Annotated in this window: 52 protein-coding genes, 1 tRNA gene and 2 riboswitches; of the genes, 24 read left to right on the plus strand and 29 right to left on the minus strand. The window is 70.1% G+C overall.

Going from position 1 to position 55,287, the window contains the following annotated elements; genetic code table 11:
- The first annotated feature begins 219 nt into the window (after positions 1 to 219).
- Positions 220 to 1,521 (plus strand): Nramp family divalent metal transporter, encoded by a 1,302-nt coding sequence (locus HBH26_RS14475; RefSeq protein ID WP_168135353.1) that lies wholly within the window; start codon positions 220 to 222, stop codon positions 1,519 to 1,521.
- A 13-nt stretch (positions 1,522 to 1,534) separates the two neighbouring features.
- Here the strand turns inward: HBH26_RS14475 and HBH26_RS14480 are convergent, their stop codons facing one another.
- The 3 genes from HBH26_RS14480 to HBH26_RS14490 form a co-directional block, all read right to left on the minus strand.
- The gene (locus HBH26_RS14480; RefSeq protein ID WP_168135354.1) at positions 1,535 to 2,929 is read right to left on the minus strand and encodes an L-serine ammonia-lyase; all 1,395 of its coding nucleotides are present in this window, start codon (positions 2,927 to 2,929) and stop codon (positions 1,535 to 1,537) included.
- Positions 2,930 to 2,962: 33 nt separating this feature from the next.
- Positions 2,963 to 3,040: riboswitch (glycine riboswitch) on the minus strand.
- Between the two features lie 5 nt (positions 3,041 to 3,045).
- Positions 3,046 to 3,115: riboswitch (glycine riboswitch) on the minus strand.
- Between the two features lie 174 nt (positions 3,116 to 3,289).
- On the minus strand, positions 3,290 to 4,000 hold the full coding sequence (locus HBH26_RS14485; RefSeq protein WP_168135355.1) for a hypothetical protein: 711 nt from the start codon (positions 3,998 to 4,000) through the stop codon (positions 3,290 to 3,292).
- Complete coding sequence (locus HBH26_RS14490) at positions 3,997 to 5,205, minus strand: toxic anion resistance protein (protein ID WP_168135453.1); 1,209 nt, start codon at positions 5,203 to 5,205, stop codon at positions 3,997 to 3,999. Before HBH26_RS14490 ends, HBH26_RS14485 begins: the two co-directional genes overlap by 4 nt.
- A 130-nt stretch (positions 5,206 to 5,335) precedes the next feature.
- Between HBH26_RS14490 and HBH26_RS21300 the strand changes: the two genes are divergently transcribed.
- The 6 genes from HBH26_RS21300 to trhO all read left to right on the plus strand — a co-directional run bounded on the left by HBH26_RS21300 (position 5,336) and on the right by trhO (position 14,135).
- Positions 5,336 to 5,536 (plus strand): type II toxin-antitoxin system RelE/ParE family toxin, encoded by a 201-nt coding sequence (locus tag HBH26_RS21300; RefSeq protein ID WP_168135356.1) that lies wholly within the window; start codon positions 5,336 to 5,338, stop codon positions 5,534 to 5,536.
- Between the two features lie 80 nt (positions 5,537 to 5,616).
- The gene (typA, locus tag HBH26_RS14500) at positions 5,617 to 7,440 is read left to right on the plus strand and encodes a translational GTPase TypA (protein ID WP_168135357.1); all 1,824 of its coding nucleotides are present in this window, start codon (positions 5,617 to 5,619) and stop codon (positions 7,438 to 7,440) included.
- A 341-nt stretch (positions 7,441 to 7,781) separates the two neighbouring features.
- A complete protein-coding gene (locus HBH26_RS14505) occupies positions 7,782 to 11,117 on the plus strand; it encodes a TonB-dependent receptor (RefSeq protein ID WP_168135358.1) in 3,336 nt (1,111 codons plus the stop codon).
- Between the two features lie 102 nt (positions 11,118 to 11,219).
- Positions 11,220 to 12,365, plus strand: coding sequence for a sensor histidine kinase (locus HBH26_RS14510; protein WP_168135359.1), 1,146 nt, complete (start codon positions 11,220 to 11,222; stop codon positions 12,363 to 12,365).
- A gap of 38 nt (positions 12,366 to 12,403) precedes the next feature.
- A complete protein-coding gene (locus HBH26_RS14515; RefSeq protein ID WP_168135360.1) occupies positions 12,404 to 13,204 on the plus strand; it encodes a LytR/AlgR family response regulator transcription factor in 801 nt (266 codons plus the stop codon).
- A gap of 10 nt (positions 13,205 to 13,214) precedes the next feature.
- Positions 13,215 to 14,135, plus strand: coding sequence for an oxygen-dependent tRNA uridine(34) hydroxylase TrhO (gene trhO / locus HBH26_RS14520; RefSeq protein WP_168135361.1), 921 nt, complete (start codon positions 13,215 to 13,217; stop codon positions 14,133 to 14,135).
- Between the two features lie 22 nt (positions 14,136 to 14,157).
- Here trhO and HBH26_RS14525 read toward each other — a convergent pair whose 3' ends face one another.
- Positions 14,158 to 15,423 carry a hypothetical protein gene (locus HBH26_RS14525; protein WP_168135362.1) on the minus strand — a complete coding sequence of 422 codons (1,266 nt, stop codon included), beginning with the start codon at positions 15,421 to 15,423 and terminating at the stop codon, positions 14,158 to 14,160.
- A 168-nt stretch (positions 15,424 to 15,591) separates the two neighbouring features.
- On the opposite strand from HBH26_RS14525, the gene HBH26_RS14530 reads away from it, so the two are divergent.
- Complete coding sequence (locus tag HBH26_RS14530) at positions 15,592 to 17,439, plus strand: ABC-F family ATP-binding cassette domain-containing protein (RefSeq protein ID WP_168135363.1); 1,848 nt, start codon at positions 15,592 to 15,594, stop codon at positions 17,437 to 17,439.
- A 129-nt stretch (positions 17,440 to 17,568) separates the two neighbouring features.
- Here HBH26_RS14530 and HBH26_RS14535 read toward each other — a convergent pair whose 3' ends face one another.
- Positions 17,569 to 17,841, minus strand: coding sequence for a DUF3297 family protein (locus HBH26_RS14535; protein WP_168135364.1), 273 nt, complete (start codon positions 17,839 to 17,841; stop codon positions 17,569 to 17,571).
- Between the two features lie 97 nt (positions 17,842 to 17,938).
- Positions 17,939 to 18,307 carry a hypothetical protein gene (locus HBH26_RS14540; protein ID WP_168135365.1) on the minus strand — a complete coding sequence of 123 codons (369 nt, stop codon included), beginning with the start codon at positions 18,305 to 18,307 and terminating at the stop codon, positions 17,939 to 17,941.
- A gap of 130 nt (positions 18,308 to 18,437) precedes the next feature.
- Between HBH26_RS14540 and HBH26_RS14545 the strand changes: the two genes are divergently transcribed.
- A complete protein-coding gene (locus HBH26_RS14545) occupies positions 18,438 to 18,881 on the plus strand; it encodes an EVE domain-containing protein (RefSeq protein WP_338057400.1) in 444 nt (147 codons plus the stop codon).
- 60 nt (positions 18,882 to 18,941) lie between these two features.
- Here the strand turns inward: HBH26_RS14545 and HBH26_RS14550 are convergent, their stop codons facing one another.
- The 5 genes from HBH26_RS14550 to HBH26_RS14570 all read right to left on the minus strand — a co-directional run bounded on the left by HBH26_RS14550 (position 18,942) and on the right by HBH26_RS14570 (position 23,480).
- Complete coding sequence (locus tag HBH26_RS14550; RefSeq protein ID WP_168135367.1) at positions 18,942 to 19,151, minus strand: hypothetical protein; 210 nt, start codon at positions 19,149 to 19,151, stop codon at positions 18,942 to 18,944.
- 59 nt (positions 19,152 to 19,210) lie between these two features.
- Entirely contained in the window at positions 19,211 to 19,423 is a 213-nt protein-coding gene (locus HBH26_RS14555) for a cold-shock protein (protein ID WP_168135368.1), read from the minus strand.
- Between the two features lie 124 nt (positions 19,424 to 19,547).
- Positions 19,548 to 20,276, minus strand: a complete 729-nt coding sequence (locus HBH26_RS14560) for an HAD family hydrolase (protein WP_168135369.1) — start codon at positions 20,274 to 20,276, stop codon at positions 19,548 to 19,550.
- A 121-nt stretch (positions 20,277 to 20,397) separates the two neighbouring features.
- Positions 20,398 to 22,536, minus strand: coding sequence for an NAD-dependent DNA ligase LigA (gene ligA, locus HBH26_RS14565; RefSeq protein WP_168135370.1), 2,139 nt, complete (start codon positions 22,534 to 22,536; stop codon positions 20,398 to 20,400).
- Positions 22,537 to 22,622: 86 nt separating this feature from the next.
- Positions 22,623 to 23,480, minus strand: coding sequence for a LysR family transcriptional regulator (locus HBH26_RS14570; protein ID WP_168135371.1), 858 nt, complete (start codon positions 23,478 to 23,480; stop codon positions 22,623 to 22,625).
- 87 nt (positions 23,481 to 23,567) lie between these two features.
- Between HBH26_RS14570 and HBH26_RS14575 the strand changes: the two genes are divergently transcribed.
- Positions 23,568 to 24,725, plus strand: coding sequence for an acyl-CoA dehydrogenase family protein (locus tag HBH26_RS14575; RefSeq protein ID WP_168135372.1), 1,158 nt, complete (start codon positions 23,568 to 23,570; stop codon positions 24,723 to 24,725).
- Positions 24,726 to 24,759: 34 nt separating this feature from the next.
- On the opposite strand, the gene HBH26_RS14580 is transcribed toward HBH26_RS14575, so the two are convergent.
- Complete coding sequence (locus tag HBH26_RS14580) at positions 24,760 to 25,095, minus strand: DMT family protein (protein WP_168135373.1); 336 nt, start codon at positions 25,093 to 25,095, stop codon at positions 24,760 to 24,762.
- A gap of 36 nt (positions 25,096 to 25,131) precedes the next feature.
- Between HBH26_RS14580 and HBH26_RS14585 the strand changes: the two genes are divergently transcribed.
- From HBH26_RS14585 to HBH26_RS14615, 7 genes are all read left to right on the plus strand, one after another.
- Complete coding sequence (locus HBH26_RS14585) at positions 25,132 to 26,733, plus strand: carboxyl transferase domain-containing protein (protein WP_168135374.1); 1,602 nt, start codon at positions 25,132 to 25,134, stop codon at positions 26,731 to 26,733.
- Positions 26,734 to 26,741: 8 nt separating this feature from the next.
- The gene (locus HBH26_RS14590; RefSeq protein WP_338057401.1) at positions 26,742 to 27,194 is read left to right on the plus strand and encodes an endonuclease domain-containing protein; all 453 of its coding nucleotides are present in this window, start codon (positions 26,742 to 26,744) and stop codon (positions 27,192 to 27,194) included.
- 10 nt (positions 27,195 to 27,204) lie between these two features.
- Positions 27,205 to 27,678, plus strand: a complete 474-nt coding sequence (locus HBH26_RS14595) for a hypothetical protein (RefSeq protein ID WP_168135375.1) — start codon at positions 27,205 to 27,207, stop codon at positions 27,676 to 27,678.
- On the plus strand, positions 27,675 to 29,513 hold the full coding sequence (locus tag HBH26_RS14600; RefSeq protein WP_168135376.1) for an acetyl/propionyl/methylcrotonyl-CoA carboxylase subunit alpha: 1,839 nt from the start codon (positions 27,675 to 27,677) through the stop codon (positions 29,511 to 29,513). The genes HBH26_RS14595 and HBH26_RS14600 overlap by 4 nt, the downstream gene beginning before the upstream one ends.
- 242 nt (positions 29,514 to 29,755) lie before the next feature.
- Positions 29,756 to 30,034 (plus strand): hypothetical protein, encoded by a 279-nt coding sequence (locus HBH26_RS14605; protein WP_168135377.1) that lies wholly within the window; start codon positions 29,756 to 29,758, stop codon positions 30,032 to 30,034.
- A 146-nt stretch (positions 30,035 to 30,180) separates the two neighbouring features.
- Positions 30,181 to 30,489, plus strand: a complete 309-nt coding sequence (locus HBH26_RS14610) for a DUF485 domain-containing protein (protein ID WP_168135378.1) — start codon at positions 30,181 to 30,183, stop codon at positions 30,487 to 30,489.
- Positions 30,486 to 32,174, plus strand: coding sequence for a cation acetate symporter (locus HBH26_RS14615; protein ID WP_168135379.1), 1,689 nt, complete (start codon positions 30,486 to 30,488; stop codon positions 32,172 to 32,174). Before HBH26_RS14610 ends, HBH26_RS14615 begins: the two co-directional genes overlap by 4 nt.
- A gap of 24 nt (positions 32,175 to 32,198) precedes the next feature.
- Here HBH26_RS14615 and HBH26_RS14620 read toward each other — a convergent pair whose 3' ends face one another.
- Positions 32,199 to 33,950, minus strand: coding sequence for a histidine kinase famiy protein (locus HBH26_RS14620; protein ID WP_168135380.1), 1,752 nt, complete (start codon positions 33,948 to 33,950; stop codon positions 32,199 to 32,201).
- A 41-nt stretch (positions 33,951 to 33,991) separates the two neighbouring features.
- Here HBH26_RS14620 and HBH26_RS14625 point away from each other — a divergent pair, with 41 nt between their 5' ends.
- Both HBH26_RS14625 and HBH26_RS14630 read left to right on the plus strand, forming a co-directional pair.
- Positions 33,992 to 35,167, plus strand: coding sequence for an AraC family transcriptional regulator (locus tag HBH26_RS14625; protein ID WP_338057402.1), 1,176 nt, complete (start codon positions 33,992 to 33,994; stop codon positions 35,165 to 35,167).
- Positions 35,168 to 35,204: 37 nt separating this feature from the next.
- Entirely contained in the window at positions 35,205 to 36,638 is a 1,434-nt protein-coding gene (locus tag HBH26_RS14630; protein WP_168135381.1) for a S41 family peptidase, read from the plus strand.
- 117 nt (positions 36,639 to 36,755) lie between these two features.
- Here HBH26_RS14630 and rplL read toward each other — a convergent pair whose 3' ends face one another.
- Both rplL and rplJ read right to left on the minus strand, forming a co-directional pair.
- Positions 36,756 to 37,133, minus strand: coding sequence for a 50S ribosomal protein L7/L12 (gene rplL, locus HBH26_RS14635; protein WP_168135382.1), 378 nt, complete (start codon positions 37,131 to 37,133; stop codon positions 36,756 to 36,758).
- 54 nt (positions 37,134 to 37,187) lie between these two features.
- Positions 37,188 to 37,703 (minus strand): 50S ribosomal protein L10, encoded by a 516-nt coding sequence (gene rplJ, locus HBH26_RS14640; RefSeq protein WP_168135383.1) that lies wholly within the window; start codon positions 37,701 to 37,703, stop codon positions 37,188 to 37,190.
- A 346-nt stretch (positions 37,704 to 38,049) separates the two neighbouring features.
- Here rplJ and HBH26_RS14645 point away from each other — a divergent pair, with 346 nt between their 5' ends.
- The gene (locus HBH26_RS14645) at positions 38,050 to 40,512 is read left to right on the plus strand and encodes a PhoX family protein (protein WP_168135384.1); all 2,463 of its coding nucleotides are present in this window, start codon (positions 38,050 to 38,052) and stop codon (positions 40,510 to 40,512) included.
- A 7-nt stretch (positions 40,513 to 40,519) separates the two neighbouring features.
- On the opposite strand, the gene HBH26_RS20795 is transcribed toward HBH26_RS14645, so the two are convergent.
- The 3 genes from HBH26_RS20795 to HBH26_RS14660 form a co-directional block, all read right to left on the minus strand.
- Complete coding sequence (locus tag HBH26_RS20795) at positions 40,520 to 41,203, minus strand: energy transducer TonB (RefSeq protein ID WP_239024824.1); 684 nt, start codon at positions 41,201 to 41,203, stop codon at positions 40,520 to 40,522.
- Positions 41,204 to 41,208: 5 nt separating this feature from the next.
- A complete protein-coding gene (locus HBH26_RS14655; protein ID WP_168135385.1) occupies positions 41,209 to 42,378 on the minus strand; it encodes an alpha-hydroxy-acid oxidizing protein in 1,170 nt (389 codons plus the stop codon).
- A gap of 109 nt (positions 42,379 to 42,487) precedes the next feature.
- Positions 42,488 to 42,913 carry an organic hydroperoxide resistance protein gene (locus HBH26_RS14660; protein WP_168135386.1) on the minus strand — a complete coding sequence of 142 codons (426 nt, stop codon included), beginning with the start codon at positions 42,911 to 42,913 and terminating at the stop codon, positions 42,488 to 42,490.
- Between the two features lie 134 nt (positions 42,914 to 43,047).
- Here HBH26_RS14660 and HBH26_RS14665 point away from each other — a divergent pair, with 134 nt between their 5' ends.
- Positions 43,048 to 43,476 carry a MarR family winged helix-turn-helix transcriptional regulator gene (locus tag HBH26_RS14665; RefSeq protein ID WP_168135387.1) on the plus strand — a complete coding sequence of 143 codons (429 nt, stop codon included), beginning with the start codon at positions 43,048 to 43,050 and terminating at the stop codon, positions 43,474 to 43,476.
- Positions 43,477 to 43,572: 96 nt separating this feature from the next.
- Here the strand turns inward: HBH26_RS14665 and rplA are convergent, their stop codons facing one another.
- From rplA to HBH26_RS14705, 8 genes are all read right to left on the minus strand, one after another.
- Positions 43,573 to 44,265 carry a 50S ribosomal protein L1 gene (gene rplA / locus HBH26_RS14670; protein ID WP_168135388.1) on the minus strand — a complete coding sequence of 231 codons (693 nt, stop codon included), beginning with the start codon at positions 44,263 to 44,265 and terminating at the stop codon, positions 43,573 to 43,575.
- Positions 44,266 to 44,269: 4 nt separating this feature from the next.
- Entirely contained in the window at positions 44,270 to 44,701 is a 432-nt protein-coding gene (gene rplK / locus HBH26_RS14675) for a 50S ribosomal protein L11 (RefSeq protein ID WP_168135389.1), read from the minus strand.
- 158 nt (positions 44,702 to 44,859) lie between these two features.
- Positions 44,860 to 45,456 carry a hypothetical protein gene (locus tag HBH26_RS14680; RefSeq protein WP_168135390.1) on the minus strand — a complete coding sequence of 199 codons (597 nt, stop codon included), beginning with the start codon at positions 45,454 to 45,456 and terminating at the stop codon, positions 44,860 to 44,862.
- Positions 45,457 to 45,466: 10 nt separating this feature from the next.
- Entirely contained in the window at positions 45,467 to 46,720 is a 1,254-nt protein-coding gene (locus tag HBH26_RS14685) for a M48 family metalloprotease (protein WP_239024830.1), read from the minus strand.
- A complete protein-coding gene (locus HBH26_RS14690) occupies positions 46,720 to 47,475 on the minus strand; it encodes a hypothetical protein (protein WP_168135392.1) in 756 nt (251 codons plus the stop codon). The genes HBH26_RS14685 and HBH26_RS14690 overlap by 1 nt, the downstream gene beginning before the upstream one ends.
- 126 nt (positions 47,476 to 47,601) lie before the next feature.
- Complete coding sequence (nusG, locus tag HBH26_RS14695; RefSeq protein ID WP_168135393.1) at positions 47,602 to 48,138, minus strand: transcription termination/antitermination protein NusG; 537 nt, start codon at positions 48,136 to 48,138, stop codon at positions 47,602 to 47,604.
- Between the two features lie 38 nt (positions 48,139 to 48,176).
- A complete protein-coding gene (gene secE / locus HBH26_RS14700) occupies positions 48,177 to 48,374 on the minus strand; it encodes a preprotein translocase subunit SecE (RefSeq protein WP_168135394.1) in 198 nt (65 codons plus the stop codon).
- Between the two features lie 220 nt (positions 48,375 to 48,594).
- Positions 48,595 to 48,825: a hypothetical protein gene (locus HBH26_RS14705; protein WP_168135395.1), complete on the minus strand. Its 231-nt coding sequence runs from the start codon at positions 48,823 to 48,825 to the stop codon at positions 48,595 to 48,597.
- 215 nt (positions 48,826 to 49,040) lie between these two features.
- On the opposite strand from HBH26_RS14705, the gene HBH26_RS14710 reads away from it, so the two are divergent.
- Together HBH26_RS14710 and HBH26_RS14715 are read left to right on the plus strand one after the other, a co-directional pair.
- Entirely contained in the window at positions 49,041 to 49,427 is a 387-nt protein-coding gene (locus HBH26_RS14710) for a hypothetical protein (RefSeq protein WP_168135396.1), read from the plus strand.
- 170 nt (positions 49,428 to 49,597) lie between these two features.
- Positions 49,598 to 49,867 carry a hypothetical protein gene (locus HBH26_RS14715; RefSeq protein WP_168135397.1) on the plus strand — a complete coding sequence of 90 codons (270 nt, stop codon included), beginning with the start codon at positions 49,598 to 49,600 and terminating at the stop codon, positions 49,865 to 49,867.
- A gap of 318 nt (positions 49,868 to 50,185) precedes the next feature.
- Here HBH26_RS14715 and HBH26_RS14720 read toward each other — a convergent pair.
- The 3 genes from HBH26_RS14720 to HBH26_RS14730 all read right to left on the minus strand — a co-directional run bounded on the left by HBH26_RS14720 (position 50,186) and on the right by HBH26_RS14730 (position 54,570).
- Positions 50,186 to 50,262: transfer RNA gene (locus HBH26_RS14720), tRNA-Trp, on the minus strand.
- Between the two features lie 36 nt (positions 50,263 to 50,298).
- A complete protein-coding gene (locus HBH26_RS14725) occupies positions 50,299 to 52,569 on the minus strand; it encodes a putative bifunctional diguanylate cyclase/phosphodiesterase (RefSeq protein ID WP_168135457.1) in 2,271 nt (756 codons plus the stop codon).
- Positions 52,570 to 52,833: 264 nt separating this feature from the next.
- Positions 52,834 to 54,570: a fatty acyl-AMP ligase gene (locus HBH26_RS14730; protein ID WP_239024825.1), complete on the minus strand. Its 1,737-nt coding sequence runs from the start codon at positions 54,568 to 54,570 to the stop codon at positions 52,834 to 52,836.
- Between the two features lie 89 nt (positions 54,571 to 54,659).
- Here HBH26_RS14730 and HBH26_RS14735 point away from each other — a divergent pair, with 89 nt between their 5' ends.
- Entirely contained in the window at positions 54,660 to 55,208 is a 549-nt protein-coding gene (locus tag HBH26_RS14735; RefSeq protein WP_338057403.1) for a regulatory protein RecX, read from the plus strand.
- Positions 55,209 to 55,287: the final 79 nt, after the last annotated feature.

Below are 55,287 nucleotides of genomic sequence, written 5' to 3' on the forward strand. Positions count from 1 at the left end.
CACCTCCCGCAGCGATGATGCCCAGAGCTCCAGCGTCGCCTCGATCGATGCTCCCTTCACCACAACCTCCTCGTCATGGTGACCCATTGATTCAGAACCGAATCAAGAACGCAACTGTAATGCTAGGCATTAAACTCGATCAGGTCGAGCGCGGCTTCGCGGCAAAAGCGTCGGGCAGGCGGTTGAAAGCGGGGCGGGCGTCCCGCATGGAGACGGGCGATGCACGGATCCACCCGCTCGCTCGCCGAAAGCTTCGCCACCGTGCCGGTCCCTAGGGACGCCGGCTTCTGGCGGACGCTGTTCGCCTTCGTCGGGCCGGGCTGGCTGGTCGCGGTCGGCTACATGGACCCGGGCAATTGGGCGACCGACATCGCGGGCGGATCGGCGTTCGGCTACACGCTGCTCGCGGTCGTGCTGCTGTCCAACCTGATGGCGATCGTGCTCCAGTCGCTCGCCGCGCGGCTGGGCATCGGCGCGGGGCTGGACCTGGCGCAGGCGTGCCGCGCCAATACGGGGCGCCCGGTCAACTACGCGCTGTGGTTCCTCGCCGAGGTGGCGATCATCGCCTGTGACCTCGCCGAGGTGCTGGGCACCGCGATCGCGCTGAAGCTGCTGTTCGGCCTGCCCCTGCTCTACGGCGTCGTGCTGACGGGGCTGGACGTCTTCCTGATCCTGGCGCTGCAACGCTTCGGCTTCCGCAAGCTGGAGGCGTTCATCGGCGCGCTGCTGGTCGTGATCGCGATCTGCTTCGGCTTCGAGCTGATGTGGGCCAATCCCGACTGGGCGGCGGCGGCGGGCGGCCTGATCCCGCGTCCGGAGATCGTGACCGACCCGGCCAAGCTGTACATCGCGATCGGCATCCTCGGCGCGACGGTGATGCCGCACAACCTCTACCTCCACTCGTCGATCGTGCAGACCCGCGCCTACGATCGCACCGAGCCGGAGCGGCGCCGCGCGCTGCGCCTCGCAACGATCGATTCCACCGTGGCGCTCGGCCTCGCCTTCTTCATCAACGCCGCGATCCTGATCCTGGCGGCGGCGACCTTCCACGTCGCCGGGCGCACCGATGTCGCCGAGATCGAGCAGGCGCACGAGCTGCTGGCGCCGATGCTGGGCGTCGGCGGAGCGAGCGCGGTGTTCGCCATCGCCTTGCTGGCCAGCGGGCAGAATTCCACCGTCACCGGCACGCTGGCGGGGCAGATCGTGATGGAGGGCTTCCTCGACCTGCGCCTGCCCGCGTGGCTGCGCCGCCTCATCACCCGCGGCCTCGCCATCATCCCCGCGGTGGCGGTGGTGGGCACCACGGGGGACGGCGGCGCGACCGACCTCCTGGTGCTGAGCCAGGTGGTGCTCAGCCTGCAACTGCCCTTCGCCGTGATCCCGCTGGTGATGCTGACCGCGAACCGGCGCGTGATGGGCGGCTTCGCGGCGCCGCGCTGGCTGGCGGCGCTGGCGTGGGGCATCGCGACCGTGATCGTGGCGCTGAACGGCTATCTGCTGATCGGCACGGTGACGGGCTGAGGGCGCCGGCCGCTCAGCATTCCACCACGTTGACCGCGAGCCCGCCGAGACTGGTCTCCTTGTACTTCGACCGCATGTCCTCGCCCGTCTGGCGCATCGTCTCGATCACCGCGTCCAGGCTGACGACGTGGCTGCCGTCGCCGCGCAGCGCCAGATAGGCGGCGTTGATCGCCTTCACCGCGCCCATCGTGTTGCGCTCGATGCACGGGATCTGCACCAGCCCACCGATCGGGTCGCAGGTGAGGCCCAAATTGTGCTCCATGCCGATCTCCGCGGCGTTCTCCACCTGGCGATTGCTGCCGCCCAGGACCGCGGCGAGCGCGCCCGCCGCCATCGAGCAGGCGACACCGACCTCGCCCTGGCATCCCATCTCCGCCGCGGAGATCGACGCGCGCTTCTTGTAGAGCATCCCGATCGCGGCGGCGGTGAGAAGGAAGCGACGCGCGCCGTCGCGCGACGCCCCCTCCACCAGCGTCTCGTAGAAGCGCAGCACCGCGGGCAGGACGCCCGCGGCGCCGTTGGTCGGCGCCGTGACGACGCGGCCGCCCGCGGCATTCTCCTCGTTGACGGCCAGCGCCCACAGGCTGACCCACTCGAACACCTCCGCCGGATTGCGCCCGGCATGGCCGGACAGGCCGCGGTGGAGCGCCGCGGCACGGCGGCGGACGTGGAGCCCGCCGGGAAGCACGCCTTCCTGCGCCATGCCGCGATCGATGCACGCCGCCATCGCATCGCGCACCGCGTCGAGGAAGGCGTCGGTCTCCGCCGGATCGCGCCACGCCTCCTCGTTGGCGCGCACGATGTCGGCGATGGGGCGCGCGGTGGCGTCGCCGATCGCCAGCAGCTCCGCACCCGAGGAGAAGGGGTGGCGCACGGCCAGATTGTGCGAGGCCGGGGTCGCGCCCTTGCGCAGGATGGCGCCCCCGCCGATCGAGAAATAGGTCTCCGCATACTCGCCGCCATCCGCCAGCGTCGCGGTGAAGGTGAGGCCGTTGGGGTGCTCGGGCAGGAAGGCGCGCGGGTGGAAGACCATGTCCGCCACCTCGGCGAAGGCGATGTCCCCGCGGCCGGCGAGCGGCAGGCGGCCGATGTCGCGAATGCCGCGCAGGACGTGCCGTGCCTCGTCCGGATCGACGCCCTCGGGCGTGTGGCCGGCAAGGCCCAGGATCGCGGCGGTGTCGGTGGCGTGCCCGCGTCCCGTCAGCGCGAGGGAGCCGTAGAGGTCGCAGCGGACGCGGACCGGCGCCGAGGGCTGGCCGGCGGCCCGCTCGGCGAAGTCGAAGGCGGCGCGCATCGGGCCGACGGTATGCGAACTCGACGGGCCGATGCCGATGGTGAACAGCTCGGCCACGCTGATCGGCCGGTCCATGTCGCGGTCGAGCGGGGCGGGAGAAGAATCGGCCTGCATGTACGCTCCTCGCCGGCGGTGCCGGTGGTGTCACATGCCCCATCTGTCCCTTGCGCCTGAGATCGCTATCCCGTCGGCGGGCGCGCGGCGCCACTCTCCAGATGTGTTCGCGCCGGCAGGTCCTTTGGCCTGAGAGTTTCCGGGGCGGTTGCTCCTTCGGCGCCGGGCGGACCCGGTCTCTCCCTGTTCGGCCGGCGCGGTATCGGCGGTGCGGCCGGCGGGGTCAAGGGCGGCTACAGCCCGGCCCTGCGGCAGAGCCCCTCCAGCCTGCGCAGCCTGGCCTCGTCGGCGCCCGGTTCGCGGCGGAAGCGCGGCCGCTGTGCGCAGGCGTGGGCCTGGTTCGCACCGGTCCCGCCCGCCCTACGCGCGCGCGTCGTCGCCGGCGTACTTGATCTCCAGATAGCGCTGCCGCGTCTCCAGCGTATCGAGATCCCCTTGCGCCAGCTGCGCGCTCATGTCGCCGATCTCGCGCTCGATCAGGCCCAGCCCCTCGGCCAGTTGCTGGTCGGGCGTCTTGCCGTTGCGCGGGGTCGTGCGCATCGCCGCTGGCACGCGCTGATAGTCGCGGACGAAGGCGGGGAGCTGCTCGCCGACCAGCCGGCGGATCTCCAGCGCGGCCGGCGCCTCGTCGTCCAGTGCCGCGATCTGCGTGCCCAAGGTGTCGAGCCGCTGCTCGATCCGCAGCGCCACGGTCTGCGCCGGTGCGGGAAGCGCGGGGCGCTGCGCGTCGAGCCAGCGCGCGGTCTGCGCCGGCAGCGCCTTCAGGTCGGCGCGCGCGATCCGCTCGGGAGTCGGCACCGGCATCGCGGGCGCGAGCGCGATCGCCAGGGTGGCGGCGATCATCATCAGCATGACGGCCAGCGCGCCGAACATGCCCAGCGGAAAGAAGATGCCGCCGACCAGCGAGGCGAGCAGCAGGATCGCGGCATTGACCGCCGCGATGGCGACGACGCGCGTCTTCAGCCCGCCGCGGCCGCGGCGCGGACGGCGCTGCATCGGCACCACCGGCCCGCCCTGCCGCCGGATCTGCCCGGCGCGCGCGTCGCCGATGACCTCGTCCGTTTCGGTCACAGCGCCTCCAGCCGGTACTGGTCCGCGGGGCCGGCGACGCGGTTCTGCGACGCGCCCTCCGCGCGCGCGATATAGCCGCGCGACTTCTCCACCTCGGTGCCCAGCGCGTTGACCGTGGTCTTCATGCTGTCCAGCGCCTTCAGTTTGAAATTGTCGATCGCGTCCATCGTGTCGTAGATGTTCTGGAAGGCGCGCTGCAGCGTCTCCAGCGGGATCGTGCTCGCCGCCGCCTGCTCGTGGATCTGCGCGGTGTTCGACCGGAGGAGCTTGCCGGTCGAATCGATGATCCCCGCGGTGGTGGTGTTCAGCTGCGTCACCTGTTCCAGCACCAGCTTCTGGTTGGTCAGCGCCTGCGCCACGGTGACGGCGGTGCGCAGCGCGGCGACCGTGGTGGTGCTGGCGCGATCGACGCCCTTCACCAGTTCGACATTGTTCTTCTTGACCAGGTCGAGCGCGAGATAACCCTGCACCGTCACCGCCATCTGCGTCAGCAGGTCCTGCGTGCGCTGGCGGGCGTAGAACAGCGCGGTCTCCCGGATCGCCTTGGCCTTCGCGGGGTCGGTCGCGTCCAGCTCGTTCGCCTTGTCCTCCAGCCGCTGGTCCATCACCTTGGACAGGTGGATCATCTGTTCCAGCCGCCCCATGGCGGTCCACAGGTTCGCGCGTTCGGTGTCGATGGCGGCATTGTCCATCAGCAGCTCGTCCTTGCCGCTGGCCAGGCTCTTCAGAATGGAGCTGATGTGCGTCTGCGAGGATTTGTAGCTGTCGAAGTAGTTCCGCATCTTGTTGCCGAAGGGCAGGATGCCGAACAGCTTCTGCGGCGCCGTCAGGTTGCCGCGCTTGCCCGGGTCGAGGTCCTCGACCACGCGGCGCAGCTCGGCCAGGTCCTTGCCGACGCCCGCCTCCTGATCCATCGCGCGGACGGGACGGTCGAGGAAGCGGTTGGACTGGCCCGCCGCCTCGCGGATCTCGCGCGCGCCCATCGTGGTGATCGCGTCGACCCGCTTGCCGAACTCGGGCGAGTTGGCGTCCTCGGCGACCAGGTCGGCGACGAACTGGTCCACGCGCTTCTCCAGCTCGCTCTTCGTGCCGGTGTCGACGGGGACCAGCCCGGCCGCCCGCTCCGCCTGCACGCTGGGCACGGGTTCCGGCGGGGTCAGCGTCAGCGCCGGTTCGGCGGTTGCGGTGTCGGTGTTCGTCGCCATCATCGCCTCTTCGTCATGTCCGCGGCGTTGTGCGGGGGAAACGCCGCGGCTTCAACCGTGTTGCATGTATAAGACGCCCGCGCGCGATGACAAGGAAGCGCGGCGGAGATAGGCCCGGGGGCCAGGGCAGGTGACCGATGCCGTCGAGTTCAAGCTGCTGAAGCTGGAGCAGAACTCAAAGGTCGGGTCTCCGCGGTCGAAGCTGGGACGCCACGTTCGGAGTGTGTGGGTCGGCAGGTATCTGGTCCCTCACCGGCCGACCGGTGAGGGCGTTCAGCTCCTCCGTGTCCCCCACGGCGCCCGCGACCTGTCCCGCGTCCCCTGCGACTGACCCTTCCCGCAACGCAGCATCTGCGCTAAGGGCGCGCGCGAACCCCGCCGCACGACCGCGCGGGCCACCCAGGAACTCGCATGAATCTGCGCAACATCGCCATCATCGCGCACGTCGATCATGGCAAGACCACCCTCGTCGACCAGCTCTTCCGCCAGTCCGGCACCTTCCGCGACAACCAGCGGGTGGAAGAGCGCGCGATGGATTCGAACGACCTGGAGAAGGAGCGCGGGATCACCATCCTGGCCAAGCCCACGTCGATCGAGTGGGAAGGCACGCGCATCAACATCGTCGACACGCCTGGCCACGCCGACTTCGGCGGCGAGGTGGAGCGCATCCTCTCCATGGTCGACGGCGTGATCCTGCTGGTCGACGCGGCCGAGGGAGCGATGCCGCAGACGAAGTTCGTGACCGGCAAGGCGCTGGCGCTGGGTCTGCGCCCGATCGTCGTCGTGAACAAGGTGGACCGCTCCGACGCGCGCATCCAGGAAGTGCTGGACGAGGTGTTCGACCTGTTCGTCGCGCTGGAGGCGAACGACGACCAGCTCGACTTCCCCGTCCTCTTCGCTTCCGGCCGCAACGGCTACGCCTCCACGGACGCGGACGCGCGCGAGGGCACGCTGCGGCCGATGTTCGAGAAGATCGTCGATCACGTGCCGCCGCCCGCACTGGACGAGGAGGCGCCGTTCACCTTCCTCGTCACGCTGCTGGACCGCGACAACTTCCTGGGCCGCATCCTGACGGGCCGCGTCCAGTCGGGCGTGGTCAAGGTGAACCAGCCGATCCACGCGCTGGACGAGGCAGGGAACGTGATCGAGACCGGCCGCGCGTCGAAGCTGATGAGCTTCCGCGGACTGGACCGCGTGCCCGTCGAGGAGGCCCGCGCGGGCGACATCATCAGCCTCGCCGGGCTGACCGTCGCCACGGTGGCGAACACGATTGCCGACACCAGCGTCTCCACGCCGATCCAGGCGCAGCCGATCGATCCGCCGACGCTGTCGATGCGCTTCGCCGTGAACGACTCGCCGATGGCGGGGCGCGAGGGCAGCAAGGTGACGAGCCGGATGATCCGCGACCGCCTGATGCGCGAGGCGGAGACCAACGTCGCGATCAAGGTGACCGAGGCCGCCGACCGCGACAGCTTCGAGGTCGCCGGGCGCGGCGAGCTCCAGCTCGGCGTCCTGATCGAGACGATGCGGCGCGAGGGCTTCGAGCTCGGCATCAGCCGCCCGCGCGTGCTGTTCGGCGAGGATGAGACCGGGGCGAAGACCGAGCCCTACGAGACCGTCATCATCGACGTCGACGAGGAGCATTCCGGCACCGTCGTCGAGAAGATGAACCTGCGCAAGGCGGAGATGACCGACATGCGGCCATCGACCGGCGGCAAGACGCGCATCACCTTCTCCGCGCCCAGCCGCGGCATGATCGGCTATCACGGCGAGTTCCTCAGCGACACGCGCGGCACCGGCATCATGAACCGGCTGTTCGAGCGCTACGGGCCGCACAAGGGCAACATCGAGGGCCGCAAGAACGGCGTCCTCATCTCCAATGGCGCGGGCGAGGCGCAGAGCTACGCGCTCGGCCCGCTGGAGGAGCGCGGCATCCTGTTCGTCGGCCACGGCGAGGCGCTCTACGAGGGCATGATCATCGGCGAGAACGCCAAGACGGAGGACCTCGAGGTCAATCCGATGAAGGCGAAGCAGCTGACGAACTTCCGCGCCAGCGGGGGCAAGGACGATGCGATCCGCCTGACGCCGCCCAAGAAGATGACGCTGGAACAGGCGATCGCCTATATCGACGACGACGAGATGGTGGAGGTGACGCCGAAGTCGATCCGGCTGCGCAAGCGCCACCTCGACCCGCACGAGCGCAAGCGCGCCAGCCGCGCGAAGCAGGCGGCGTAGGATCGATCCGGAACGGAGCCGCCCCGCTAAGCGGGCGGCTCCGCGCCGTTTGTCGGGGCTCCCATCAGGGGCTTCGCCGACGCGCCCTGCCCCTGTCCCGAGCGGGCGCCTTGCGGCGGCTTCAACGCGCATCGGTCGGCCTGATCCGACCCCCGACCGGCGGCAAGGTGCTGACGGCTGTTACCTTTTTGCAACGCAGCGACGCCGCGTTGCGCCGGGTGCCGAATCGACTCGCCACTGTCACGCAACAGACATATTCGGCGCGCAGTGGCGCGTGACAGACGGCGACCCATCGCCGCGAACGCGCTTCACGAGCGAACGCTCCAAAGGGGTTTAACATCATGCGAAACAGCCTGTTTCTGGGCGCGGCAGCGATTGCGCTGGTCGCACCGGCCGCCGCGATGGCGCAGGAGACCACGTCGACGATCCGCGGGAACGTGACGTCCGGCGAGACGCCCGTCGCGGGTGCCCGCGTCGTAGCGACGCACGTGCCATCGGGCACCGTCACCGAGACGACGACCGATGCGAATGGCGCGTTCACGCTGAACGGCCTTCGCGCCGGCGGCCCGTTCACCATCGATGCCAGCGGCGATGCGGGCAGCACGCAGGTGACCGACGTATTCACCGTGGTGGGTCAGCCCTTCACGCTGCCGATCGATCTTGCCGCCTCGTCGGGTGGTGACGATATCGTCGTGACCGCGGGCTCGATCCAGGGTGCAGGCGTCACGTCGGACGGTCCGCAAACCGTGCTGACCGCCCGCGATATCGCCAAGGTGGCGTCGGTGAACCGCGATGTGCGCGACCTCGCGCGCCGCGACCCGTTCGCGAACCTCGACCCGTCGAACAGCCGCGCCGTCAGCTTCGCGGGCTCCAACCCGCGCTTCAATCGCTTCACCATCAACGGCGTGCAGGTCGGCGACAATTTCGGCCTCAACTCGGACTCCAACCCGACCGGACGCGGCCCGATCCCCTTCGACGCGATCGAGCAGTTCTCCGTGTCGATCGCGCCGTTCGACATCCGCCAGGGCAACTTCCAGGGCGGCGCCATCAACACGACGATGAAGTCGGGCACGAACACCTTCCAGGGCACCGGCTTCTACTCGACCAGCACCGACGACATGCAGGGCAAGCGTTTCCGCGGGCTCGACATCTCCTCGACCCTGCCGGATTACAATTCGGAGACCTACGGCGCGACGCTGTCGGGCCCGATCATCGCCGACAAGCTCTTCTTCATGGTGTCGGCGGAGCGCAACACCGACCCGCGCCCGTTCACGCCCAGTGGCATCGACCAGGTGCCCGGCCTCACCCAGGCCACTTTGGACCAGATCACCGGGATCGCGCAGAGCCGGTACGGCTATGATGCGGGCACGATCTTGCCGCTGAACAACCAGGTGGACGAGAAGATCGTCGGCAAGATCGACTGGAACATCACCACCGGTCAGCGCTTGTCGGTGTCGTACATCAACGCGTATGAATCGGCGGACGTGCTGCAGAACACGTCGGTGAACAATGCGGCGACGCCGTCGGTTGGCTTGTCGTCGAACGCCTACAGCCGCTCCGTGCTGCTGCGCGCGGGCATCGTCCAGCTGAATTCGGACTGGACCGACCGCTTCTCGACCGAGGTGCGCGGCCTCTACAAGTGGAACCGGGTGGGGCAGGACGCGCTCGGCAATCGCAACTTCGCGCAGTTCCGCGTGTGCGCCGCTCCGACCAGCATCGCCGCCGCGTCGGGCTCCGACACGGCCACGGGTTGCGGCACGGGCGTGCCGATCATCTCGTTCGGTCCTGACATCAGCCGCCAGGCCAATCAGCTGTTCTTCGACACGTGGGGCGGCTCCGTCCTCGGCAAGTATTCGGCCGAAGGGCACGACATCCGCGCGCTGGTGGAGGTGAACCAGAACCGCACGTACAACCTGTTCCAGCAGAATGTGACGGGCAATTACTACTTCGACTCCATCGCGGACTTCCAGGCTGGCAACGCCAGCGGCGCCAACGTCGCGGTGCCGCTGAACGGCGATCTCAATTCCGTTGCCGCCGATTTCCGCTACACGCAGTTCACCTTCGGTCTCGAGGATGCATGGCAGGTCACCGACACGCTGCGCATCACGTCGGGGGTGCGCTACGATCTGTACTCGATGGGCGACACGATCCCGTTCAACCCCTTCTTCCAGGCGCGCACCGGTTTCCGAAATACCAAGACATTCAAGGGGCTGGATAACTTCCAGCCGCGTATCAGCTTCGAGTGGACGCCCGACCGCGCGCTGCGCCTGCGCGGTGGCGTCGGTATCTTCGGCGGGGGTTCGCCGGACATCTATCTGTCGAACAGCTTCTCGAACACGGGCGTTGTCGCCAACGCCTTCGCCAGCGGCAGCACGCTTGGCGTCGTGCGCGCCACGGCGGCCGGCACCGCCACGGCGACCTGCACCTCCGCCGTCTACAACGCGAGCGGCGTATGCACCGGGCTTCTGAACAACGTGACGGGCACCTCGGTGCCGACGGTGGCGACGAACTTCCTCGTCAACAACACCGGCGCGCTCGCAACCGGTCCGACCGCCGCGCTGGATCCGGACCTGCGCCTGCCGTCGAACATGAAGGCGACGATTTCGGCCGACTACGACCTGTTCGGCGTGAACATCGGCGGCGACTTCCTCTACACGAAGACCCTGCACGCGCCGAGCTTCACCGACGCGCGCTCCATCGTGATCGGGACGCTCCCGGACGGTCGTCCGCGCTACAACGCCTCGACCCTCTACAACGGCCAGATCGCGACCACCGGCCTTGGCAGCGACAACAACAGCGACATCATCTTCTTCGACGAAACACGCGGACGCAGCTTCGTCGCGGTGGCGCGGGCTCAGAAGCGCTTCGACTTCGGCGTGGACCTGGGTGCCAGCTTCACCTGGCAGGACGTGAAGGACGTCAGCCCCGCAACGTCGTCCACCGCGGGCTCACTCTACGGCAACGCGCCGATGGTGAACCCGAACCTGCCGGCCTACGGCATCTCGAACGACCAGATTCGCTGGCTGGTGAAGTACAACGTCGGCTTTGACCGTGCGTTCTTCGGCGACTATCGCACGGTGGTGCAGCTGTTCGGCGAAACCCGGGCGGGACGCCCGTACAGCTACACGATGCGTAACAACGTGCAGAACCGTTCGCCGGTGTTCGGGACGATCAGCAACAACGACCGCTACCTGCTGTACGTGCCGACAAGCACGACCGACCCGATCGTGACCTATGATTCGACGGCGACGCGCGACTCGCTGGAGGCGTTCATCAACGGTAGCGAGCTCGCCAAGTATCGCGGCCGCATCGCGCCGAAGAACATCGCGCGCAACCCGGTCTACACGAAGATCGATCTCCACCTGGAGCAGGAGATCCCGACCTTCGTGGGCGGTTCGCGGCTGTCGATCTTCGCCGACATCGAGAACCTGCCGAACCTGTTGAACAAGAACTGGGGCGGCCTGCGTCAGTTCGGCTTCCCGTACACCGGCCGTGTGGTGGACGTGACCTGCCTGACGACAGCGGGCAATGCGATCGGTGCCGGTACCGCGACGGCGAACCCGACGCAGCCGTGCGCGCAGTATCGCTACTCGACCTTCAACGACCCCAACGAGCAGGCGATCGTGAACACCGGTTCGTTCTACTTCATCCGCGTCGGCGCGCGCTTCAGCTTCTGATCCGCGCCCGCGCCTGACGCCTCAACGGGGCCGTCGTCCTGCAACGGACGGCGGCCCTTCTCTTTTTGCACCGGCCGGCGGTGCGCGTTAGAAGCGGCGCGCATGGCGACGCTTCCCGCCCCCGGAACCCCCCTGGCGCCCACCGTCGGCGTCGCGAACCGCCCGCTGTTCGTGCGCCCGTTCTTCGAGGACAAGGCGGCTGCCTTCTGGAAGCTGCAGGCCGCCGGGTGGACCGGCTATCTGGTGCTGCGGTCGGTCTCGTCGCTGTCGACCAGCGTGTCGTTGCAGACGATCGTGCCGGTCATCATCGAATCGATCCTGGGCTATTGCATCACGCTGCTGCTCAGCGTCCTCTACGCCTCCTACCGCACCTTCCCGCGCGTCATGGGGGTCTTGCTGACGGTGCTGACGCTGGTCGGCGCCAGCCTGTTCTACGCCTTCCTCGACGCCTTCTCCTTCTCGTTCATGCGCGCGGTGCCGGGGGTGGACCTCGCCGCCTTCCTCGTGTGCTTCTACGTGTGCACCACGGTGCTGACGGGCTGGTCCGCGCTCTATTTCGGCATCAACTTCTACCTGATCGTCGAGGATCAGATCGACCAGATGCAGCTGCTGGAGACGCAGGCGTCCTCGGCGCAGCTGGCGATGCTGCGCTACCAGCTGAACCCGCATTTCCTGTTCAACACGCTCAATTCGATCTCCACGCTGGTGCTGCTGAAGCAGACCGATCGTGCCAATGCGATGCTGTCGCGGCTGTCCTCGTTCCTGCGCTACACGCTCGCGAACGAGCCGACCGCCCACGTCACCGTCGCGCAGGAGGTGGAGACGCTGAAGCTGTACCTCGACATCGAGAAGATGCGATTCGAGGACCGGCTGCGGCCCAAGTTCGACGTGGACGAAGCGGCGCAGCACGCGCGGCTGCCCTCGCTGCTGCTGCAGCCGCTGGTCGAGAATGCGATCAAATACGCGGTGACGCCGCAGGAACACGGGGCGGAGATCTGCGTCACCGTGCGGCTCGTCGGCGACCGGGTGCTGTTGGGCGTATCCGACACCGGACCGGGATTGATGCCGACGAAAAGCCGTCCAAGCCTTTCAACCGGCGTGGGCATCGCCAATATCAAGGAGCGGCTGGCCCAGGCCTATGGCCCTGACCATCGCTTCGATGTGCGGGCCATGCCGACCGGCGGGTTCGGGGTCGAGATCGAGATCCCGTTCCAGCGCGAATTACCCGGCGAGCAGGGGGCGGCGTAACCACGCTCCTCCCGCCGGCAGTGGAGACCGTGTACGATATGACCATCCGGACCATCCTCGTCGACGACGAGCCGCTCGCGATCCAGGGGCTGGAGCTCCGTTTGCAGGCGCATGACGACGTGGAGATCATCGCCAAGTGCCAGAACGGCCGTGAGGCGATCAGCGCGATCAAGACGCACAAGCCCGACCTCGTCTTCCTCGACATCCAGATGCCCGGCTTCGACGGGTTCTCCGTCGTGCAGGGGCTGCTGGACGTGGAGCCCCCGCTGTTCGTCTTCGTCACCGCCTATTCCGACCACGCCTTGCGCGCGTTCGAGGCGCAGGCGGTGGACTATCTGATGAAGCCGGTGGAGGAGGCGCGGCTGGCCGAGACGCTGGACCGCGTACGCCAGCGCCTGTCGGAGCGGTCGAGCGTGGAGGAGGCGGCGAAGCTGCGCGAATCCCTGGCCGAGCATGCGCCCGAGGCGGCGGCGGAGATCGCCGACGGTGGGGGCGAGCACGCCACCAACCGCTTCGAGAAGATGATCAACATCAAGGACCGCGGGCAGATCTTCCGCGTCGATGTCGACACGATCGAGCGGATCGACGCCGCCGGCGACTATATGTGCATCTACACCGGCGACAACACGCTGATCCTGCGCGAGACGATGAAGGATCTGGAGAAGCGGCTGGACCCGCGCCGGTTCCAGCGCATCCACCGTTCGACCATCGTCAACCTGGACCTCGTGAAGCAGGTGAAGCCGCACACCAACGGCGAGTGTTTCCTCGTGCTCGATTCGGGCGCCAGCGTGAAGGTGAGCCGCAGCTACCGCGACGTGGTGGCGCGCTTCGTCCATTGAGCGCGCCCCGATGATCGCGGTTGCCGCGCTCTACCGCTTCGCGAAGGTCGACGATCCGCAGGGTGCGCGCGGGCCGCTGCTGGCGCTCGCGCGCGCAGGCGGCGTGAAGGGCACGATCCTGCTGGCCGGCGAGGGCGTGAACGGCACGATCGCCGGGCCGCGCGCCGGTGTCGATGCGGTGGTCGCGTACCTGCGCGGCTGGCCGGACTGCGCCGACCTGTCGGTGAAGTGGAGCGAGGCGGCGGCGATGCCGTTCCACCGGCTGAAGGTGAAGGTGAAGCGCGAGATCGTGACCATGGGGGTCGCGGTCGATCCGCTGGCGGATGCCGGTACCTATGTCGCCCCCGCCGACTGGAACGCGCTGATCGCCGATCCGGAGACGCTGCTGATCGACACGCGCAATGCCTATGAGGTCGCGGTCGGCACCTTCCCCGGTGCGGTCGATCCCGGCACGCGGGGTTTTGCCGAGTTCCCGCACTGGTTCCGCGCCAACCGCGAGGCCCTGCTGGCGGGCAAGCGCCGCGTGGCGATGTTCTGCACCGGCGGCATCCGCTGCGAGAAGTCGACCGCCTTCCTGAAAGGGGAGGGGGTGGAGGCGGTGCATCACCTGGACGGTGGCATCCTGCGCTATCTGGAGGAGGTGCCCGCCGCGGACAGCGCCTGGACGGGCGAGTGCTTCGTCTTCGACCAGCGCGTGGCGGTGGGGCAGGGCCTCTCGCCGGGCACGCACGGCTTGTGCTTCGCCTGCCGGATGCCCGTGAGCGCACCGGATCGCGCCTCGCCGTTGTACGTGGAAGGCGTCAGCTGCCCCGCCTGCCACGACGCACGCAGCGCGGAGGAGCGCGCCGGCTATGCCGAGCGGCACCGCCAGCAGCGGCTGGCGCAGGCGCGCGGGACGGCGCATGTCGGATGGGCCGGACCGGGCGACTGACCCCGGCCGGGCGCGGCGCCGGTCAGAAGCGTGCGCCCACCCCGGCGCTGATCGCCTTGTAACCGCCCGCCTTCGTGCCCGTGACGAACAGGCGCAGCGCGTCGCGCAGGTCGCGCTGCGACTCCTCGCGCCTGCGGATGCCCCAGGACAGCGCCACCTCGTGATATTGGTTCGCGTAGACGTCGGTGCCGGTGAACAACGTGTGCATGTAGCTGGCGCGCAGGGACGAGGCGCGCCCGCCGACCCGCATCGTCAGCGGCAATTCCGCGGCCAGGCCGTTGCGGAACACGGTGTTCTTCACGCCCGGATTGGCATCGTAGCCGAGCAGCAGCTTGCTGTTCAGCGTTTCGAAGCGCCCGATCATGTTGCCGAGCACGATCCGCGCGCGCCCGGCGTTGCCGATCACGAAGCGGCTGGCCAGCGCCGCGTTCACCGCGTGGCCCGCGACCCCCTTGTCGTCCGCGGTCAGGCCGTAGGCGATGCGCGGTTCCAGCGACCAGCGCCCGTCCACCACCGGCACCTCCAGGCCGACGCCGAACTGCGATGCCACGGCATAGCCGCCGCCCTGAGTCAGCTGCAGATTGCCCGCGCCGACCAGCTTCAGCATGGCGCGCTTGCCCTCGAACAGGCGATATCCGCGCTGGCTCGACAGATCGATCTGGTCGTAGTCGAACCGCCCGGCGGACACGCGTCGATATTGCGCGCCCAGCATGAAGGAGTTGTTGCGCTCGCCCGCGGTCTCCAGCGCGGAATTGCCCGCCGTCAGGTCCAGCGCGCCGCGCGCCATCACGCCTTGCACGCTGCTGGGATTGCCGGCGAGCGGATCGACCGGCGACACCCGTACCCAAGCGCGGTAGAGCCGCCGCTGGAAATCCTCGCCGGTGTCGGTCTCCGCATCGAAGACGTCGCTGATCGCGAGGTCGGACGAGTCCTGCCGGTCGATACCGGTGTAGACCAGCGCGTAGGTGCCGGTGCGATCGTCGAACGTCGGCACGCGCAGCCGGAAGGACGGGTCGTTGGCCTGGTAGGTGACGAACACCTCCACCCCGCGATAGTCGAGCACGGTCTGCACCAGGCTGGTGTCGCGATATTGCGGGTAGCGTTCCTCGATCGTGAAGACGTCGAACGGGATGGTGTCGCCGCCCTTCAGGTTCAGTCGGTCCGACACCGTCCCGCCCGGGCCGTCGATGTTGATGCCGAAGCGGTAGGTGCCGTCCGCGTCGCCATAGTCGCCGAGCGGGCGCAATTGCGCGGTCGCCCCCGTGGCCGAGACGGCCGACAGCGTCATCGCCGCGCACGCGCGGACGAGAATTCTCCGTTGCATGATGGCCTTGCCCCCCCAGGTCCGTACATCGGGTATGACGACGAGAGGGCGCGCTCAACTTCGTTTCCATACAATCGTCGCGCGTCGGTGGGGCGCTTTCCCCCTTCCGCCCGATCCGCTACAGGCGCCTCCATGCTCAACCTCAACGGCATCACCGTGCGCCTTGGCGGGCGTACGATCCTGAACGGCGCGACCGCGGCGCTGCCGCCGGGCAGCCGCGTGGGGCTGATCGGGCGCAACGGCGCGGGCAAGTCGACGATGGTGCGCGTCATCGCCGGTCAGCTGGAGCCGGACGAGGGCAGCGCGGACATGCCCCGCGGCGCGCGCATCGGCTATATCGCGCAGGAAGCGCCGCACGGCACCGCCACTCCGTTCGAGACGGTGCTGGCCGCCGACGTGGAGCGCGCGACGCTGATGCATGCCAGCGAGACCGAGACCGATCCGGAGAAGCTGGGCGACATCTACGAGCGGCTGATCGCGATCGACGCCTATGCCGCGCCGATGCGCGCCGCGCAGATCCTGATCGGCCTGGGCTTCGACGAGGAGATGCAGGCGCGGCCGCTCGACAGCTTCTCCGGCGGGTGGAAGATGCGCGTGGCGCTGGCCGCGCTGCTCTTCTCCAAGCCCGACCTCCTGCTGCTGGACGAGCCCTCCAACCACCTCGACCTGGAAGCGGTGATGTGGCTGGAGGACTTCCTGAAGGGCTATCCGGCGACGATCGTCGTCGTCAGCCACGAGCGCGATTTCCTGAACAACGTGGTCGACCACATCCTGCACCTGCAGGACGGCAAGGTGACGCTCTACGCCGGCGGTTACGATTCGTTCGAGCGCCAGCGCGCCGAACGCATGGCGCAGCTGGCCGCGGCGAAGGCGAACCAGGACGCGCAGCGCGCCAAGCTGCAGGATTACGTCGCGCGCAACTCGGCCCGCGCCTCCACCGCGAAGCAGGCGCAGAGCCGCGCCAAGATGCTGGCGAAGATGCAGCCGATCGCCGAAATGGCGAACGACCCGACTTTGTCCTTCGCCTTTCCCGACCCCAGCGAGCTGCGCCCGCCGCTCATCACGCTGGACATGGCCTCGGTCGGCTACGACGAGGTGCCGATCCTCAAGCGGCTGAACCTGCGGCTCGATCCCGACGATCGCATCGCGCTGCTCGGCCGCAACGGCAACGGCAAGACGACGCTGGCGCGGCTGCTGGCGGCGCAGCTGGCGCCGATGGACGGCGGCATGAGCGCGACGTCGAAGATGAAGGTCGGCTATTTCACGCAATATCAGGTGGAGGAGCTGGACGCCGACGACACGCCGCTGGAGCATATGACGCGCATCATGAAGGGGGCCACGCCCTCCGCCGTGCGTGCGCAGCTGGGGCGGTTCGGCTTCTCCGGCGACAAGGCGACGACGCGGGTCGGCAAGCTGTCCGGCGGGGAGCGCGCGCGGCTGGCGCTGGCGCTCATCACGCGCGACGCGCCGCACCTGCTGATCCTCGACGAGCCGACCAACCACCTGGACGTCGACGCGCGCGAGGCGCTGGTGCAGGCGCTGAACGACTATTCGGGCGCGGTGGTGCTGGTCAGCCACGACCGGCATATGCTGGAACTGACCGCGGACCGGCTGGTGCTGGTGGACGGCGGCACCGCGCGCGAGTTCGACGGCAGCATCGACGATTACATCGCTTTCGTGCTGAAGGGCGAGGCGAAGCCCGCGGCCAAGGCGAAGAAGGATAGAAAGGCGGAAGCCGCCGCGCGCGACCGCGAGGCGACGCTGCGCAAGGAGATCCGCCAGCTGGAGGAGGAGACCGCCCGGCTGACGCGCGAGCGCAACGCGATCGACCGCGCGATGTTCGATCCCGCCAGCGCGGAGGCGCGCTTCGCGACGCTCTCGATGGGCGAATTGTCGCGCCGCCGCGCCGAGGCGCAGGCCAGGGTGGAGGCGGCGGAGGCGAAGTGGCTGGAAGCGAGCGAGGCGCTGGAGGCGGCTTAGACCGCGGTGCGCCTGTTCACTTCCCACACCCGCTCGGGCTGAGCGAAGTCGAAGCCCAAGCGCATGTCCTTCGACTTCGCTCAGGACGAACGAAGGTCGGGATGAACGCCGCTAGAAACGAAGCGAACGTCAGCCCTCACCGACGTTCTCGTCCCCGCCGGCCGCAGGCCGCTCGAAATACGGCTCCACCTCGCCCTGCAGCTTGATCGTCAGCGGTCGACCGTGGCGGTCGACCTTCTTGCCCAGCGCGACACGGATCCAGCCTTCGGAGATGCTGTACTCCTCCACGTCGCGGCGCTCCACGCCCTTGAAGCGGATGCCGATGCCGCGCTCTAGCGCCGCCTGGTCGAAATGCGGGCTGCGCGGGTCGATGGAGAGGTGGTCGGGGGGCATGTCGGTCATGGCGCGGCGCCTTGCCGCAATCGCCCGGCCGGTGCCACAAAAAAGCGCGGGGGAAGCCTGGACCTCCCCCGCGCCGCCCGCGTGACCGGGACCCGTCCTACCAGCCGTAATAGCCGCGATACGGCTGGCCGTAATAGCCGTTGTAGCCGCCCCGATAATAGCCACGGTCGCGCCAATATCCGCGCGGTGGAGCATAATAGCGGTCGCGATAGAAGCGACGCGGCGGCGCGCGATAATAGCCGTCGTTGTAATAGTAACCGCGGTCGTAGTAGCGATCGCGATTGCTGGACGCGATCGCCGCTCCCAAACCGAGCCCGATGACGCCGCCGATGATCGCGCCCGTCGCCACGTCGCCGCCGCGATCGCGATGGCGCCAGTAGCGCTGCGCGTCCGCCGGCGCCGCGGCGGTCAGCGTGGTCGCCGCCAGTACGGTGGCGAGGCCGGCCTTCTTCAGATACTCACCCATGTCGAACCTCCTCAGGGCAGATACGCGCCCATGGCGAGACAAACGCGCGAGAGTGCGAGCCTGTTGCGCAACGACATGGACGAGTCGCGCTGAACCGGCGTGGAATGTCCCATTCATCAGGAGTTTAGGCGTGAGACACTGGCTGCTGAAGACCGAGCCGGGGAGCTATGGCTGGGACGATCTGGTACGCGATGGCGCCACCGAGTGGGACGGCGTGCGCAACCATGCCGCGGCGGCGCACCTGCGCGCGATGGCGCCGGGCGACGCGGCGCTGGTCTATCACAGCGGAGAGGCGAAGGCCGCGGTCGGAATCGCCCGCGTCGCGCGTGGCCCCCGCCGGGACGGGGCGGAGGGCGACTGGGTGTCGGTCGCGATCGAGCCGGTCGCGCCGCTCCCCCAGCCAGTCACGCTGAAGGCGATGAAGGCCGATCCGGCGCTGAAAGGCATGGCGATGCTGCGCCAGTCGCGATTGTCGGTCAGCCCGGTGACCGCGGCCGAGTGGCAGGCGATTGCGCGGCTATCGGCACCGCCGGCCACGGACGGGCCGCGCGAGCCGGCCGACCGGCGGGATTGATTCTGTCGATCCCCACTCGCGCAAGCCGGGACGAGGACGGGCCGGCGGCCGATACCGCCGCTACTTCACCCCGGCGGCGGAGGCGATCTCGGCCAGTTCGCGGGCCTGTCGCGCGTCGCGCGACGTCTCGGACTTGAGGCTGCGCTGCGCCATGGCGGTCCACGCCGCCTCGGAACGCAGCGCGCGGTCGCGCACGTTGGCCAGCGTCGCGTCCTCGGCCTCCTGATGGCAGCGGGCGGCGTGGGAGGTGAAGGTCTCGCTGTCGCGCATCGGGCGTCTCCTCGATCGAAGGGGCGGGCGGCGCGATCGTCCTCGCGCCGCCATGGTCGTCAGTCGGCGTGCTGCAGGTTGACCGCCGCCATTTTGCCGCGGCGATCCTCTTCCAGGTCGTAGCCGACGCGCTGATCCTGTTGCAGCGTCGCCATCCCGGCGCGCTCCACCGCGGAGATGTGGACAAAGGCGTCGTTGCCGCCGTTGTCGGGCTGGATGAAGCCATACCCCTTGTCGGCGTTGAAGAACTTGACGGTACCGGTGTTGCTCATGCGAGCGTTCCTTCCTTCGAGATGGCCCGCCGGGGATCGGCGCGCCGGTGCGTCGGCAGCAGGGAAAGAAGGAAGCACGGGCCGCAAAGCACCAGGAACCGTCGATTTGCGATCGTAGCTGAAGCTATATGGGGGGTGCGGTCCCCCGCCGCAACCCGGCGGCCGGCCGACCCAGCTCGTCGATCCACGCGGGCAACTCGGCGAGGCGCGTCAGTCGGCGATAGCGGGGGTGGCCGACCGGTTCCTCCCCCGCCTCGTGCGCCCAGGCGTTGGGGGCCGGCACGAAGGCGGCGAAGGCGCCCGCGGCCAGCGCGGGCAGCACGTCCGACCGCATCGAGTCGCCCGCCATCACCGTCCGCTCGGACGCGACGCCGTAGCGCTCGAAGATGCGCGCGAACGTTTCCGGCCGCTTGTCGCTGACGATCTCCACGCCGGTGAACAGCGAGCCGAGACCCGAGGCGGCCAGCTTCACTTCCTGGTGCAGGAGGTCGCCCTTCGTCACCAGCACCAGTCGCCCCTGCGCGGCGAGCCGGGCCAGCGTGTCGCCGATGCCGTCGAGCAGCTCGACCGGATGAGCCAGCAGCGTGCGCCCGACTTCCAGCAGCCGCGCCACCGCGCCGACGTCCGCGCCCAGTTCCACCGCGGTCTCGATCATCGAGAGGGTGAAGCTCTTCGCGCCGTAGCCGTAATGCGCGAGGTTGCGGACCTCCACCTCGGCGATCCGCTCACGCGCGATACCCGCCTCGGCGAAGGGCGCGAGCGCGTCGGCGAAGGCGGCCTCCGCCGCCTCGAAGTAGCGCATGTTGTGCCACAGCGTGTCGTCGGCATCGAGGCAGATGAGGTCGATCGGCATCAGCGTTCCACCGGTTTCCGCCACACACAGCCGTTCGCCCTGAGCAAAGTCGAAGGGCACGCGTCCAGCATCGGGCATGGGCTTCGACTTCGCTCAGCCCGACCGGCGGTGAGACGCACCTTCAGGCCCCCGCCGCGGCGACGATCGCCTGCCACCCGGCCTCGTCCACCACGCGGATGCCGAGGTCGGCGGCCTTCTTCGCCTTCGATCCCGCGCCCGGCCCGGCGACGACCAGGTCAGTCTTCGCCGACACCGATCCCGCGACGCGCGCGCCCAGCGCCTCCGCCTGCGCCTTCGCCTCGTCGCGGCTCAGCGTCTCCAGCGTGCCGGTGAAGACGACCGTCTTGCCCGATACCTCCGAGGCCTGGGTGGCGACGACGAACGGCGGGGGCGAGACGAGGGCGAGCAGATCGTCGAACACCGCGCGGTTGTGCGCCTCGTGGAAGAAGTCGGCCAGCGCGTGCCCCACCGCCGCGCCGACGTTCTCCACCGCGATCGTCTCCGCGATGGCCTTGTCGAGGCGGGTGCGATGCCGCGCCTCGCTCTCGCCCAGCACCGCGGGCGTCTCGTCGCGCAGCGCGATGATCCGGTCGGCGAGCGTCGCGAGCGCGGGAAGGGTGACATAGTGCCGCAGCAGGTCGCGCGCGGTCACGATGCCGACGTGGCGGATGCCCAGGCCGAACAACAGCCGCGCCGCGTCGGGCTCGCGCCGCGCCTCGACCGCGGCGAGCAGCGCGTCCACCGACTTGGCCTGCCACCCCTCGCGCCCGACCAGATCGTCGCGATGCGCCGACAGGCGGAAGATGTCGGCGGGCTCGGCGATCCATCCGAGGTCGAGGAACTCGGTCAGCGTCTTCTCGCCCAGGCCGTCGATGTCGAGCGCGCCGCGGCTGACGAAATGCTTCAGCCGCTCCAGCCGCTGCGCCGGGCAGATCAGGCCGCCGGTGCAGCGCACGTCGACCTCGCCCTCCTCCGCCACCGCCTCGCTGCCGCAGATTGGACAATGGTCGGGAAACGCGAAGACCGGGCGATCGGCGTCGCGCGGCAGCACTTCGACGATCTGGGGGATGACGTCGCCGGCGCGCTGCAGGCGGACGCGGTCGCCCTCGCGCGCGTCCAGCCGCGCGATCTCGTCCCGGTTGTGGAGCGTCGCGTTCGTCACGACGACGCCGCCGACCGTCACCGGAGTCAGCCGAGCGACCGGGGTCAGCTTGCCAGTGCGGCCGACCTGGATGTCGATCGTCTCCAGCGTGGTTTCCGCGCGCTCGGCCGGAAATTTGTGCGCGATCGCCCAGCGCGGCGCGCGGCCCACGCTGCCGAGCCGCGCCTGCCAGTCGAGCCGGTCGACCTTGTAGACCACGCCATCGATGTCGAAGGGCAGGTCGGCGCGCTGCCGCTCGATCTCGCGATAGACCGCCAGCGCCGCCTCCGCACCCTCGCAGCGCGCGAAGGCATCGGCGATCGGAAAGCCCCAGCCGCGCAGCGCGTCGACCACGCCTGCCTGGGTATCGGCGGGCAGCGCGCTTGTTTCGCCCCAGCCGTGCGCGAGGAAGCGCAAGGGGCGACCGGCGGTGACGGCGGCATCCTTCTGCCGCAGCGATCCGGCGGCGGCGTTGCGCGGGTTGGCGAACTGGCGCGCCTCCTTGCCCGTCCCCTCGGCCTCGGCGAGCAGGCGGGCGTTCAGCGCCGCGAACGCCGCCTTCGCCATGTACACCTCGCCGCGCACCTCGAACAATTCGGGCGCGTCGGCGGGGAGGGTGGCGGGAATGTCGTCAATCGTTCGGACATTGGCGGTCACGTCCTCGCCTACCGCACCGTCGCCGCGGGTCAGCGCCCGGACGAGGCGCCGGTCCTCGTAACGCAGCGAGCAGGAGAGGCCGTCGATCTTCGGCTCGGCGGTCAGCGCCACCGGCTCGTCGGCCGGCAGCTTCAGGAAGCGGCGCACGCGCGCGACGAACTCGGCCACCTCCTCGTCGCTGAAGGCGTTGTCCAGGCTCATCATCGGCCGCGCGTGCGCCACCTTGGCCAGGTGCGCGGCAGGCGCGGCGCCGACCTGGCGGCCGGGCGAATCGGCGCGGACGAGGTGCGGGAATTTCGCCTCGATCGCCCCGTTGCGGCGAACCAGCGCGTCGTAATCGGCGTCGCTGATCTCCGGCGCGTCGTCGGTGTGGTAGGCGCGGTTGTGGTACGCGATCTCGGCGGCGAGCTTCGCCAGCTCGGCGGCGGCCTGATCGTCGGTGGCGGGCAGCGGCAGCGTCATGCGTGGAGGCGATATCGCATCGCGCGGGCGATCTGAACCGGATCCTTCATCAAGCCGCCCGCTTCCCCGTCACCGGCACGACGGCGTCAGACAGGCGCCAACGCCTCTCCCAGCGTCATCGCGACGCCCCCCGGCGCCAGTGCATCGGCGCGACCCGTCGCGCCGATCGTGCGCCGGACGGGAAAGCCGGCGAGCGGCAGCAGCGCGAGGCCCGGCCCCGCGAAGCCCGCCGGGATGACGGTGATCGCCAGTCCGGCGCGCACGTAGGCGAGCGCCATCGCGTCGCTCCACGTCCGTGCCGCCATGCGCGGGCGGATGCCGTGGCCGGTGAAGAAGCGGCTGGTCTCCGCCAGCTGCTCGCAGTGACGGCGCACCAGCATCGTCTCCGCGGCGAGGTCGGCGGGCGACACCCGGTCGCGCGCGGCGAGCGGGTGGGCGGCGGAAACGGCGACGCGGAACTCCTCCGCGTAGAAGGCGTGCGCCGCGCCGGGCGCCACCGGGCCGATCGTCGCGTCCACCCGCCCGCGATCGAGCAGCACGGGCAGCTCGCGCGCGCGCGCCTCCACGATCTCCAGCCGCTCGCCGGTGAGCGCGGCGGCGGAAAGCGCGGCGGCGACAGCGCGCTCCACCGCGGCGGGCGGCAGCGTGGCGAGCAGTCCGATGCGCACGGTCCGCCCCGGCGCGGGATCGTCGCGCATCTCGCGCTCCGCCGCGGCGAACTCCGCCTCGATTCGCCGTGCGTGCTGCGCGAAGCGGCTGCCGGCCGGGGTCAGCGCGACGCGCCGCCCGCTCCGGTCGAACAGCCGCGCCTCCAGCAGCCGCTCCAGCTTGGCGATGCCCACGGACAAGGTCGGCTGCGTCACCCGGCATCGCGCCGCGGCGCGCGAGAACCCGCCCTCGTCCACGACGGCGAGGAAGTAGCGCAGCAGGTAGCGGTCGATCATAGATGCCATCTATGACAGCGATGCCGCCGCTTCAATTTTCGCGCGGGCCGCGGGGCTGCTATGGCCGTCGCCGAAGGAGAGGCGGCGATGGACGGCAGGCTGGAATTCGCGCTGGGCGAGGCGGCGGAGGCGATCCGCGACACCACCGAGCGCTTCGCGCGCGAGAAGATCGCGCCGCTGGCCGCGCGGATCGACGCGGAGGATTGGTTCCCGCGCGACGAGCTGTGGCCGGCGATGGGCGAGCTGGGCCTCCACGGCATCACCGTGGACGAGGCGGACGGCGGCTTGGGCCTGGGCTATCTCGAGCACGTGATCGCGCAGGAGGAGGTCGCCCGCGCCTCCGCCTCGATCGGCCTCAGCTACGGCGCGCATTCCAACCTGTGCGTCAACCAGATCCGCCGCTGGGCGAGCGCTGAGCAGAAGGCGAAGTATCTGCCCCGGCTGATCTCCGGCGAGCACGTCGGCAGCCTCGCCATGTCGGAGGCGGGGGCCGGGTCCGACGTCGTCTCGATGAAGCTGCGTGCGGAGCGGACCGAGGCGGGCTATCTGCTGAACGGCACGAAGTTCTGGATCACCAACGCACCCTATGCCGACGTGCTCGTCGTCTACGCGAAGACGGGAGAGGGCAGCCGCGGCATCACGACCTTCCTGATCGAGAAGGACATGCCCGGCTTCTCGATCGGGCAGAAGATCGACAAGATGGGGATGCGCGGCTCGCCCACCGCCGAGCTGGTCTTCGCCGACTGCGAGGTGCCGGAAGCGAACGTGATGGGGCCGGTGAACGGCGGCGTCGGCGTGCTGATGAGCGGGCTGGATTACGAGCGCACGGTGCTGGCCGGCATCCAGCTGGGCATCATGCAGGCGTGTCTCGACACCGTGCTGCCCTACGTGCGCGAACGGCGGCAGTTCGGCACCGCGATCGGCGCGTTCCAGCTGATGCAGGCGAAGGTGGCGGACATGTACGTCGCACTCAATTCCGCCCGCGCCTACGTCTACGCGGTGGCGCAGGCGTGCGACGCGGGCAAGACGACGCGCTTCGATGCGGCGGGCGCGATCCTGCTGGCGAGCGAGAACGCCTTCCGCGTGGCCGGGGAGGCAGTCCAGGCGCTCGGCGGCGCGGGCTACACGAAGGACTGGCCGGTCGAACGCTACCTGCGCGACGCCAAGCTGCTCGATATCGGCGCGGGCACCAACGAGGTGCGGCGGATGCTGATCGGCCGCGAGCTGATCGGCGCGGCCTCTTGATCCTCCCCGAGCTTCGCTTGGGGAGGGGGACCGATCATCTGCCCACGAACAGGAATGCCACTGCGCCGACCAGGCAAGCGAACGCGCCGGCGTGGCGCCACGTCAGCGGCTCGCCCAGTACCGCCACCGCGAACGCGCCGAAGACGAGCAGTGCGATGACCTCCTGCGTCACCTTCAGCTGCCCCGCGCTCCAGCCGTGTGCATATCCGATGCGATTGGCGGGCACGGCGAGGCAATATTCGAACAGGGCGATGCTCCAGCTGATGCCAATCACCAGCGGCAGCGGCTTGGACATCCCGCCCTTCAGGTGCCAGTACCACGCGATCGTCATGAAGACGTTGGAGAGGGTGAGCAGCAGGATCGTCGGCATGGCCGCGTCCTGCGCCGCGAAAGGAGCCGCCGCAAGATGAGCGCGCCAATGCTCGATACCAGGCTGTCGCGCGACGACGCGGCGTTCGCTGCCAATGAAGCGCACAACCGCGCGCTGTCCGCGGAACTGCGCGACCGCGTGGCGCAGGCCGCGCTGGGCGGCGACCAGCGCGCGCGCGATCGGCACACGGCCCGCGGCAAGCTGCTGCCGCGCGACCGCGTCGAACGCCTGCTCGACGCGGGCAGCCCCTTCCTCGAGATCGGGCAGCTCGCCGCCGGCGGGCTCTACGACGATCAGGTGCCCGGCGCGGGCATGATCGCCGGAGTGGGGCGGGTCGCCGGGCGGCAGGTGATGATCGTCTGCAACGATGCGACGGTGAAGGGCGGCACCTACTACCCGCTGACGGTTAAGAAGCATCTGCGCGCGCAGGAGATCGCGCTCGAGAACCGGCTGCCCTGCATCTACCTGGTCGATTCGGGCGGCGCCAACCTGCCGCATCAGGCGGAGGTGTTTCCCGATCGTGAGCATTTCGGCCGCATCTTCTTCAACCAGGCGCAGATGTCCGCTCGGCAGATCCCGCAGATCGCCTGCGTGATGGGCAGCTGCACCGCGGGCGGCGCCTATGTCCCCGCCATGTCGGACGAGACGGTGATCGTCGCCGCGCAGGGCACGATCTTCCTCGCCGGCCCGCCGCTGGTGAAGGCGGCGACGGGCGAGGTGATCTCCGCCGAGGAACTGGGCGGCGGCGACCTGCACGCGCGCAAGTCCGGCGTGGTCGATCACCGGGCCGAGAACGACGAGCACGCGCTGACGATCGTGCGCGACATCGTCTCCACGCTGCCGCCCCCGCGCGTGCCCGACGTCAATCTGGCGCCGGTGCGCGCGCCGGCCTATCCGGCCGACGACCTCTACGGCATCGTGCCGCAGGACGTGCGCGCGCCCTATGACGTGCACGAGGTGATCGCGCGGCTGGTCGACGGGTCCGAGTTCCACGAGTTCAAGCCGCTCTACGGTGCTTCGCTGGTCTGCGGCTTCGCGCACCTGCACGGCATGCCGGTCGCGATTCTCGCCAACAACGGCGTCTTGTTCAGCGAGAGCGCGGTGAAGGGCGCGCATTTCATCGAGCTCGCCTGCCAGCGCCGCGTGCCGCTGCTGTTCCTGCAGAACATCTCCGGCTTCATGGTCGGCGGCAAGTACGAGGCGGAGGGGATCGCCAAGCACGGCGCCAAGCTGGTCACCGCGGTGGCGACCGCGAGCGTGCCGAAGATCACGCTGCTGATCGGCGGCAGCTTCGGCGCGGGCAATTACGGCATGTGCGGCCGTGCCTATGCGCCGCGCTTCCTGTTCACCTGGCCCAACAGCCGCATCAGCGTGATGGGCGGCGAGCAGGCGGCGAGCGTGCTGGCCACCGTCCACCGCGATGCGGAAACGTGGACGCCGGCGGAGGCGGAGGCGTTCAAGGCCCCGGTGCGACAGAAGTACGAGGACGAGGGCAACCCCTATTACGCCACCGCGCGGCTGTGGGACGATGGCGTGATCGACCCCGCGCAGACCCGCGAGTTGCTGGCGCTGGCACTGGAAGCCGCGCTGAACGCTCCGGTGGAGGAGACGCCGCGCTTCGGCGTGTTCCGGATGTGAGGTGGGGGGTGGACATACCTCCCCGGTACGGGGAGGGGGACCAGCCGCAGGCTGGTGGAGGGGTCTTCGCCACGGAGCGCCGCACCATCGAACAGGCGCGTCGGGAGCGGCGCTCCGGAAACCTGCCCGAGGTCATTCTCTGGCGTGCGCTGCGTACCCGTCCGGCCGGGCTGAAGTTCCGGCGACAGCATCCGATCGGCCCCTATTGCCTCGACTTCGCGTGCCTGAGCGCGCGTCTCGCCATCGAGGTGGACGGAGAGGTGCATGGATGCGGCGATCATCCGAGACGAGACGCTTTACGCGATGCGGACCTCCTTGCGCGCGGCATTCGCACGTTGCGCATCCCCGCCCGCGAGGTGCTCGCCGATCCCGACGCGGTGGTCCGCCATATCGTCGCGGCCTGCGGCCGCCCCCTCCACCAGCCTGCGGCTGGTCCCCCTCCCCGTGCCGGGGAGGTATGAAGGACCTTCGATGATCCTCCTCTCGCTCCTCCTGCAGACCACCCCCGTCGCCCCGATCGTGAAGGGCACCGCGCTGCCGCCGCCCGGTAGCGAGGAGGCGGCGGTGACGGCGCCGCTCGTCGCGCTTCTCGCCGCGCTGGAACGCAGCGACGGCGCCGCCATCCTGGCGCAGACCCTGCCGGACGGGATCGTCACCGCGGTGCGCACCGGTGCCGACGGCCAGCCGCAGCGCCGCTCCCTGCGCTGGGCCGAGTTCGCGGCGCAGCTGAAGCCGGACGGCGCCCGAATCGTCGAGCGGATCGGGCGGCCCGCGGTGGAGATCGACGGCGAGGTCGCGATGATCTGGACGCCCTACACCGTCACCGTGGACGGCACGCTCTCGCACTGCGGCTACGACCACGTCGACGCCGTCCGCACCGCGACGGGCTGGAAGATCCTCAACCTCACCTACTCGCACCGCACCCAGGGATGCGCGCAGCCATGATCCGAACGCTCCTCATCGCCAATCGCGGCGAGATCGCCTGCCGCATCGTCCGCACCGCGCGCGCGATGGGCATCCGCACCGTCGCCGTGCATTCCGACGCCGACGCGGGCGCCATGCACGTGCGCGCCGCCGACATGGCGGTCGCGATCGGCCCCGCCCCGGCGCGCGACAGCTACCTCGTCGGCGAGCGCATCCTGGCCGCGGCACGCGACACGGGCGCGGACGCGATCCATCCCGGCTACGGCTTCCTCAGCGAGAACGCCGACTTCGCGCAGGCGGTGATCGACGCCGGGCTGACCTGGGTCGGGCCCGACCCGGCCAGCATCCGCGCCATGGGGCTGAAGGACGCCGCCAAGCAGCGGATGATCGACGCGGGCGTGCCCGTGACGCCCGGCTACCTCGGCGAGGACCAGTCGCCCGAGCGGTTGCGCGACGAGGCGGACCGCATCGGCTATCCCGTGCTCATCAAGGCGGTGGCGGGCGGCGGCGGCAAGGGGATGCGCCGCGTCGATGCCGCCGCGGACTTCGCCGAGGCGCTGCAATCCTGCCGGCGCGAGGCGGCATCCTCGTTCGGCGACGACCGCGTGCTGATCGAGAAGTACGTCCTGTCGCCGCGCCACATCGAGGTGCAGGTGTTCGGCGACCGCCACGGCAACGCCGTCCACCTGTTCGAGCGCGACTGCTCGCTCCAGCGCCGCCACCAGAAGGTGATCGAGGAAGCGCCCGCCCCCGGCATGGACGCGGCCACCCGCGCTGCGGTGTGCGAGGCGGCGGTGCGCGCGGCGCGCGCGGTGGACTATGTGGGTGCGGGGACGATCGAGTTCATCGCCGACGCCAGCGAGGGCCTGCGCGCCGACCGCATCTGGTTCATGGAGATGAACACGCGGCTGCAGGTGGAGCATCCGGTGACGGAGGCGATCACCGGGCAGGACCTGGTCGAGTGGCAGCTGCGCGTGGCGCAGGGCGAGCCGCTGCCGCGGCGGCAGGAGGAGCTGGAGATCGCGGGCCACGCGATCGAGGCGCGGCTCTACGCCGAGGACCCGGCGAAGGGGTTTCTGCCATCGATCGGTACGCTGGAGGCGTTCGCGCTGGGTGAGGGCGTGCGCGTCGACACCGGGGTGGAGCAGGGCAGCGCGGTGACGCCCTTCTACGATCCGATGATCGCGAAGCTGATCGCGCACGGCGCCACGCGAGAGGACGCGCGGCGGCGCCTGGTCGATGCGCTGGAGGACAGCGTGGTGTGGCCGGTGCGCTGCAACGCGGGCTTTCTGGTCCAGGCGCTGGAGCACGAGGACTTCGTCGCGGGTATCGTCGATAACGGATTGATCGCGCGCGAGGGCGACGCGCTGATGCCGCCGGAACGCCCGAGCGAGGAGGCGCTGGTTGATGCGGCGGCGGCGCTGACGGGGGCGGGCGCGCTCTCCGGCTTTCGCCTGAACGCCGCGCCGCGGCGCGAGGCGCGCTTCCTGCTGGCAGGCCAGCCGGTGACGATCCGGCTGCCGGCCGACGCGGCCGAGCCCGCCGGCGTCGACGCGCTGCTGGTCAGCGAGAGCGGGCAGACGTGGGAGCTGGCGCCGTGGCGCGCCGCGGGCGGCGCAGGCGCCGCCGCCGGTGACGGTGCGATCCTGGCACCGATGCCGGGTCGCGTGATCGCCGTCGCGGTGACCGCGGGCGAGCAGGTCGCCAAGGGACAGCGGCTCGTTACGCTGGAAGCGATGAAGATGGAGCAGAACCTGGTGGCGCCCTTCGACGGGACGGTCGCCGAACTGGCGGCGGAGGAAGGGCGCCAGGTGGTGGAGGGGCACATGCTGGTGCGGGTGCGGGCGACGGAATGACGCGACGATCCGCCGATCGTCCGCGACCCGTATCCGTGGAAAAATCCGCCAGCCGTCTGACATTGTGGAAGACGTCGGCGTGATGATGGAAGTGCGGTCATCGTCGACGGGAGCGGAGACGGGCGACCGGTATGATCTCGTCGTCGCGAACCGTCGCTGGTTCCGCATGTCGATCGTCGCCCACGGATCTGATCTGCGTGTGCATCCGTTCGATCGTCGTCGGCGAACGCAGGAGACCTAGCATGATGAAGTTGTCGGCGGCGATCATCCTGGCGGGACTGCCGTTGGCGCCGGTGTACGGGCAGATGGACCCGACGTTGCAGGCGCAGGGCACGCTGCTGATGGGGCAGAACCAGGGCTACATCGATCGCGCGAATGCCCGCAAGACCCGGTCCGCGTCGAGCCGCGCGTCGGTGAAGCGGGACTGCACGAAGTATCTGCCGATCTATCGCCAGCAATACGGATCCGACCATCCGCAGGTCGTGAAGCTTCAGGGCCTCTGTCGCAGGGCCGGTTTCTGACCCATCGCCGCCCGATTCGCCGCCAGGAGCGGCGGGATTACTCGCGGGCGACCCTCCCGTCGGCGTATTGGTGATGGCGCGCCCGTGCGGCGCTTGACACGCGCGGTGCCACCGCCTTCGATGCGCGGATCAGGGGAGGGGACGGCATGACAGATGCGGACGTCGCGCGCATGATGGCGGACCCGCGCTATCGCGCGCTGCTGCGGCAGCGCGGGCGGCTCGGCTGGATGCTGAGCGCGATCGTGACCGCGGCCTATGCCGCCTTCATCCTGACCATCGCGTTCGACAAGCCGGCGCTGGCGCGGCCGCTCGGTGCGGGCGTAAACTCGGTCGGGATTGTCGTCGGACTCGGCCTGATCCTGCTGTCGGTCGCCTCGACGGCGGTCTACGTCCACCGCGCCAACGGCGCCTTCGATCGCGCGCTGGCCGATCTGCTGCGCGACCACGCGGCATGAGGCGCGCCCTCCTTTCCGCCACGCTGCTGACACCGCTACCGGCCGGTGCCGACGCGCTGGCGGGGCCGGCGGTGCAGCAGCCGACGAACTGGACCGCGATCGCGATGTTCGCGCTGTTCGCCGCGCTGACGCTGGGCATCACCCGCTGGGCGGCGCGGCGGACGCGGACCGCGGCGGACTTCTACACCGCGGGCGGCGGCATCACCGGCTTTCAGAACGGCCTCGCCATTGCGGGCGACTATATGTCGGCGGCGTCGTTCCTCGGCATCTCGGCGCAGATCTTCACCGACGGCTACGACGGGCTGATCTACTCGATCGGCTTCCTCGTCGGCTGGCCGATCATCCTGTTTCTGCTGGCGGAGCGGCTGCGCAACCTCGGCCGGTTCACCTTCGCCGACGTCGCCGCCTTCCGCTTCGCGCAGACGCCGGTCCGCCTGTTCGCGGCGTCGAGCACGCTGGCGGTCGTGCTGTTCTACCTGATCGCGCAGATGGTCGGCGCGGGGCAGCTCATCAAGCTGCTGTTCGGCCTGCCCTACGGCTATGCCGTCGGCATCGTCGGCGTGCTGATGATGCTCTACGTGCTGTTCGGCGGCATGACCGCGACGACGTGGGTGCAGATCGTGAAGGCGGTGCTGCTGCTGGGCAGCGCCACCTTCATGGCGGTGATGGTGCTGGCCTCGTTCGGCTTTAGCGCGGAGGCGCTGTTCGCGCGGGCGGTGGCGGTGAAGACGGATCTCGCCGCGGCGGCGGGCGCGGGCGATCCCGCCACGGCGGGGCGGTCGATCATGGGGCCCGGGAACTTCATCAAGGACCCGGTAAGCGCCATCTCCTTCGGCATGGCGCTGATGTTCGGCACCGCGGGGCTGCCGCACATCCTGATGCGGTTCTTCACCGTGCCCGACGCGAAGGCGGCGCGCACCTCCGTGCTGTGGGCGACGGGGTGGATCGGCTATTTCTACGTCCTCACCTTCGTCATCGGCTTCGGCGCGATCGTGCTGGTGGCGACGGACGCGGGCTATCAGGACGGGCAGGGCGCGCTGCTGGGCGGGACCAACATGGCCGCGATCCACCTGGCGCACGCAGTCGGCGGCGACCTGTTCCTCGGCTTCATCAGCGCGGTGGCGTTCGCGACCATCCTGGCCGTGGTCGCGGGGCTGACGCTGTCGGGCGCCTCGGCGATCGGGCACGATCTCTACGCCACCGTCATCCGCAAGGGGCAGGCGGATTCGGCGGCGGAACTGCGCGTGTCGCGGCGCACGGTGGTGGTGCTGGCCGCGGCGGCGGTGCTGCTGGGCATCGTCTTCGAGAAGCAGAACGTCGCTTTCATGGTCAGCCTCGCCTTCGCCGTGGCGGCGTCGAGCAACTTCCCGGTGCTGCTGCTGTCGCTGCTGTGGAGCGGGTGCACGACGCGCGGGGCGGTGGCGGGCGGTTGCGTCGGGCTGGTCGCCAGCGTGGGGCTGACGATCGTCTCGCCCACGGTTTGGGTGGCGATCCTCGGCCACGCGAGCGCGCCGTTCCCCTATTCCTCGCCCGCGATCGTCTCCATGCCGCTCGCATTCCTCACGATCGCGTTGGTCTCGCTGATGGATCGCTCCCCCCGCGCCGCGCAGGACCGGGCGCGCTACGCCGAGCAGCGGGTGCGGGCGGAAACGGGCATCGGCGCGGCGGGCGCGGCCTCGCACTGACGACGGGGCGGCTGCCCGCCCGGTTCAGGCCTGCGCGGCGCCGAAATCCGACTTCTGGCGCCGCGGCGCGCCCTCGCCCCGGCGATTGAGCGCCTGGCGCACGCGGTCGAGCAGCTCGGAGCGCTTGTACGGCTTGCTCAATACGTCGGTCGCGCGGGCGCGCGGGCCACCCACGACCAGCTCCTCGTTATACCCCGTGGTCATCAGGATCGACACGGAGGCATCCCGCTCCATCACCGCGTCCGCCAGCATCAGGCCGTTCATGCCGCCCGGCATGACCAGGTCGGTGAAGAGCAGGTCGACGCGCTGCTCGGCATGCCGCGCCTCGAAGCGGCGCAGGCCCTCCTCGCCGCTGTTGGCGACGGACACGCGATAGCCCGCACTCTCCAGGATCTCGCGCGCCAGCGTCAGGACCTCGTCGTTGTCCTCCACCACCAGGATGTGCTGCGCTTCGCCGGTCGGCGGCGTCGACGCCACGTCCACCGGTGGAGGAGGCGGTGCGATGTCCTCGCGAGCGCCCTGCATGACGGGGAACAGCATCCGCACGACGGTGCCCTCGTCGGGAACGCTCTCGATCTCCAGCTGGCCGCCCGACTGGCGCGCGAAGCCGCTCGCCATCGCCAGGCCCAGCCCCGTGCCCTTGCCAACGCCCTTGGTGGTGAAGAACGGCTCGGTCGCGCGCTCCATCACCTCGGGCCGCATGCCCTCGCCCTCGTCGCGCACTTCCAGCGCGATATAATCGCCGGCGGGCAGCGTCCCGTCCTCTTCCACGCGTTTGACGGGAAGCGTCGCGATGGTGACGAGGCCGCCCCGCGGCATCGCGTCGCGCGCGTTGGTGACGATGTTCAGCAGCGCCATCTCCAGCTGGTCGGGATCGACCACCACTGCGGGAAGGCTGCGGCGCAGGCTGAGGTGGAGGTCGACCTGACCGTTCACCGCGCTCTCCAGCAATTCGGTGAATTCCGACACCAACCGGGTCAGGTCCAGCGCGCGCGGCTCCAGCCGGGTCTTGCGCGCGAAGGCCAGCAGCTGCCCCGTCAGCTTCGCGCCCCGTTCCGCCGCCGCCTGCGCCGCCGCGACATAGCGCTGGCGCCGGTCCGGATCGGCGGTGGCGGCGACCAGCTCCAGATTGCCGTTGACCACCTGGAGCAGGTTGTTGAAGTCGTGCGCCAGCCCGGCGGTCAGCTGGCCGATCGACTCCATCTTCTGCGCCTGCCGGAACGACTGCTCGGTGTTGCGCCGCCGCGTCACGTCCAGCTGGCTGGCGAAGAAATAGAGCAGCTTGCCCTTCGTATCGTATACGGGTCCGATGAACACCGCATTCCAGAACGGCGAGCCGTCGCGGCGATAGTTCAGCAGCTCCAGCGCGATCGAGGACTTGCTCTCGATCGCGGCGCGCAGCTCGTCGACCGAGCCGCGATCGGTCATCGCACCCTGCAGGAACCGGCAGTTGCGGCCGAGGACCTCCTCCTCCTCGTACCCGGTCAGGTCGAGGAACGCCTTGTTGGCGAAGACGATCGGATTGTCGTCCCTGTTGGGATCGGTCAGGATCATCGGCATCCGCGTCATCTCGATCGCGGCGAAGAAGACCCCGCCGCGGTCCTGCAGATCGGGATCGGTGATCGTGCTCTCGCGCCAGTGATGCATCCCCGACCGGCCCAGCGGCTCGCGCGCGCCGACGTCGGTGGTGCCTTCCGCCGGGCGACCCTTGGCCAGTCCCGTGGGGTCCACGTCACGCTGCTGCAATGGATCGGAGGGCTGCGTATGATCGGACATCCCCCTTGCGGTAGGCGGACGGGGCCGGTCATGGCAAGTCTGTGCGACCGCTTCGCGCGGCGATCGTGCCGTTCTACGGTGCGCGCATGCTCGATGGCCTCGTTTTCGGCTGGCGCACGGCGATTCTCACGGTCGTGATCGCGCAACTCCTCGCGATCGCGGCCGCGCTGCCGCGTGTGCTGGCGAATCGGCGGGCCAACCGCACGCTCGCGGTACTGCTGCTCGTGCTGGCAGGCGTGCTCACCCCCTGGCTGATCGGGTTCGCCGGCTTCTACGATCGGTGGCGCTGGCTGACGTTCGCGCCGCTGGCGCACCCGCTGGCGGTGGCGCCGCTGCTGTGGTGCTACGTCCATGCGCTCGTCTCCGGCCGATGCCCGGCACGGGCGTGGCGGCACGCGGTGGTGCCGGGCACATACGCCGTCTTCATGACCGCCGGCTTCCTGCTGCCGATGCCGGCGAAGCAGGCGTGGGCGGACCGGGTGCTGGACGGCGCCACCGACGTCGCCTGGCTCGGCACCGCCGCGGGGCTGGCGGGCTATGGCCTGCTCGGCCTGCGCCTCCTCACGCGCTACCGGACGCTGCTGGCGGCGCAGCGGAGCGACGACCAGCGCTACGCCGCGCGCTGGCTGAGCCGGGCGGTAGGGGCGACGCTGGCGCTGCTGCCCGTGTTCGCGATCTACGCGGTGTGGAACGCGCTGGCGCCGCTCGGCTATGTCGCGCTGATGGGGCTGCACCTCGCGATCGCGGCCTTCGCGCTCTACCTGGCCGTCGAGGGGTGGCGCCACGCAGCCCTGCGCTTCCCGCCGATCGACGCGCTGGAGCCGGTGCCCGCTCCCGCCGCGCCCGCGCGGGACTGGCGCGCGCAGGGGGAGGCATGGGCGGCGACGGTCCGGGCGCAGGGCTGGGCAGCCGACGCGGACCTGTCGCTGCCGGTGCTGGCGCGGCGGCTGGGCACCAACACCGCGCACCTCTCTCGCGCGCTGAACGACGGGCTCGGCATCGGCTTCTCCGCCTTCGTCAACGGCCTGCGGTGCGAGGCGGTGGCAGCGGCGATCGACGCGGGCGCGCGCGCCGACCTGCTGACGATGGCGCTGGACGCGGGCTTCAGTTCCAAGGCCAGTTTCAACCGCGCATTCCAGGCGCGCTACGGCATGACGCCCTCCGCCTACCGCCGCACGTCGCAGATCATGAATAACGGCGCCGAACCGTCAAAGTGAGGCGCCCGGCATCGCGGCTGAGGGCAGGCCGGGGGGCATGAACAGACGCCACCTCCTCGCCGCGCTGGCCGCGGCTCCGCTCGCGCCTCGCGCGTTCGCCAATCCGACGGCCGCGCTGACCGGCGACATCGACATCGTCCGCCGTGCCCTGGCGCTGCATCCCGGCACGTTTCGCTACAATACGCCCGCCGCGCTGTCGGCGCGGCTCGACGGGCTGCGGCGCGACTTCGCGGCGGCGCCCGATCGCGGCGCGCGCTACCTCCTGCTCTCCCGCTTCCTCGCCACCATCCGCGACGGGCACACCTACGCAAATTTCTTCAACCAGACGAAGGCCGTCGCGGCGGAGCTGTTCGATCGCGGCACGCGGCTGCCGTTTCATTTCCGTTGGCTCGACGGGGAGATGGTGGTCACCGCGCACGGCGGTCCGGGCCTGCCGCCCGGCACGATCGTGCGGCGGCTGAACGGGGTTCCCGCCCCCGCGATGCTGGCGCGGCTGATCCCATTCACACGCACGGACGGCCACAACGAGGGCAAGCGCGTGTCGCTGCTGGAGGTGCGCGGGACGGAGGGGATCGAGACGTTCGACGTCTTCCACGGTCTGATCTACGGCGCGCCACCGGGCGGCGCGCACCGCGTGGAGGTGGTGCGGCCGGACGGTCGCGCGGTGACGGTCGTGCTGCCGCCGATCACGCTGGCCGCGCGACGCGCGCAGATGGTCGCCGGCGAGCGGACGGACGGCCCGATCTGGTCCTGGACGGTACGGCCCGACGGCGTGGCGGTGCTCGATATGCCCAGCTGGGTGCTCTACGACAGCAACTGGGCGTGGGAGCCGTGGCTGGCCGAGCGGCTCGACACGTTGCCCGCGCTGAAGGGGCTGGTCGTCGACCTGCGCGGCAACGAGGGCGGCAACGATTGCGGCGCGCCGATCCTGGCGCGGCTGATCGCGCGGCGGCTGGCTCGCGACAGCGGCGAACGCCGGGTGCGGTTTCGCCGGACGCCCGCGGATCTCGACCCGTATCTCGATACCTGGGACGACGGCTTCCGCCGGATCGGCGAGGATGCGGTGGACCTGGGCAACGGCTTCTACCGCCGCGCGCCGGTGGAGGGGGTGGACTGGATCGATCCGGTGGCGCCGCGGATCGTGCGCCCGGTGGCGGCGCTGGTGGGGCCGGTCAACAGCTCGGCCACGTTCCAGTTCGCGAACCTCGCCAAGCGCAGCGGCGTGGTACGGCTGTTCGGCGAGGAAACCGGCGGCAATCTGCGTGGCACGATCGGCGGCGGCTTCTTCTTCGTGCGGCTGCCCGCGAGCGGGATCGAGTTCGACGTGCCGCTGATCGGCTATTTCCCGAAGGGCGAGCGGCGCGACGGCGGGGTCTTGCCGGACGAGCGCGTGGTCACGCGCGCGGCGGACGTGGCCGCGGGGCGCGACCCGGTGATGGCCGCGGCGGTGCGCTGGATCGCGCGGGCATAGGAAAGGGGCGGCACCCGTGGTGGGTGCCGCCCCTTTCTTCCCGGCCGGGCCGTCATGGGAGCAAGTCCCATGACGTCGAAGTTCGGCCGGCCTAGGGCGGCGGAGCCGCCCTTCGGCTTACTTCAGCTCGACGGTCGCGCCGGCTTCCTCGAGCTGCTTCTTGACCTTCTCGGCCTCGTCCTTGCTCACGCCTTCCTTCACGGCCTTGGGCGCACCCTCGACCAGGGCCTTCGCCTCGGTCAGGCCCAGGCCGGTGATGGCGCGGACTTCCTTGATGACGTTGATCTTCTTGCCGCCGTCGCCGGTCAGGATCACGTCGAACTCGGTCTTCTCCTCGGCGGCGGGGGCGGCGGCGCCGCCACCACCGGCCGCGGGAGCCGCAACCGCCGCGGCGGCGGAGACGCCCCACTTCTCTTCGAGCAGCTTCGAGAGCTCGGCGGCCTCGAGGACGGTCAGTTCGCTCAGCTGGTCAACCAGCGCGTTCAGGTCTGCCATGATGATATTCCCTCAGATCAATTGGATGTTTGATAAAGCCAGGTCGCGAGAGCCTTACGCGGCTTCCTTCTCGGCGTAGGCCGACAGGACGCGCGCGATCTGCGCCGCGGGCGCCTGCGTGATCGTCGCCAGCTTCGTGGCGGGCGCCACGATCAGGCCCACGATCTTGGCGCGCAGCTCGTCCAGCGACGGGAGCGTCGCCAGCGCCTGCACGCCCGCCAGGTCGAGCGCGGTCGCGCCCATCGCCCCGCCGACGATCTCGAACTTGTCGGTCGTCTTGGCGAAGTCGACGGCCACCTTGGCGGCCGCGACGGGGTCGACGGAGGTGGCCAGCGCCACGGGACCGGTGAGCATATCGCTCAGCGAGCCGTAGTCGGTGCCGTCCAGCGCGATCCTGGCAAGCCGGTTCTTCGAGACCTTGTAGGTCGCGCCGGCGTCCCGCATCCGGTTGCGCAGGTCCGTGGACTGCGCGACCGTCATGCCGAGGTTGCGGGTGACGACCACCACGCCGACCTCGGAGAAGGTGCGGTTCAGATCGGCGACGGCCTGGGTCTTCTGAGTACGATCCATGCCATTCTCCACGTACATGGGCGCAGCCGGCCAGCGGATGCGCCCGTTGCTTACAGTCCAGCGATGGGGAATGGTGGGCAGACCGGAACGGCGCCGTGGCGCGGCCGGTCGAGATCCTGCAATCCCCGCCTCGGCGGGGAATTAAGACCGTGAGGTCACCCGCTGTCTCGGACGGAGCGCCGGCGCGAACGCCGATGCTTGGGCGCGCCCCTAGCGGCAGGACGGCGGCGGGTCAAGCTGTCTCCGAACCGTCACGTCGCCGTCACCGCGGCGTCGCCGAACTGCAACCGCACTGCCGCATCCCGCGGTCAAAGAGCGATCCAACGGCTTTCCCGGGGGATCATCCATGTTCGGCTACGACGACGGCGACATCGACACCAATCGCTCGCGCAACACGCATCTGTCGGAGATCGTGTCGGAGCGCTACTCGCGGCGGCAGACGCTGCTGGGCGGGCTGGGCGCGATGGCGACCGCGGCGTTCGGCGCCAGTCTGCTCGCCGGGTGCAGCGACGACGAGAACGGCGTCGGCCAGGCCCCAGTCGTCGTCACCGCGGGCGAGAACGTCGCCACCACCGCGGGCAAGCGCGTCACGCTGACTCCGCAGGCGAGCGACAATGCCGCGACGACCAGCTTCACGCAGGTGAGCGGCCCCACCGTGACGACGACGACCAGCGGCAAGGCGATCAGCTTCGTCGCGCCGGCGGTGGCCACGGCCACCCCGCTGGTGTTCGAATTCGCCGCCACGCTGAACGGCCGCACCGGCCGCGCGCAGTCGACGGTGACGGTCAGCCCCGCGACGCTCGATTTCGTCGCCGTCACGAAGAACAAGAACGACGTGGTGACCGTTCCAGCCAATTACGCCGTTACCGTGCTCTACCGCCTGGGCGACCCGCTGGCGGCGGGCGTGCCGGCCTATGCCAACGACGGGCAGGACACGAACTTCGCGCAGCGCGCGGGCGACCATCACGACGGCATGAGCTACTTCGGCCTCGCCGCCACCGGCACCGCGCCGGCGACCAGCAATACGCGCGGGCTGCTGGTCATGAACCATGAGAACATCACGGAGAGCTACCTCCACCTCAACGGCCCCACCAACCTGTCCGGCCCCGCCGCGCGGCCCACCGCGGAAGTGGTGAAGGAGATCGAGGCGCACGGCGTCTCCGTGGTGGAGGTGTCGCGCGCCGCATCGGGCGCTTGGAGCTACAATCAGGCGTCCGCGCTCAACCGCCGCATCACGCCGAACACGCCGATGCGCTTCAACGGCCCGGTGCGCGGCAACGCGGCGCTGGTGACGGTGGCGTCCGCGGACGGCACCACCGGCCGCGGCACGATCAACAATTGCGCCAACGGCCAGATGCCGTGGAACACGTACCTGACCTGCGAGGAGAATTGGGCCGGATACTTCCGCCGCGACGCCGACGCGGCGCTGCGCAGCGCGAAGCAGAACCGCAGCCTGGCGCGCTACGGCATCGGCGAAGGGCGCGCGGGCAATTACCGCTGGACCAGCGCCGCGCCCGCGGACGCGAACGACACCCGCTTCGCCCGCTGGAACGCCACGGCCGACGTTGCGCTCGCCGCCGGCGGCGCGCAGGACTTCCGCAACGAACCGAACCATTTCGGCTGGGTGGTGGAGATCGACCCCTATGATCCCGCCTCCACCCCGCGCAAGCGCACCGCGCTGGGCCGGATGAACCACGAAGGCTGCTGGATCGGCCGCACCGTCGCCGGGGTGAAGCCCGCCTTCTACATGGGCGACGACGCGCAGAACGAATATATCTACAAGTTCGTGTCGAACACCGCCTGGACCGCGGCGGACGCGGGCGCGGCGGACCGGCTGGCGATCGGCGACAAGTATCTCGACGCCGGCACGCTCTACGTGGCGAAGTTCAACGCGGACGGCACCGGCCAGTGGCTGCCGCTCGTCTTCGGTCAGGGTCCGCTGACCGCGGCCAACGCCGACTTCGCCTTCGTCGACCAGGCCGACGTGCTGCTGAACACCCGCATCGCCGCCGACCTGCTCGGCGCGACGCCGATGGACCGGCCGGAATGGACCGCGGTGAACCCCGCCAACGGCGAGATGTACTGCACGCTGACCAACAACAGCTCGCGCCGCCCCACCGGCACGCGCGCGGTGGATGCGGCGAACCCGCGCGCCTATACCGATCCGAAGACCGACGGGCGCGCCGCGGGCACGGGCAACGTCAACGGCCACGTCGTTCGCCTGCGCGAGAACGGCGACACGACGGAGGCGACCGCCTTCGCGTGGGACGTCTACGCCTTCGGCGCGGGCGAGGATTTGGAGGCGACGAACATCAACCTGTCGTCGCTGACCGCGGAGAACGACTTCTCCTCGCCCGACGGCCTCTGGTTCGGTGCGGCCACCAACCCCAGCGGACAGGTGAACCCGCTGCTGTGGCTACAGACCGACGACGGCGCGTATACCGACATCACGAACAACCAGATGCTCGCCGCGCTGCCGGGCCGCGTCGGCGACGGTGCCGCGCGCAGCGTGACCAGCACGCTGGCCGGCGCGACCGCGACCGTCACCACGCGCATCGGCGCGGCGCCGGGAACGCGGCTGAAGCGCTTCCTGGTCGGACCCCGGGAGTGCGAGATCACCGGCATCACCTCCACGCCGGACGGCGAATCGCTGTTCGTGAACATCCAGCACCCGGGCGAGGGCGGGGGGCCGGCGAACATCACGTCCAGCTGGCCGGCCACGCAATCGGGCCAGCAGGGCACCAGCCGCCCGCGCTCGGCGACGATCGTCATCACCAAGGTGGACGGCAACGGCGTGGTGGGTCTGTAGGCGGCGGTCAGCGCTCCAGCCACCAGCGCTGCTGCCAGGCGCGCTCCTCCGCCACCGCGCGGCCGGCGGTGTCCTGCGCGGGAGCGTAGCGGAAGCGCTCTTCGATCAGGCGGCACGTGGCGGCGTCCAGCGCGGCGTCGCCCGCGCTGCGCTGGACGCGGCAGCGACGCGCGTGCCCGTCCGTGTCGACGGTGAAGCGCACCGTCGCGATCCCCTCCGCGCGGGTGCGGCGCGCCTCCGCGGGATAGTCGCGATCCTCGATCCGGCCGGACAGCAGCCGCGCGCGCCGGCCGCCGTCACCGCTGCCGCCTGCGCCGTGGCCCCAGCCGCCGGTTGCCGCCCCCGTGCCGCCACCCGACGCGGCCGTGCCGGCGAGGGGAGCCGCGCCCTCGTCCGGCAGCACCGCCGCGACGGGGGGCGGCGGGCGCGGCGCGACGGGCGGCATCGGCGCCACCACCGGGGTACGGCGCGCCTGCCGCCCCGCCGCGCCGGCGACTCGCGGCGCCCGCGCCGGCGATCGGACCCGCTCGTCACGCGATGGTGGCGGAGGAGGAGGGGGCGCGACGTCGAAGGTCGAGAGCGCGGTCTCGCTTGCCGGGCGGGCCACGCGCGGACCACCCGACAGCAGCAGGAACAGCAGGCCCGCATGGACCAGCGCGACGAGCGCGGCGGATGCGATCCGCTCCCGCATGGCCGTCAGCGGTCGGTCCGCACCGCCCCCGCTTCGCGCACCGCCGCGATCGTCGGCCAGCCGTCCACCGCCATCAGCAGGTCCGCCTCGGCGAGCAGGCAGCGCAGCACGTGCGCGCAGCCGCGGTCGCCGCCCAGCGCCAGGCCGTAGCTGTACGGGCGGCCGACGCCGACCAGGTCCGCGCCCAGCGCCACCGCCTTCACCACGTCGCTGCCCGACCGGATGCCGCTGTCGAACAGCACCGGGACCCGGCCCGCTGCCGCCTCCGCCACCGCGGGCAGCATGTCGATCGCCGCGATGCCGCCGTTCGCCTGCCGACCGCCGTGATTGGACACGTAGATGCCGTCCGCCCCGCCGTCGATCGCGCGGCGCGCGTCGTCGGGGTGGCAGATGCCCTTCAGCACGATGGGCAAGCTCGTCAGCGACTTCAGCCACGGCAGGTCGTCCCACGTCAGCACCTTGCCGAACGTCGCGCCCCAGGTGCCGATGGCGGTGCGCAGGTCCTCCTCGGGCGGCTGGGCGAGCAGCCGGCGAAAGGCGGGATCGACGAAATAGTTCTGCAGCACGTGGCCGCGCAATTGCGGAAAGTTGGACACGTTCAGGTCGCGCGGGCGCCAGCCGGTGACCCAGGTGTCCAGCGTGACGACGATCGCCGCATAGCCTGCCGCCTCCGCGCGCGACACCAGGCTGGCGGCGACCTCCGGATCGCGCGGGGTATAAAGCTGGAAGAAGGCGGGCACGTCGCCGCACGCGACCTTCACGTCCTCCAGCGGGTCGTTCGACAGCGTGGAGGCGGTGAGCGGCACGCCGGTCGCCGCGCTCGCGCGCGCGGCGGCGAGGTCGCCGTGGCTATCCTGCGTGCACAGGCCGGTGACGCCGATCGGCGCCATGAACAGCGGGGAGGGCAGGTCGAGGCCGAAGGCGCGGACGGACAGGTCGCGCCGCGCGCTATCCACCATCATCCGCGGCACCATGCCCCAATGGCGGAAGGCGCGCGCATTCTCGTCCTGCGTCCACTCGTCGCCGCAGCCGCCCTGGACGTAGTTCAGCACCGACGGCGGCATCGCCGCCTCCGCCCGCGCCTTCAGCGTGGCGAAGTCGACCGGCCATTCCGGAACGATCCCGGCCAGGCCCGCACCGTAGATGGCGGTCTGCAAGTCACCGTAATGCGCCATGAAACGATATCCTCTTCCGGCCGCGACCATCGCGGCGGGAGAGGGGATTGTCGAGCGCAGGTTCGCCGGCGCCGCCGTCCCGGGGTAAAGCGACGGCGCCGGCGCGGCGTCAGGCCAGGGTCAGCCCGACGTCGAGATTGTTGCGCGTGGCATTGGAATAGGGGCAGATCTGGTGCGCCAGCGCGACCAGCTTCTCCGCGTCGGCGCGCTCCACGCCGGGCAGGTCGACCAGCAGGTCGGCGGTGATGCCGAACCCGCCCTCGCTGCGCGGGCCGATGCCCACGGTGGCGGTCACCTCCGCCTCGGCGGGAACCTTCATCTTCAACTGGGCGCCCGCGGCCTTCAGCGCGCCGATGAAGCAGGCGGAATAGCCCGCCGCGAACAGCTGCTCCGGATTGGTGCCGCTGCCGCCCGCGCCGCCGAGTTCCTTGGGCGTGGACAGTTTCACGTCGAAGCTGCCGTCGTTGACGATGGCGTGGCCGTCGCGCCCGCCGGTCGCGTGGGCGGTGGTGCGGTATTTGACGTCGACGGCCATGACGAGCTCCTATCCATGCTGCGATATAGATTATCGCGATAATTGATATGTGGGGTCGATCGTTGCCCTTGTCCAGAAAAAAGGTATCGCGATATCCTGTTTTGCGACACCGACGACGATCGAGGACATCGACCATGGCCGAGCCCGCGCCGCTCGACGATCAGCTCTGCTTCGCGCTCTATGCCGCCTCGATGGCGGTGCAGCGCGCCTACAAGCCGCTGCTGGACGGGATCGGCATCACCTACCCGCAATATCTCGTGCTGCACGTGCTGTGGGAGGAGGAGGCGCGCAGCGTCGGCGCCATCGCCGAGCGGCTGGCGCTCGAATCGAGCACGGTGACGCCGCTGGTCAAGCGGCTGGAAGCGGCAGGCTTCGTGACCCGCGCGCGCGATACTGCGGACGAGCGCAGGGTGGAGGTGCGGCTGACGACGCGGGGGAAGGCGGTGCGCGAGGAATGCGGCTGCCTCGCCGATGCGGTGGTGGAACGGTCGGGCATGACCCTGGCGGAGCTGGGCGAGCTCAACGCGCGGGTGCGGGAGTTGCGCGACGCGCTGGTGCGATAGACCGTCGCTGCCGGTCGCGTCCTCGCCGGCGTGGGGAAGCGAAAAGGGCCGGGATCGCTCCCGGCCCTTCGTGTTTTTCGGGTGAGGATCGGCGCCTTACGCGCCTGCCACCTCGGCCACGTCCACCTTGATGCCGCTGCCCATCGTCGAGCTGATCGCCACCTTGCGGACGTACTTGCCCTTCGCGCCCGACGGCTTGGCCTTCACCACCGCGTCGACCAGCGCGTCGAAGTTGCGGCGCAGGTCCGCTTCCGCGAACGACGCCTTGCCGATGCCGGAGTGGATGATGCCGGCCTTCTCGACGCGATATTCCACCTGGCCGCCCTTGGCCGCCTTCACCGCCTCGGCGACGTTCATCGTCACGGTGCCCAGCTTCGGGTTCGGCATCAGGCCCTTGGGGCCCAGCACCTTGCCCAGCCGGCCGACGACGCCCATCAGGTCCGGCGTCGCGATGCAGCGGTCGAAGTCGATCTTGCCGCCCTGGATCTCCTCCATCAGGTCCTCGGCACCGACCACGTCGGCCCCGGCCTCGCGCGCCTCGTCGGCCTTGGCGCCGCGGGCGAACACGCCGACGCGCACGGTCTTGCCGGTGCCGGCGGGCAGCGTCACCACGCCGCGGACCATCTGGTCGGCGTGACGCGGGTCGACGCCCAGGTTCAGCGCGACCTCGATCGTCTCGTCGAACTTCGACGTGGCGCCCGACTTGGCCAGGGCGATCGCCTCGTCCACGCCGTGCAGCTTCTCACGATCGATCGTGACGGCCTTCTGCTTCTTCGTCAGCTTCGCCACGGTCTCAGCCCTCCACCACTTCGAGGCCCATCGCGCGGGCGCTGCCTTCGATGATCTTCGTCGCCGCCTCGATGTCGTTGGCGTTCAGATCCTTCATCTTCGTCTGCGCGATCTCGCTCAGCTGGCTGCGCTTGATCTTGCCCGCGGACACCTTGCCCGGCTCCTTGGAGCCCGACTTCAGGTTCGCCGCCTTCTTAATGAGGAAGGTCGCCGGCGGCGTCTTCGTCACGAAGCTGAACGAGCGGTCGGCGTAGACGGTGATGACGGTGGGGAGGGGCGCGCCCTTCTCCATGTCGCCGGTCTGCGCGTTGAACGCCTTGCAGAATTCCATGATGTTCACGCCGCGCTGACCCAGCGCGGGGCCGATCGGCGGGGAGGGGTTGGCAGAGCCCGCGGGCACCTGCAGCTTGATGTAGCCGGTGATCTTCTTTGCCATGTCACTCTCTGTGCTGGACCGGCGCGGGGCGCCCGTCCGTGTTCAAGTCGAGCGGTCCGATCGGGCGCGTGCAACGCGCCCTCCCGCAAGCCATCCATCGCTGTAGACGCTGGAAGGCGGCGCGCTTAGCGCAAAGCGCCGCCAATCGCAATGGCGGCTCAGCCCAGTCGCGCGCCGTCCGCCATGGCGGTGAAGTCCGGCAGGGCGGCGTCGAAATAGTGGAGCGCCGCGCCGTCGAGCGAGACGAGGTACAGCTTGCCCTTCACCACCGCCATCACCGCGCGCCCGCGCCGCTTCACCTGGTCCTCGCCGACGTAGCTATAGTCGAAGCGCAGCCCCGGCGTGCCGAGGAAGGTGGCAGGCGACACCCCTTCCGCCGCGAACACGGTCGCGCCGGCCTTGATCCGGTAGTAGCTCTCCAGCATCGAGACGAGATCCTGCGGCGACATGTCGGCGCGGAAGACGGGGACCTTGCGGTCGTCCTTCTTGCGCTGTTTCGCGATGGCCTGGCCGTCCGGCAGCCCGCCGATGAACCCGATCGAATCGAGCAGCGGCCCGTTCTCGGTCCAATTCTCTTCCCAGGCGACGTCGTACCTGCCCCGGGGCGAACGGTTCCACGCGATGCCGGGCCGCACCGTCATGCTGCCCTTCGCCACCGTGACCGGAGCCGCGGGGACGAGCGCGTAGCGCGGGCCGCCGCAGCCGGCGAGCGCGAGGGACAGCGCCGCGACGGCGGCGAGACGGCGGTGATGCATGATGTTCCCCTTACTGGTTGATGCTGAAGCGGATCATGCCCGCGTCGTTCGCGCCGGGGCGCTCGGCGAGGTAGCGTCCCAGCGCCGCCTTTCCCTCCTCACCCCGGCCCTGTTTCAGCAGCGCATAGCCGTGCGCGCGCCACGCCTCCGCCGGCGCATCGGCATGGCCGATGGCGGCGGCATAGGACGTGGCGGCGCGCTGCGCGTCGCCGGCCTCGTCGCGCAGGCGATAGACCTCGCCCTCGTTGTATCGCAGCAGTCCGGTCCACCCATCCGCGGCCATCGCATGGACGAGGTACAGGCTGGCCCCGGGATCGTTCAGCCGCACCTGCTCTGCCAGCAGGTCCGCGCGCAGCGGCGCGACCGCCGCGTCCCAGCGCGCCTTCTGCGCATCGTAGCGCCGCCCAGTCACGACGATATCGCGCAGCTCGCGGCCGGAGACGGAGAGATCGGCCAGGCGGAGGGCGCTGGCCGGATGCGTCGACAACGCGGACAGGCTGCGGTCGCGATACTTCTTGCGGCGCCCGGCCGCGCTCGCCTTTCGCTCAGCGATCAGCTGCTCCCACACCATCGCCGCCGCCTCGGGCGGGTAGCCGGCCTCCTCGATCAGCTTCACGCCGTAGGCGTCCGCCTCACGCTCATGCTCCCGCGAGTAGCTGAGGATGGACAGCACCAGCGACGCGTTGATCGCATTGGCGAGATCCATCCAGTTTGCGCCCGCGCCGCCCGCGCCCGCCGTGATGCCGGCACCGACCGAGGCGCCGGCCTGGACGAAGGCCATCACGCCGGTCTTCGCCTTCGTGTCGCGCCACCGGCTGAGCGAGTGGCGGCGCAGGTAATGGCCGCATTCGTGGCCGAGGATCGAGGCGAATTGCGCCTCGTCCCGCATCCGCGCGAGCAGCCCGGTATTGACCAGCATCATGCCGGTGGGGAACATGGAGGCGTTGAAGTCCGGATCGTGCACCACGTAGACGCGTGTCTCGCCTGCGCGGTCGCCCACCAGGCGATCGACCACCTGCTTGGCATAACGCTGGAACGCGGGCGAGGGCAGCAGCAGGTTGCTGCCCGCAATCTCCTCCTCCAGCCGCTCGCACGACTGCCACATGCCGCGCTCGTCGCGCTCGGTCGGGCGGAAGCCGACCGGGGCCAGCGCGGTCATCGCCGCCGGGTGGATGCGCGCGTCGGCGGCGCCGGCCCTCGCGTGGAAGGCGCAGGCGCAGGCTCCGCCCAGGACGGCGCGGCGGGACCATTGCTGGCGGGCCATCACCGGGCCGCAGTCTTGATCGTGCCCTTCGGTCGGCTCGCGCCCGGTTTCATCTTGCCGAGGAGATTGGCGACCATCTTGTCCGCGCCATCCTGTTCGCGGATGTCGCCGCTGCCCGAGGCGAGCGTATTGAACCAGACGACCCTGCCCGTCTTCAGATCCACCAGCGACGCGAACGCCTCCTGACGCCCGCCGCCCGGCATCATGCATACGCCGACCATGCAGCCCAGGAACGCCACCGCCTGCACCGCCACGCGGCCAGTGCTGGAGAAGCTGTCCTGCGCCCGCACGAACAGCGCGTAATCGTAGCCCGACGCCTGGCCGTAGGCGATCGCCTCCTCCCCCAGCGTCCAGTCGAAGCGGTCCTTCTTCGTCGGCAGCTTCGGCCCGGCATATTTATGCAGCGCGATCGACTGGCCGACCGCGGCGTGGAGGCGTTCCAGCTCGGCGACCCGGACTGGATCCATGCCGGCCTCGGCGCGGGTCGACACGATCCTGACGCTGCCGCCGCGGCCCTGCTGCTGCGCCTCGATCGCGCGGACCAGATTGGCGCGCGCGGCGTTGGTCCAGTCTTCGCGCTGCTCGAACCCGCCTCCGGTGGTGATCGAGCCGACCGCCACGTCGGGCCGCATCACGACCAGGCGATAGCTGCCCTCGGGCGGCACGAAGCCGGTGTCGGCCATCTGCTTCGTATGCGTGCACGCCGCCAGCGCGAACGCAGCCCCCGCCGCGAGCGCGATCGTCCGCCCCATCATCGCTTCCCCCCTCGCGCCATCCCCGCGGCGCAGGGACGGTGGTCGCGTGGTTCGGCCGCGAAGGGAAGGCGCGCGATTACCCGATTAGAGACGCCACGGAACGCTGCCGCGCGGCAAACCTGGCGCCTACTTGCTGCGCTCGACCTGCTCGAAGTCCAGCTCGACGGGAGTGGCGCGGCCGAAGATCGACACGCTGACCTTCACCTTGGACTTGTCGAAGTCCAGCTCCTCCACGGTGCCGTTGAAGCTGGCGAACGGGCCTTCCAGCACCTTCACCGCGTCGCCGATCTCGTAGTCGACCTTCACCTTGGTCTTCGGCGCGGCCGCGGCTTCTTCCTTGCTGTTCAGCATCCGCGCCGCCTCGGCGTCGCTGATCGCCTGCGGCTTGCCGGAGGAGCCGAGGAAGCCCGTCACCTTGGGCGTGTTGCGGACGAGGTGGTAGACGTCGTCGGTCATCGCCAGCTTGGCGAGGACGTAGCCGGGCATGAACTTGCGCTCCACTGCCACCTTCTTGCCGCGGCGCGCCTCCGTTACCGTCTCCGTGGGCACCTCGATCTGCTCGACCAGCTGCTCCAGGCCCATGCGGGTGGCCTCCGCCATGATCGAGTCGCGGACCTTGCCCTCGAAGCCCGAATAGGCGTGGATGATGTACCAGCGCGCCATGGCGTCTCTCTCGTCTAACGTCGTTGTTACGGGCGAATTTACTGGGCGAGGCCGAGCAGGCCCTTCACGACCGCGTTGAACACGGAGTCCACCGCGAGGAAGAACAGCGCCAGGATCGTGGTCATGATGACGACCATCACGCCGGTCATCATCGTCTCCCGGCCGGTCGGCCACACGACCTTCGCCGTCTCGGCGCGGACCTGGCGGATGAACTCGATGGGGGTCGTCTTGGCCACGTTGCTCTCAGCCTTGCAAGTCGGTTCCCGCACATGGGTCCGCCACCCCCTGGGCTGGGCGCCGCGGGGGTGAAGGCCGTCCGTGCTGTCGGATGGCGTGTGCATCTAGCGACTGCCCGCCGACGAAGCAAGGGCGCGAAGCCGGGATGCCGTTCGGCCAAACGAGAAGGGGACCGGGCGCGTGGCGCCCGGTCCCCTCGAACTCAACGTCGCGATGCGATCAGTTGCTGTCCGAATCGTCGCTGTCGTTCACGATCGCGATCACGCCGATCGCGGCGATGCCCGCGAGGATGACGGCGGCGAAGATGCCGCCACCGGCCAGCTCGCTCTTGTTCGACGACGCGGTCGCGGCGCGCGACTTGGCGACCGACAGGCTGGCGGCCGGGTTGGCGGCGAGCGCCGGCGAGGCCATCAGGGTGAGGGCGGCGGCCCCGGCGAGAAACGAACGCATGAATATTCCTTTCGTAATCGCGCCGTCCCCCGGCGCGGTTGCGTCAACGCGCGAACCGCCTTTCCGGCCCACGCTGAGGTCCGGCGAAACGATCCGGGCCTCACTCTAGAGAAAAGATTGCGAAAACGCTACCGCCGGTAGCACTTTCAAGAACAGCGGTGCGAAGATGACGCACAGCAACCTTCGGAAACACTGAAAAGCGGAGAGAAACGACGATGTCCGGATGGAGGATCCTGGCCGTCCTGCTGGCCGCCGGCGTGGCCACGCCCGCCGCGGCGCAGGTCGCGGTGGAGGGCAATGGCGCGCGGGTGGACGGGCGCTGGGGCGGGGAGGTGGGCGTCGGCTACGGCTTCGGCGCGGCCGGCTTCCGCCTGACGCCGATCGTCGGCGGGCTGATCGCGGACGGCGACACCCGCGTGTACGGCAAGGTGGAGGCGACGTACGCCATCCCGCTGCTCGCCACCATCGGCGTGGGCGTGCGCGCCGGCGAGGACGACACGACGCCCTATGGCACGGTCGCGCTGCCGTTGGCGCCGCTGCTGTCGTTGAAGGGCAATGTCGGCGACGGCTATTACGCGCTGGGATTGAAGCTCAGCCTCTGACCGCCGGGTTGGCGAGGCGCGCCAGCCTTTCCGGCGCGTCGGGCCACGATCTGGCGCGCGGGGCGGACGACCTGCGCCCGTCACGGTGTGTTACGTCAATGGCACACTTCCTGCTTCTCCCGCGATGTCGGTGCGCGACGGGCGCGCCGCGAGACGCGAGGAAGAGAAGCATGAAGATCCGAGCCACCGCCGCCGCCGTCCTGGCGCTGCTGTTTCCCGTGGCGAGCGCCGCGTCGCCGCGGGACGTGACCGTCACCGACACGTATCGCGCCAGCTACGATGCGAAGCGCGACCGATACTGCCTGAAGTTCTACGCCAGCCTCGCCGAAGGGCCGCGGCCGGGACCGGTCGGCCAGCTGTGCCAGTCGAAGGCCGGCTGGGCGAAGGAGGGGATCGCCATCACCCGCCGCCCACGCGCGCCGACGCTTGCCGCCCGGTAGGGGGTGCAGGCGTCCTATCGCGCGCGGCGTGCCAGTACGACCATGCTGCCCATCGCCGCGATGGCGCCCAGCGCACCCACCGCCATCACAATGCCGCCTGCGACTTCCATGATCCTCTCCCCGCCGGTTCGCCGGCCTCTTTGTCGACACGCAGGATGTCGCGGGTTCGCCTTTTAGGCAAGGGGCGAGGGGCGATGGGGGGCAAGGCGGGGCAGGCCGGAAGGCGCGCTACGTCTTCGCGCTGGCGGTCACGCCCGCCTTCATGCTGGTGTCGACCTTGTTGAAGGAGCTCTTCAGCTGAACGCGGGATCGGGAAAGTGGCAGGAGTGGAGGGATTCGAACCCCCGGCCCTCGGTTTTGGAGACCGATGCTCTAACCAGCTGAGCTACACTCCTTCGCCGCCGCCCCTGTGACGCGCGCGCCTGCCCGCGTCAAGCCGCGCGGGTGACGCCGCTGCCGCGGGTGGCCAGGCTGCGCGCCTCGTCCACGGGCAGCGGGCGGCCGAAGTAGAACCCCTGGATCCGCGTGCAGCCGAGCTCCTGTATCATGCCCAGTTCGCCCTCGGTCTCCACGCCCTCCGCGGTTGTCGCCATGCCCAGGCTGTTGGCCAGCGCCACGACCGCGCGGATGATCGCGATCGCCTCCGGCGTGCCGCGCGCGGCGGCCTGCACGAAACTGCGGTCGACCTTGATCGACGAGAAGCGCGTCCGGCTGAGATAGCCGAGCGAGGAATAGCCGGTGCCGAAATCGTCGAGGCTCAGCTTCACGCCCAGGTCGAGCACCCGCTCCAGCACCTTGGTCGCGCCGGTTCCCTCGCGCAGGAACACGCTCTCCGTCACTTCCAGCTCCAGCCGGTGCGCGGGCAGACCGCTCTGCGCCAGCGCGGAGGCGACCACCTGCACGAACTGCGGGCTGTGCAGCTGCTCGGGCGATACGTTGACGGCCACCGTCACCTCGGCGGGCCAGCGCGCCGCCTCCTGGCAGGCGGTGCGCACCACCCACTCGCCGATCGGCGCGATCAGCCGCGTCTCCTCCGCGATCGGAACGAACTTGGCCGGGGAGATCGCGCCCAGTGTCGGGTGCTGCCAGCGCAGCAGCGCCTCGAACCCGCGCAGGCTGCCGTCGTCGGCGGTGACGACCGGCTGGTAGTGCAGGTGCAGCTCGCCGTTCTGCAGCGCCTTGCGCAGCGCCAGCTCCAGCACGCGGCGCTCCTCCGCGTCGCTGTGGAATTGCGGCTCATAGGCGTGGAAGACGCCGCCGCCGCGCTCCTTGGAGCGATAGAGCGCGAGGTCGGCGGAGCGGACCAGCGTCTCCGCGGTCTCGCCGTCGCGCGGAGACGTGGCGACGCCCACCGATGCGCCGATGTACAGCGTGTGCTCGTCGACGTCGTAAGGCTGGCTCAGCCGGTCGATGATGCAGCGGGCGAGCCCTTCGACCTTCGCCGGATCGCGCGCGTCGCGCACGACGACGGCGAACTCGTCACCGCCCAGCCGGCCGACGATCTCGTTCTCGCCCATCATCTGCGCCAGCCGCTCGGATACGCGACCAAGCAGCCGGTCGCCGACCGGGTGGCCCAGCGTGTCGTTCACCGCCTTGAAGCGGTCGAGGTCGATCATCATGAACGCGCAGCGCGTGCGCCAGTGCGCCGCCTCCTCCAGCGCGCGGGTCAGCGCCTCGTTGACGTGGAGACGGTTGGGCAGGCCGGTCAGCGTGTCGAACCGGGCCATCCGCGCGATGCGGTCGGCGGTCACGCGCTGCTCGGTCACGTCGGAGCCCACGCCGCGGAAGCCGGCGAACGTCCCCTGCGCGTCGAAGCGCGGACTGGCGGTGATCGACCACCAACGGGGCTTTCCGCGGATCGACACGGGCAGCGCCAGGTCGCGCACGCTGTCGCGCGCCTTCATCTTCTCCGCCAGCTCGCGCAGCGCCGGGGCGACGTCGCCGCTCTCCCACGTCGGGCCGGCGAGCAGCTGGAGGAACGGCATGCCGTCGATCGCGGCGGGATCGAGTCCGCAGGCGTAGGCGAAGCGGGGAGAGGCCTTCACGATGCGACGGGCGGCGTCCGTTTCCCACAACCAGTCGGCGTTCGCGTCGCCGAACTCGCGCAGCAGCATGGAGACGGTCTCGTCGCGCTCCACCAGCGTCAGCTCGGAGCCGCGCAGGTCGACCAGCGCGCGCGCGCGCCCGATCGCGATCACGATCAGCAAGCCGGCGAACAGCGTGGTGGCCGCCGCGGCGACGTGCGCGCCGCCCAGCAGCAGCGGCACCGCCACCGCCGCGGCGATGCCGCCGATGAACAGCGCGGCGGCGACGACCAGCGGCGCCAGCGCGATGGCGGCCGCGGTCATCAGGACGGACAGCACCATCCACAGGCCGACCGCGCTCGCCGGCGCCGCGGCCGGCCCGAAGACGAGCGGCACCGCCGACCAGGCGAGCGCCAGCGCCGCCCCCTCGACATAGGTGCCGCGGATCTCGGCGACGTCCGCGTAGCCGTCGGAGGCGTCGGGCGTGCGCAGCCGGCGAAAGGCCGCCGCGGGGGCGAGCACCGCGATCGCGCCCAGGAACAGCTGGAGCTGCCACGCCGGCACCAGCCCCGCCACCATCATCGCCACGATCACCGCGCCGACCAGGTGCGCGGCGAGCATGAATAGCGCCAGCTGCCGCGCGCCGTGCAGCTGCGCGGACCGGATGCGCGCCCACATGGCGGCGTCGTCGCCCGGCGCGAGGCCGAGCAGCGCGCCCAGCGGCAGCGGAGCCGACGAGGGCGGCTCGGGCGACGGAGGGGAAGGGGGGACGCTCACGCCCACCACCTTAAAGGAGATCAGGTTGAGCAATGGTTGATGGGGTTGACGGCTATGACGTCGGCCCTCCCGGCGGGACCGCGTGTCTCGTGAGCGGACGATGGATCGCGTCGCCCACGCGAGGTTTCGCTCGAAGCGGGAGGTGATCCCCCTCCCGCGTCCGCTTCAGGCCGCCAGATCGTACGGCTTGATCTCGCCCGACAGATACAGGTTGCGCGCCTTCGCGCGGCTCAGCTTGCCCGAGCTGGTGCGCGGCAGCGTGCGCGGCGGGATCAGCTCCACCACGCAGTTCATGCCGGTGACGGAGCGGACGCGCTCGCGGATCTCGTCACGCAGGCGCACGCGCTCGCCCTCGTCGCTGCTGCGGCACTGCACCAGCACCGCTGGCGTCTCCTCGCCGCCCGGCGTGGTGATGGCGAAGGCGGCGATGTCGCCCGCCTTGAAGCCGGGCAGCTGCTCCACCGCCCACTCGATGTCCTGTGGCCAATGGTTACGGCCGTTGACGATGATCATGTCCTTGGCGCGGCCGACGATGAAGATGTAGCCGGCGGACATGTAGCCCATGTCGCCGGTGTCGAGCCATCCGTCCTTCAGGCAGGCGTCGGTGGCGGCCTCGTCGCGGAAGTAGCCGACCATCACGCTGGGGCCGCGGCACCAGATCTTGCCGATCGCGCCGTCGGGCAGCGGGGTGCCGTCCTCCTCGCGGACCTCCACCTCCATGTCGCGCACGGGCTTGCCGCAGTTCACGATCGCGCGGAAGCGCTGCGGCCGGTCCCCCGCGGCGTGGCCGCCGGACAGGTCGGTCTCCTCCACAAGCTCGACGCGGATGCCCTCGCCCACCGGCATCAGCGACACCGCCAGCGTCGCCTCGGCGAGGCCGTAGCTGGGCAGGAAGGCGCTCGCCTGGAACCCGGCCTCGGCGAAGGCGTCGACGAAGGCCTGCATCACGTCGGGACGGATCATGTCCGCGCCGTTGCCCGCCACGCGCCAGCGCGACAGGTCGAACCGGTCCGACGCCTTGGTCTGGGACGAGATGCGACGCGCGCAGATGTCGTAGCCGAAGGTCGGCGAGTAGCTGAGCGAGGTGCCGGGATTGCGGCTGATGAGGTCCAGCCACGACAGCGGCCGGCGCGCGAAATCCTCGGTCTTCAGATAGTCGGTCGACACCTGGTTCGCGACCGGCGACAGGAAGCAGCCGACCAGCCCCATGTCGTGATACCACGGCAGCCAGGAGACGCAGCGGTCCTCCGCCGCGATCTGCACGCCATGCGCGTGCGCCGCCAGGTTCGACAGGAGCGCGCGGTGCGTGATGGCGACGCCGTGCGGGAAGCGGGTCGATCCGCTGGAATATTGCAGGTAGCAGATGTCGTCCGTTCCGGCCTCCGGCAGCGGCGCTTCCGGCGCCTCGCGCGTCAGGAAGTCCTCCCACGCCACCCCCTCGACGCCCGCCGCCTCGGCCGCGGCGCCGGCCATGGCGCCGATCTCGCCGGGGAACACCAGCAGCCGCGGATCGCAGCTCGCCAGCTGGACGCGCAGCTGGTCGATGTACGATTCCTTCCCGCCGAACGAGGTCGGCAGCGGCAGCGGCACCGGCCAGGCGCCCGCCATCACCACGCCGAAGAACAATTGCGCGAACTCCGCGCCCGTCTCCGCCACCAGCGCGACGCGATCGCCCGCCCCGATGCCCGCGGCGACGAAGCGGTGCGCCGCCGCCTCGGCATCGCCGCGCAGCTCGGCATAGGGATAGCTGCGCACCAGCGTGCCGCGCGCGTCGTGGAAGTTCAGCCCGCGCGTCCCCTTGGCGGCATAGTCCAGCGCCTCGCCCAGCGTCGCGAAATCGCTGAAGCGGCGCGGCAGCGTGTCGGCCGTCGGCGTCGGCATCATGGCGGTCTCACTGGTCATCAACATCTTGTACCCTATGGCGGCGATACGCCTGCGCAATGATCCGGCGTCCATCCCTGCGCGAGCGCAGCGTTCAAAATCGGTTGCCAGTGTGGCACAAACATGGCGTGCCCACCCCGTCGAGACGTTCCCCGCCCCCTCCGCTCGACGCCGCGGCGCTCGACCGGCTCGCGCTGCGCTACGTCGAGCGGTTCGCCACCACGCGCGGGCGGCTGGCCGACTATCTGTCGCGCAAGCTGCGCGAGCGCGGCTGGACCGGCGAGGCGGCGCCCGATCCCGCCGCCGTGGCGGAGCGGATGGCCGGGCGCGGCTACGTCGACGATCGCGGCTACGCGGCGATGAAGGGTGCGGCGCTGACCCGGCGCGGCCTCGGCGCGCGGCGCGTCGCGGACACCCTGCGTGGCGCCGGCATCGCCGCGGACGACGCCGCGCCGGTGCTGGAGGAGGCGCGCGAGCAGGCGTGGGACAGCGCGGTAGCCTTCGCCCGGCGCAAGCGGATCGGCCCCTTCGCCGCCGCGCCCGCCGAGCCGAAGCTGCGGGAGCGGCAGTTCGCGCAATTGCTGCGCGCCGGGCACGCCATGGACGTGGCACGGCGGCTGGTGGCGATGGCGCCCGGCGAACTGCCCGATCCGGAATGAGCCCGCGTCGCGCGGCTTGTGCGGGCAGGCGAAGTTGCTAAGCCCCGGTTAGGGGTAACGCGACGTGCGAGACGAAACA

This window comes from Sphingomonas corticis, from assembly GCF_012035195.1.
GTDB lineage: Bacteria > Pseudomonadota > Alphaproteobacteria > Sphingomonadales > Sphingomonadaceae > Sphingomonas > Sphingomonas corticis.

Coding starts and splice junctions, on each gene's coding strand:
- HBH26_RS14655 (WP_168135385.1), bottom strand. CDS start 42,378: ATGGCGCATTACGGTGACTTGCAGACCGCCATCTACGGTGCGGGCCTG.
- HBH26_RS14595 (WP_168135375.1), top strand. CDS start 27,205: ATGATCCTCCTCTCGCTCCTCCTGCAGACCACCCCCGTCGCCCCGATC.
- HBH26_RS14605 (WP_168135377.1), top strand. CDS start 29,756: ATGATGAAGTTGTCGGCGGCGATCATCCTGGCGGGACTGCCGTTGGCG.
- HBH26_RS14725 (WP_168135457.1), bottom strand. CDS start 52,569: ATGTGGGCGCGCATCCGGTCCGCGCAGCTGCACGGCGCGCGGCAGCTG.
- HBH26_RS14525 (WP_168135362.1), bottom strand. CDS start 15,423: ATGACGCTGTCGGCCGTCTCGGCCACGGGGGCGACCGCGCAATTGCGC.
- typA (WP_168135357.1), top strand. CDS start 5,617: ATGAATCTGCGCAACATCGCCATCATCGCGCACGTCGATCATGGCAAG.
- HBH26_RS14690 (WP_168135392.1), bottom strand. CDS start 47,475: ATGATGGGGCGGACGATCGCGCTCGCGGCGGGGGCTGCGTTCGCGCTG.
- rplL (WP_168135382.1), bottom strand. CDS start 37,133: ATGGCAGACCTGAACGCGCTGGTTGACCAGCTGAGCGAACTGACCGTC.
- HBH26_RS14490 (WP_168135453.1), bottom strand. CDS start 5,205: ATGGCGACGAACACCGACACCGCAACCGCCGAACCGGCGCTGACGCTG.
- HBH26_RS14600 (WP_168135376.1), top strand. CDS start 27,675: ATGATCCGAACGCTCCTCATCGCCAATCGCGGCGAGATCGCCTGCCGC.
- ligA (WP_168135370.1), bottom strand. CDS start 22,536: ATGACGCTGCCGCTGCCCGCCACCGACGATCAGGCCGCCGCCGAGCTG.
- HBH26_RS14630 (WP_168135381.1), top strand. CDS start 35,205: ATGAACAGACGCCACCTCCTCGCCGCGCTGGCCGCGGCTCCGCTCGCG.
- HBH26_RS14705 (WP_168135395.1), bottom strand. CDS start 48,825: ATGCGTTCGTTTCTCGCCGGGGCCGCCGCCCTCACCCTGATGGCCTCG.
- HBH26_RS14480 (WP_168135354.1), bottom strand. CDS start 2,929: ATGCAGGCCGATTCTTCTCCCGCCCCGCTCGACCGCGACATGGACCGG.
- HBH26_RS14730 (WP_239024825.1), bottom strand. CDS start 54,570: ATGACCAGTGAGACCGCCATGATGCCGACGCCGACGGCCGACACGCTG.
- HBH26_RS14540 (WP_168135365.1), bottom strand. CDS start 18,307: ATGGGTGAGTATCTGAAGAAGGCCGGCCTCGCCACCGTACTGGCGGCG.
- HBH26_RS14505 (WP_168135358.1), top strand. CDS start 7,782: ATGCGAAACAGCCTGTTTCTGGGCGCGGCAGCGATTGCGCTGGTCGCA.
- HBH26_RS14665 (WP_168135387.1), top strand. CDS start 43,048: ATGGCCGAGCCCGCGCCGCTCGACGATCAGCTCTGCTTCGCGCTCTAT.
- rplJ (WP_168135383.1), bottom strand. CDS start 37,703: ATGGATCGTACTCAGAAGACCCAGGCCGTCGCCGATCTGAACCGCACC.
- HBH26_RS14610 (WP_168135378.1), top strand. CDS start 30,181: ATGACAGATGCGGACGTCGCGCGCATGATGGCGGACCCGCGCTATCGC.
- HBH26_RS14580 (WP_168135373.1), bottom strand. CDS start 25,095: ATGCCGACGATCCTGCTGCTCACCCTCTCCAACGTCTTCATGACGATC.
- HBH26_RS14710 (WP_168135396.1), top strand. CDS start 49,041: ATGTCCGGATGGAGGATCCTGGCCGTCCTGCTGGCCGCCGGCGTGGCC.
- HBH26_RS14685 (WP_239024830.1), bottom strand. CDS start 46,720: ATGGCCCGCCAGCAATGGTCCCGCCGCGCCGTCCTGGGCGGAGCCTGC.
- trhO (WP_168135361.1), top strand. CDS start 13,215: ATGATCGCGGTTGCCGCGCTCTACCGCTTCGCGAAGGTCGACGATCCG.
- HBH26_RS14530 (WP_168135363.1), top strand. CDS start 15,592: ATGCTCAACCTCAACGGCATCACCGTGCGCCTTGGCGGGCGTACGATC.
- HBH26_RS14515 (WP_168135360.1), top strand. CDS start 12,404: ATGACCATCCGGACCATCCTCGTCGACGACGAGCCGCTCGCGATCCAG.
- nusG (WP_168135393.1), bottom strand. CDS start 48,138: ATGGCGCGCTGGTACATCATCCACGCCTATTCGGGCTTCGAGGGCAAG.
- HBH26_RS14475 (WP_168135353.1), top strand. CDS start 220: ATGCACGGATCCACCCGCTCGCTCGCCGAAAGCTTCGCCACCGTGCCG.
- HBH26_RS14555 (WP_168135368.1), bottom strand. CDS start 19,423: ATGAGCAACACCGGTACCGTCAAGTTCTTCAACGCCGACAAGGGGTAT.
- HBH26_RS20795 (WP_239024824.1), bottom strand. CDS start 41,203: ATGCGGGAGCGGATCGCATCCGCCGCGCTCGTCGCGCTGGTCCATGCG.
- HBH26_RS14575 (WP_168135372.1), top strand. CDS start 23,568: ATGGACGGCAGGCTGGAATTCGCGCTGGGCGAGGCGGCGGAGGCGATC.
- rplK (WP_168135389.1), bottom strand. CDS start 44,701: ATGGCAAAGAAGATCACCGGCTACATCAAGCTGCAGGTGCCCGCGGGC.
- HBH26_RS14620 (WP_168135380.1), bottom strand. CDS start 33,950: ATGTCCGATCATACGCAGCCCTCCGATCCATTGCAGCAGCGTGACGTG.
- HBH26_RS14535 (WP_168135364.1), bottom strand. CDS start 17,841: ATGACCGACATGCCCCCCGACCACCTCTCCATCGACCCGCGCAGCCCG.
- HBH26_RS14510 (WP_168135359.1), top strand. CDS start 11,220: ATGGCGACGCTTCCCGCCCCCGGAACCCCCCTGGCGCCCACCGTCGGC.
- HBH26_RS14585 (WP_168135374.1), top strand. CDS start 25,132: ATGAGCGCGCCAATGCTCGATACCAGGCTGTCGCGCGACGACGCGGCG.
- HBH26_RS14550 (WP_168135367.1), bottom strand. CDS start 19,151: ATGCGCGACAGCGAGACCTTCACCTCCCACGCCGCCCGCTGCCATCAG.
- HBH26_RS14680 (WP_168135390.1), bottom strand. CDS start 45,456: ATGCATCACCGCCGTCTCGCCGCCGTCGCGGCGCTGTCCCTCGCGCTC.
- HBH26_RS14660 (WP_168135386.1), bottom strand. CDS start 42,913: ATGGCCGTCGACGTCAAATACCGCACCACCGCCCACGCGACCGGCGGG.
- HBH26_RS14615 (WP_168135379.1), top strand. CDS start 30,486: ATGAGGCGCGCCCTCCTTTCCGCCACGCTGCTGACACCGCTACCGGCC.
- HBH26_RS14715 (WP_168135397.1), top strand. CDS start 49,598: ATGAAGATCCGAGCCACCGCCGCCGCCGTCCTGGCGCTGCTGTTTCCC.
- HBH26_RS14570 (WP_168135371.1), bottom strand. CDS start 23,480: ATGATCGACCGCTACCTGCTGCGCTACTTCCTCGCCGTCGTGGACGAG.
- HBH26_RS14560 (WP_168135369.1), bottom strand. CDS start 20,276: ATGCCGATCGACCTCATCTGCCTCGATGCCGACGACACGCTGTGGCAC.
- HBH26_RS14645 (WP_168135384.1), top strand. CDS start 38,050: ATGTTCGGCTACGACGACGGCGACATCGACACCAATCGCTCGCGCAAC.